At 62.1% G+C, this 56,623-nt stretch carries 50 protein-coding genes, 1 tRNA gene and 4 pseudogenes (2 of these 55 only partly in view); 28 read left to right on the forward strand and 27 right to left on the reverse strand.

The window, feature by feature from the left end; translation table 11 throughout:
* From ast to kbaZ, 9 genes and pseudogenes are all read right to left on the reverse strand, one after another.
* Nucleotides 1-421, reverse strand: the beginning of a protein-coding gene (gene ast, locus ACPDZI_RS03695; RefSeq protein ID WP_438834039.1) for a thermostable cytotonic enterotoxin Ast. It extends 1,490 nt beyond the left edge of the window; 421 of the gene's 1,911 nt are visible here — the first part of the coding sequence; it begins with the start codon at nt 419-421; the stop codon falls past the left edge of the window.
* 102 nt (nt 422-523) lie between these two features.
* Nucleotides 524-1,378 carry a tagatose bisphosphate family class II aldolase gene (locus tag ACPDZI_RS03700; protein ID WP_270828273.1) on the reverse strand — a complete coding sequence of 285 codons (855 nt, stop codon included), beginning with the start codon at nt 1,376-1,378 and terminating at the stop codon, nt 524-526.
* Nucleotides 1,369-2,569: pseudogene (nagA, locus tag ACPDZI_RS03705) on the reverse strand (N-acetylglucosamine-6-phosphate deacetylase). The gene ACPDZI_RS03700 and the pseudogene nagA overlap by 10 nt, the downstream one beginning before the upstream one ends.
* A complete protein-coding gene (gene agaF, locus ACPDZI_RS03710) occupies nt 2,570-3,004 on the reverse strand; it encodes a PTS galactosamine/N-acetylgalactosamine transporter subunit IIA (RefSeq protein WP_010635027.1) in 435 nt (144 codons plus the stop codon).
* 46 nt (nt 3,005-3,050) lie between these two features.
* Nucleotides 3,051-3,929 (reverse strand): PTS N-acetylgalactosamine transporter subunit IID, encoded by an 879-nt coding sequence (agaE, locus tag ACPDZI_RS03715; RefSeq protein ID WP_438834040.1) that lies wholly within the window; start codon nt 3,927-3,929, stop codon nt 3,051-3,053.
* Nucleotides 3,919-4,695 (reverse strand): PTS N-acetylgalactosamine transporter subunit IIC, encoded by a 777-nt coding sequence (gene agaW, locus ACPDZI_RS03720; protein WP_011704758.1) that lies wholly within the window; start codon nt 4,693-4,695, stop codon nt 3,919-3,921. Before agaW ends, agaE begins: the two co-directional genes overlap by 11 nt.
* A gap of 15 nt (nt 4,696-4,710) precedes the next feature.
* A complete protein-coding gene (gene agaV, locus ACPDZI_RS03725) occupies nt 4,711-5,184 on the reverse strand; it encodes a PTS N-acetylgalactosamine transporter subunit IIB (protein ID WP_005309404.1) in 474 nt (157 codons plus the stop codon).
* On the reverse strand, nt 5,184-6,353 hold the full coding sequence (locus ACPDZI_RS03730) for an SIS domain-containing protein (protein ID WP_438834041.1): 1,170 nt from the start codon (nt 6,351-6,353) through the stop codon (nt 5,184-5,186). Before ACPDZI_RS03730 ends, agaV begins: the two co-directional genes overlap by 1 nt.
* A 12-nt stretch (nt 6,354-6,365) precedes the next feature.
* Nucleotides 6,366-7,679 carry a tagatose-bisphosphate aldolase subunit KbaZ gene (gene kbaZ / locus ACPDZI_RS03735; RefSeq protein ID WP_438834042.1) on the reverse strand — a complete coding sequence of 438 codons (1,314 nt, stop codon included), beginning with the start codon at nt 7,677-7,679 and terminating at the stop codon, nt 6,366-6,368.
* 272 nt (nt 7,680-7,951) lie between these two features.
* Between kbaZ and ACPDZI_RS03740 the strand changes: the two genes are divergently transcribed.
* Nucleotides 7,952-8,749: a DeoR family transcriptional regulator gene (locus ACPDZI_RS03740; protein WP_005309410.1), complete on the forward strand. Its 798-nt coding sequence runs from the start codon at nt 7,952-7,954 to the stop codon at nt 8,747-8,749.
* Nucleotides 8,750-8,818: 69 nt separating this feature from the next.
* Here ACPDZI_RS03740 and ACPDZI_RS03745 read toward each other — a convergent pair whose 3' ends face one another.
* From ACPDZI_RS03745 to barA, 3 genes are all read right to left on the reverse strand, one after another.
* Complete coding sequence (locus tag ACPDZI_RS03745; RefSeq protein ID WP_438834043.1) at nt 8,819-9,739, reverse strand: N-acetylmuramoyl-L-alanine amidase; 921 nt, start codon at nt 9,737-9,739, stop codon at nt 8,819-8,821.
* Between the two features lie 3 nt (nt 9,740-9,742).
* Nucleotides 9,743-10,222 carry a DUF1456 family protein gene (locus tag ACPDZI_RS03750; protein ID WP_268014396.1) on the reverse strand — a complete coding sequence of 160 codons (480 nt, stop codon included), beginning with the start codon at nt 10,220-10,222 and terminating at the stop codon, nt 9,743-9,745.
* Nucleotides 10,223-10,294: 72 nt separating this feature from the next.
* Complete coding sequence (gene barA / locus ACPDZI_RS03755; protein WP_024946174.1) at nt 10,295-13,006, reverse strand: two-component sensor histidine kinase BarA; 2,712 nt, start codon at nt 13,004-13,006, stop codon at nt 10,295-10,297.
* Nucleotides 13,007-13,159: 153 nt separating this feature from the next.
* On the opposite strand from barA, the gene rlmD reads away from it, so the two are divergent.
* From rlmD to rpoS, 14 genes and pseudogenes are all read left to right on the forward strand, one after another.
* Nucleotides 13,160-14,482 carry a 23S rRNA (uracil(1939)-C(5))-methyltransferase RlmD gene (gene rlmD, locus ACPDZI_RS03760; RefSeq protein WP_438834044.1) on the forward strand — a complete coding sequence of 441 codons (1,323 nt, stop codon included), beginning with the start codon at nt 13,160-13,162 and terminating at the stop codon, nt 14,480-14,482.
* 266 nt (nt 14,483-14,748) lie between these two features.
* Nucleotides 14,749-16,958, forward strand: a pseudogene (gene relA, locus ACPDZI_RS03765) (GTP diphosphokinase).
* An 84-nt stretch (nt 16,959-17,042) separates the two neighbouring features.
* Nucleotides 17,043-17,840, forward strand: a complete 798-nt coding sequence (mazG, locus tag ACPDZI_RS03770) for a nucleoside triphosphate pyrophosphohydrolase (protein WP_016349533.1) — start codon at nt 17,043-17,045, stop codon at nt 17,838-17,840.
* A 141-nt stretch (nt 17,841-17,981) separates the two neighbouring features.
* Nucleotides 17,982-19,619, forward strand: coding sequence for a glutamine hydrolyzing CTP synthase (gene pyrG / locus ACPDZI_RS03775; RefSeq protein WP_438834045.1), 1,638 nt, complete (start codon nt 17,982-17,984; stop codon nt 19,617-19,619).
* A gap of 89 nt (nt 19,620-19,708) precedes the next feature.
* On the forward strand, nt 19,709-21,010 hold the full coding sequence (gene eno / locus ACPDZI_RS03780) for a phosphopyruvate hydratase (RefSeq protein WP_005335583.1): 1,302 nt from the start codon (nt 19,709-19,711) through the stop codon (nt 21,008-21,010).
* A 178-nt stretch (nt 21,011-21,188) separates the two neighbouring features.
* Nucleotides 21,189-21,506 carry a cell division protein FtsB gene (gene ftsB, locus ACPDZI_RS03785; protein ID WP_011704770.1) on the forward strand — a complete coding sequence of 106 codons (318 nt, stop codon included), beginning with the start codon at nt 21,189-21,191 and terminating at the stop codon, nt 21,504-21,506.
* Nucleotides 21,499-22,230: a 2-C-methyl-D-erythritol 4-phosphate cytidylyltransferase gene (gene ispD, locus ACPDZI_RS03790; RefSeq protein ID WP_146061336.1), complete on the forward strand. Its 732-nt coding sequence runs from the start codon at nt 21,499-21,501 to the stop codon at nt 22,228-22,230. Before ftsB ends, ispD begins: the two co-directional genes overlap by 8 nt.
* Entirely contained in the window at nt 22,227-22,703 is a 477-nt protein-coding gene (gene ispF, locus ACPDZI_RS03795) for a 2-C-methyl-D-erythritol 2,4-cyclodiphosphate synthase (protein WP_016349536.1), read from the forward strand. Before ispD ends, ispF begins: the two co-directional genes overlap by 4 nt.
* Complete coding sequence (truD, locus tag ACPDZI_RS03800; protein WP_438834046.1) at nt 22,703-23,761, forward strand: tRNA pseudouridine(13) synthase TruD; 1,059 nt, start codon at nt 22,703-22,705, stop codon at nt 23,759-23,761. The genes ispF and truD overlap by 1 nt, the downstream gene beginning before the upstream one ends.
* Nucleotides 23,742-24,488 carry a 5'/3'-nucleotidase SurE gene (surE, locus tag ACPDZI_RS03805; protein WP_029305164.1) on the forward strand — a complete coding sequence of 249 codons (747 nt, stop codon included), beginning with the start codon at nt 23,742-23,744 and terminating at the stop codon, nt 24,486-24,488. The genes truD and surE overlap by 20 nt, the downstream gene beginning before the upstream one ends.
* Before the next feature lie 4 nt (nt 24,489-24,492).
* Nucleotides 24,493-25,110: a protein-L-isoaspartate(D-aspartate) O-methyltransferase gene (locus tag ACPDZI_RS03810; protein ID WP_011704775.1), complete on the forward strand. Its 618-nt coding sequence runs from the start codon at nt 24,493-24,495 to the stop codon at nt 25,108-25,110.
* A complete protein-coding gene (locus ACPDZI_RS03815) occupies nt 25,107-25,688 on the forward strand; it encodes a YqaA family protein (RefSeq protein WP_016349540.1) in 582 nt (193 codons plus the stop codon). Before ACPDZI_RS03810 ends, ACPDZI_RS03815 begins: the two co-directional genes overlap by 4 nt.
* 10 nt (nt 25,689-25,698) lie before the next feature.
* Nucleotides 25,699-26,738: pseudogene (locus tag ACPDZI_RS03820) on the forward strand (peptidoglycan DD-metalloendopeptidase family protein).
* Nucleotides 26,739-26,785: 47 nt separating this feature from the next.
* Entirely contained in the window at nt 26,786-27,769 is a 984-nt protein-coding gene (gene rpoS, locus ACPDZI_RS03825) for an RNA polymerase sigma factor RpoS (protein ID WP_011704778.1), read from the forward strand.
* A gap of 84 nt (nt 27,770-27,853) precedes the next feature.
* On the opposite strand, the gene tsaD is transcribed toward rpoS, so the two are convergent.
* Entirely contained in the window at nt 27,854-28,867 is a 1,014-nt protein-coding gene (gene tsaD / locus ACPDZI_RS03830) for a tRNA (adenosine(37)-N6)-threonylcarbamoyltransferase complex transferase subunit TsaD (protein ID WP_024946180.1), read from the reverse strand.
* Nucleotides 28,868-29,046: 179 nt separating this feature from the next.
* Between tsaD and rpsU the strand changes: the two genes are divergently transcribed.
* From rpsU to ACPDZI_RS03855, 5 genes are all read left to right on the forward strand, one after another.
* Nucleotides 29,047-29,262, forward strand: a complete 216-nt coding sequence (rpsU, locus tag ACPDZI_RS03835) for a 30S ribosomal protein S21 (RefSeq protein ID WP_005309452.1) — start codon at nt 29,047-29,049, stop codon at nt 29,260-29,262.
* 15 nt (nt 29,263-29,277) lie between these two features.
* Nucleotides 29,278-29,721: a GatB/YqeY domain-containing protein gene (locus tag ACPDZI_RS03840; RefSeq protein ID WP_016349543.1), complete on the forward strand. Its 444-nt coding sequence runs from the start codon at nt 29,278-29,280 to the stop codon at nt 29,719-29,721.
* A gap of 88 nt (nt 29,722-29,809) precedes the next feature.
* Nucleotides 29,810-31,597, forward strand: a complete 1,788-nt coding sequence (gene dnaG / locus ACPDZI_RS03845) for a DNA primase (RefSeq protein WP_168968598.1) — start codon at nt 29,810-29,812, stop codon at nt 31,595-31,597.
* Between the two features lie 183 nt (nt 31,598-31,780).
* On the forward strand, nt 31,781-33,676 hold the full coding sequence (gene rpoD, locus ACPDZI_RS03850; RefSeq protein WP_263642045.1) for an RNA polymerase sigma factor RpoD: 1,896 nt from the start codon (nt 31,781-31,783) through the stop codon (nt 33,674-33,676).
* 195 nt (nt 33,677-33,871) lie between these two features.
* Nucleotides 33,872-33,948: transfer RNA gene (locus ACPDZI_RS03855), tRNA-Ile, on the forward strand.
* A gap of 453 nt (nt 33,949-34,401) precedes the next feature.
* Here the strand turns inward: ACPDZI_RS03855 and ACPDZI_RS03860 are convergent.
* The 7 genes from ACPDZI_RS03860 to purH all read right to left on the reverse strand — a co-directional run bounded on the left by ACPDZI_RS03860 (nt 34,402) and on the right by purH (nt 41,422).
* Nucleotides 34,402-35,247 (reverse strand): PKD domain-containing protein, encoded by an 846-nt coding sequence (locus ACPDZI_RS03860; RefSeq protein WP_438834047.1) that lies wholly within the window; start codon nt 35,245-35,247, stop codon nt 34,402-34,404.
* Entirely contained in the window at nt 35,204-36,697 is a 1,494-nt protein-coding gene (locus tag ACPDZI_RS03865) for an alpha amylase C-terminal domain-containing protein (RefSeq protein ID WP_438834048.1), read from the reverse strand. Before ACPDZI_RS03865 ends, ACPDZI_RS03860 begins: the two co-directional genes overlap by 44 nt.
* 19 nt (nt 36,698-36,716) lie before the next feature.
* Nucleotides 36,717-36,980, reverse strand: coding sequence for a hypothetical protein (locus ACPDZI_RS03870; RefSeq protein WP_438834049.1), 264 nt, complete (start codon nt 36,978-36,980; stop codon nt 36,717-36,719).
* A 275-nt stretch (nt 36,981-37,255) separates the two neighbouring features.
* On the reverse strand, nt 37,256-37,810 hold the full coding sequence (locus ACPDZI_RS03875; protein ID WP_103829262.1) for a cytochrome b/b6 domain-containing protein: 555 nt from the start codon (nt 37,808-37,810) through the stop codon (nt 37,256-37,258).
* Nucleotides 37,791-38,165 (reverse strand): cytochrome b562, encoded by a 375-nt coding sequence (locus tag ACPDZI_RS03880; protein WP_011704785.1) that lies wholly within the window; start codon nt 38,163-38,165, stop codon nt 37,791-37,793. The genes ACPDZI_RS03875 and ACPDZI_RS03880 overlap by 20 nt, the downstream gene beginning before the upstream one ends.
* A gap of 264 nt (nt 38,166-38,429) precedes the next feature.
* Nucleotides 38,430-39,719, reverse strand: coding sequence for a phosphoribosylamine--glycine ligase (gene purD, locus ACPDZI_RS03885; protein WP_438834050.1), 1,290 nt, complete (start codon nt 39,717-39,719; stop codon nt 38,430-38,432).
* 110 nt (nt 39,720-39,829) lie between these two features.
* Nucleotides 39,830-41,422 (reverse strand): bifunctional phosphoribosylaminoimidazolecarboxamide formyltransferase/IMP cyclohydrolase, encoded by a 1,593-nt coding sequence (gene purH / locus ACPDZI_RS03890; RefSeq protein WP_323934667.1) that lies wholly within the window; start codon nt 41,420-41,422, stop codon nt 39,830-39,832.
* Nucleotides 41,423-41,833: 411 nt separating this feature from the next.
* On the opposite strand from purH, the gene zntR reads away from it, so the two are divergent.
* The 3 genes from zntR (at nt 41,834) to ACPDZI_RS03905 (ending at nt 43,145) form a co-directional block, all read left to right on the forward strand.
* Entirely contained in the window at nt 41,834-42,271 is a 438-nt protein-coding gene (zntR, locus tag ACPDZI_RS03895; RefSeq protein ID WP_005309469.1) for a Zn(2+)-responsive transcriptional regulator, read from the forward strand.
* Nucleotides 42,261-42,797 (forward strand): dihydrofolate reductase family protein, encoded by a 537-nt coding sequence (locus tag ACPDZI_RS03900; RefSeq protein ID WP_438834051.1) that lies wholly within the window; start codon nt 42,261-42,263, stop codon nt 42,795-42,797. The genes zntR and ACPDZI_RS03900 overlap by 11 nt, the downstream gene beginning before the upstream one ends.
* A gap of 129 nt (nt 42,798-42,926) precedes the next feature.
* Nucleotides 42,927-43,145 carry an alternative ribosome-rescue factor A gene (locus ACPDZI_RS03905; protein WP_017410628.1) on the forward strand — a complete coding sequence of 73 codons (219 nt, stop codon included), beginning with the start codon at nt 42,927-42,929 and terminating at the stop codon, nt 43,143-43,145.
* Nucleotides 43,146-43,370: 225 nt separating this feature from the next.
* Here ACPDZI_RS03905 and hemW read toward each other — a convergent pair whose 3' ends face one another.
* The gene (gene hemW / locus ACPDZI_RS03910) at nt 43,371-44,516 is read right to left on the reverse strand and encodes a radical SAM family heme chaperone HemW (protein WP_438834052.1); all 1,146 of its coding nucleotides are present in this window, start codon (nt 44,514-44,516) and stop codon (nt 43,371-43,373) included.
* A gap of 134 nt (nt 44,517-44,650) precedes the next feature.
* The gene (gene rdgB, locus ACPDZI_RS03915) at nt 44,651-45,247 is read right to left on the reverse strand and encodes an RdgB/HAM1 family non-canonical purine NTP pyrophosphatase (protein ID WP_041217113.1); all 597 of its coding nucleotides are present in this window, start codon (nt 45,245-45,247) and stop codon (nt 44,651-44,653) included.
* Nucleotides 45,248-45,469: 222 nt separating this feature from the next.
* Here rdgB and ACPDZI_RS03920 point away from each other — a divergent pair.
* From ACPDZI_RS03920 to ACPDZI_RS03930, 3 genes and pseudogenes are all read left to right on the forward strand, one after another.
* Nucleotides 45,470-46,632 (forward strand): annotated as a pseudogene (locus ACPDZI_RS03920) (multidrug effflux MFS transporter).
* Nucleotides 46,633-46,740: 108 nt separating this feature from the next.
* The gene (locus ACPDZI_RS03925) at nt 46,741-47,790 is read left to right on the forward strand and encodes an oxidoreductase (RefSeq protein ID WP_438834053.1); all 1,050 of its coding nucleotides are present in this window, start codon (nt 46,741-46,743) and stop codon (nt 47,788-47,790) included.
* Between the two features lie 309 nt (nt 47,791-48,099).
* Nucleotides 48,100-48,345 carry a hypothetical protein gene (locus tag ACPDZI_RS03930; protein WP_005309486.1) on the forward strand — a complete coding sequence of 82 codons (246 nt, stop codon included), beginning with the start codon at nt 48,100-48,102 and terminating at the stop codon, nt 48,343-48,345.
* Between the two features lie 102 nt (nt 48,346-48,447).
* Here ACPDZI_RS03930 and rimJ read toward each other — a convergent pair whose 3' ends face one another.
* Together rimJ and ACPDZI_RS03940 are read right to left on the reverse strand one after the other, a co-directional pair.
* Nucleotides 48,448-48,999 (reverse strand): ribosomal protein S5-alanine N-acetyltransferase, encoded by a 552-nt coding sequence (gene rimJ, locus ACPDZI_RS03935; RefSeq protein WP_202012555.1) that lies wholly within the window; start codon nt 48,997-48,999, stop codon nt 48,448-48,450.
* Nucleotides 48,999-49,553 (reverse strand): GNAT family N-acetyltransferase, encoded by a 555-nt coding sequence (locus ACPDZI_RS03940; RefSeq protein ID WP_438834054.1) that lies wholly within the window; start codon nt 49,551-49,553, stop codon nt 48,999-49,001. Before ACPDZI_RS03940 ends, rimJ begins: the two co-directional genes overlap by 1 nt.
* 351 nt (nt 49,554-49,904) lie before the next feature.
* Between ACPDZI_RS03940 and ACPDZI_RS03945 the strand changes: the two genes are divergently transcribed.
* Nucleotides 49,905-51,674 carry a M4 family metallopeptidase gene (locus tag ACPDZI_RS03945; protein ID WP_438834055.1) on the forward strand — a complete coding sequence of 590 codons (1,770 nt, stop codon included), beginning with the start codon at nt 49,905-49,907 and terminating at the stop codon, nt 51,672-51,674.
* Between the two features lie 50 nt (nt 51,675-51,724).
* Here ACPDZI_RS03945 and ACPDZI_RS03950 read toward each other — a convergent pair whose 3' ends face one another.
* On the reverse strand, nt 51,725-52,624 hold the full coding sequence (locus tag ACPDZI_RS03950) for a LysR family transcriptional regulator (RefSeq protein WP_175610384.1): 900 nt from the start codon (nt 52,622-52,624) through the stop codon (nt 51,725-51,727).
* A gap of 208 nt (nt 52,625-52,832) precedes the next feature.
* On the opposite strand from ACPDZI_RS03950, the gene mdtH reads away from it, so the two are divergent.
* On the forward strand, nt 52,833-54,026 hold the full coding sequence (mdtH, locus tag ACPDZI_RS03955; RefSeq protein WP_011704798.1) for a multidrug efflux MFS transporter MdtH: 1,194 nt from the start codon (nt 52,833-52,835) through the stop codon (nt 54,024-54,026).
* 64 nt (nt 54,027-54,090) lie between these two features.
* Here mdtH and ACPDZI_RS03960 read toward each other — a convergent pair whose 3' ends face one another.
* On the reverse strand, nt 54,091-55,176 hold the full coding sequence (locus tag ACPDZI_RS03960) for a porin (protein WP_135320524.1): 1,086 nt from the start codon (nt 55,174-55,176) through the stop codon (nt 54,091-54,093).
* 200 nt (nt 55,177-55,376) lie between these two features.
* A protein-coding gene (locus ACPDZI_RS03965) for an anaerobic C4-dicarboxylate transporter (RefSeq protein ID WP_011704800.1) crosses the window boundary here: on the reverse strand, nt 55,377-56,623 show its 3' portion. The gene runs 73 nt beyond the window's last position; only the last 1,247 of its 1,320 coding nucleotides appear in the window; its start codon lies off the right edge, out of view — the gene reads right to left on this strand; its stop codon occupies nt 55,377-55,379.

The raw sequence follows: 56,623 nt of genomic DNA on the forward strand, positions 1-56,623 counted from the left end.
CAAACGGCGCCTGGGAGTGGAAGGGAAGCATGGAGAAGCCGTTGATCTTTTTGCCATTCTTGAGGGTGTCGAGGGCAAAGTCGATGCTGGCGTAGCGCTTGTCCCGGCCCAGCCGGATGGCGCTCTTGACCACGAAGTCGGCATTTTCCAACGCCATCTCGATCCGGTCGTCGCGCTTGGTGAATGCGGTGACCCTGAAATCGGCGGAGGGGGTCAGCCGATCATCCGTCCCCTTGATGTCGAACAGGTTGTCTGAGCGAATGAGATCGCCGTTGGCGGTATTGGTGAAGGTCAGCTCCCGGAACTTGCCGGCATCGGTCTCGACCTTGATACGGTACTGGTCACCTTCCAGCGACAGGGTTTCGGCCTGGGTGAAGGGGGTCAGCATGAGCAGCAGCGTCATGGCGGTACGTGCGTGCATGGTTGTCTCCATGTGTTGATTTGAGTCAGATGTGAGTCGGCAGAACCTCGCCTGTGATACCGGGATGGAGGCAGGCCCGCCGCAGCGGGCCCGCCTTTGGGATTACAGCTTGCCGTCGCTCATGCACATGCGGATCTTGGCGGCGACCACCTCCTCCATGGCGGCCATGGCGGGCACCAGATACTGGCGCGGGTCGCTGGCGTCGGGGTGGGAGGCCAGGAACGCCTTCATGGCGTCGGAGAAGGCAATTTTGAGCTCGGTGGCCACGTTGACCTTGCACACCCCGAGCTCGATGCAGCGGCGCACGTCACGGTCGGGAATGCCGGAGGCGCCGTGCAGCACCAGCGGCACCGCTACCCTGGCCCGGATGGCGGCGAGGCGCTCGAAGTCGAGGCGCGGCTCCTCCTTGTAGAGGCCGTGGGCCGTGCCGATGGCGACGGCCAGGGAGTCAATGCCGGTGCGCGCCACGAACTCGGCCGCCTTGTCCGGGTCGGTCAGATGGGCGTTGGCGGCGTCCACGATGAGGTCATCCTCCTGGCCGCCGAGCTGGCCCAGCTCGGCTTCCACGCTCGCCCCCATGCGGTGGCAGAAGGTGACGACCCGCTGCACCTTGGCGACGTTCTCCTCGAACGAGAGGTGGGAGGCGTCGATCATGGCGGAGTGGATGCCGGCCTCGACCTTGTAGTGGATATCCTGCTCGTCCTCGTGGTGGTCCAGATGCAGTACCAGCGGAATGCGGTACTGGTGGGCGGCCGAGGTGCAGATGGAGACCAGGTACTCGACCCCCGCGTGGCGGTAGGTACCCGGCGTGGCCGCCAGGATGACCGGTGAGCTCAGCTTGGCGGCGGTGCGGGCCACCACCTCGACGGTCTCCAGGTTGTGGATGTTGAAGGCGGGCACCGCATAGCCGCGGCGCTGGGCATCTTTAAGCATTTCGTGGGACGAGATCAGATACATGAGGACTCCTTGGCACCCTGGCGGGCACCAGCTTCAGGGAAAGAGAGTGGGGCAGGGGCGGGGAGGATCTCCCGGCCGGCCACCCAGATATGTTGTTGATTGAGTTCCGGGGTCAGGGCTAGCAGGTTGGCCTGCTTGCCGACGGCCAGCGAGCCGAGGCGATGTTCTATCCCCAGCATCCGGGCCGGAGCCAGCGAAGCCATGGGGATGGCCTCCTCCAGCGGTACGCCGGCCAGCTGCACCATGTTGCGCACGGCGCCGAGCAAGGTGAGCGTGCTGCCCGCCAGGCCGCCGGTGTCGGTGCGCACCACGCCGCCCTTCATCTCCACCTGGTAGTCGCCGAGCAGGTAGTGGCCGTCCGGCATGCCGGCGGCGCGCATGGCATCCGTGATGAGCAGCAGACGATCCCTGGCGCAGCAGTGACAGAGTCTGAGCACGCTCGGATGAACGTGGTGGCCGTCGGCGATGAGCTCCAGCCAGGCATCGGGATGCACCAGCCCCGCGCCGACCATGCCGGGTTCTCTGTGGTGCAGGCCGCGCATGCCGTTGAAGCAGTGCACCAGCCCGGAGGCCCCTGCCGCCAGCGCCGCCATGGTGGTGTCATGGTCGGCGGCGGAGTGACCCAGCATCACCCGGATGCCGGCCTGCCTGAGATGACGGATGGCGGCCTGCGCCCCGGTTTTCTCGGGGGCGAGGGCGACCACCTTCAGGGTGCCTCGCGCCACCTGTTGCAGCCGGTCGAGCTCCGCCAGGTCCAGCTCCCGGAACAGGGCCGGGTCATGGGCACCCTTGTTGTCCGGGGTGAAGTAGGGCCCCTCCAGATAGCTGCCGAGCAGTTGCGCGCCCGGCAGGGGACTGGCCATGGCATCGGCGATGCGACCCAGGGTGCTAAGGATGGCGGGCAGCGGGGCGGTGACTGTGGTGGCGAGGAAGGCGCCCACCCCTTCTGCCGCTTTGGCAAGGGAGAGACGGGCCAGGGCGTCGGCCGCCTCGTCCATCACGTCGACGCCGGCCCCGCCGTGGACGTGGCCATCAATGAGGGCGGGCACCAGCAGCTCGACCTCCCTCACCGGGTCGTCGGGCCGGGATGGGGTCGATGGCGGTGATGACGCCCCCTTCATGGGTCAGTACCTGATGTTCCAGCCAGCCCTGCTCGGTCAGCAGGCGGTGGGCGCGGATCCGCTCTGCCATCTAGATTCCCTCCTCGGCCAGGGTCTCGGCCCGCTCGCGCGCCAGCTCGTCCACCAGGCTGGTGAGGCCGCGATGACCGCAGCACAGCGCCTGTTCACGAAACTGGGACGGGGTCAGCTCGCCGCGCTCCATCACCATCTCCAGCAGCAGCTGCAGATTGGTGCCGGTGACCACCTCCCGCCCGGGTTGGCGCAGTGCCAGGGTGGAGGCGACCCGAAACGGGGTTCCCCCCAGCAGGTCGGTCAGAAAGACCACCCCATCCCCTCGCTCAACCTGAGTCAGGGCGGTTTCGCACTGATCCTGCAGCAGGGCCGTGGTGGAGGACTCGGGAAAGTCGATGGCGACCACCGCCTCCTGCTCGCCGAGGATCTGCAACATGGCCTGTTCCATGCCGCTGGCGAAGCCGCCGTGTCCGCAAATGATGATGCCCAACATAATCTGTTCCTTTACAGCAAAGGGCCGGCCTGGTGCCGGCACCGGATTAGAGGAAGCCTGCAAACTTGCCGACGATGCCGAGCACGACCGTGATGGCGATGAGGCGCAGCGGGCTCCAGCCGCGGCGGATCAGCCCATACATGGCCAGGGTGTAGAGCAGCGGCAGGAAGGCGGGCATCAGCTTGTCGAGCACGTCCGCCTGCAGCTTCACCACTGCATCGCCGGCGGTGATCTCCAGAGTGGTGCCGAGCCGCACATAGGTGGCGACCAGGGCGCCGATCACCGTCATGCCGACGATGGAGGCGGCATGGCCCACCTTGCGGGTGTTGGCCTTGATGAGCGGAATGGCGGCCACCCCCATGCGGTAGGCGTAGTGCGCCAGCCCGAAGCGCAGACCGAAGTGCACCAGGTTGAACAGCAGGAAGAAGACCACAGCCCCCATGATGGAACCCTGCAGGGCCAGGTCGGCGCCGATGCCGCCGCAGATGGGCAGCAGGGTGAGCCAGAACATGGCATCGCCGATCCCGCCGAGCGGGGCACCGACCGCGATCTTGGTGCTCTGGATGCTGTTGACGTTCTGCTTGGAGCGCTCCATCGCCAGCACTATCCCCATCACGAAGGTGACCAGGAAGGGGTGGGTGTTGAAGAAGCCCATGTGGCCCTTCATCGCCCGGGAGAGATCCTTGGGATTGCTGTGGATCTTTTGCAGGGCTGGCAGCAGGCCGTAGAGCCAGCCGGAGGCCTGCATCCGCTCGTAGTTGAAGGAGGCCTGCAGCAGCAGGGATCGCCAGGCGAAGCGGTTGATGTCCTGGCGAGTCAGCTCGGCCCCCAGTTGTTGATCTTCGTAGACGTCGTCGGAGACGGCGCGGGTCGGTTGCGGCTCGGCCGCCTGGGCCAGCCGGGTGGCGGTGCTGTTAGATGCCATCTTCAGTTTCCTCCTGGATGGGGCGGGCTTGTGGCGCCGGGTCCTTGCGCATGAAATCGATCAGAGCCATGGCCAGGGCGGCCGCGGCGATGGCCAGCACCGGCAGCTTGAGCCAGGCGGCGGCGACGAAACCGAGGATGAAGTAGGGGATGTAGACATTCTTCATCATGATCTTGAGCAGCACGGCGAAGCCGATGGCGGGCATGATGCCGCCGGCGACACCGAGGCCGTCAATGAGACGGGCGGGCAGCACGTCGATGGCGGTCTTGGCGTGTTCGGCCCCGAAGTAGGTGGGCAGGAAGGCACACAGGAAGTAGAAGGAGCCGAGCGCCAGCAGCGCCAGGTAGTTGACCCGCTCGATGCCGCGCACATCCCCCTGTTCCGCCATCCGGTCACAACGGGACATGACCCCCGACATCACCGAGAAGAGGAAGGTGATCCCCATCTGGACCGCCACCGCGAACGGCACCGCGACCCCGACCGCCACATCCGGCTTGACCCCGGTGGTGATGGCGAAGGTGGCGCCGACTATGGTGCCGATGATGACGTTGGGCGGCTGGGCGCCTGCCAGCGGGGCCAGCCCCATCCAGACCAGCTCCAGGGTACCGCCCACCAGAATGCCGGTGGGCAGGTCGCCGAGGATCAGGCCCACCAGCGGGCCCAGTACCACGGGCCGGTGGAAGTGGGTCAGGCCGTTGAACAGGTCAAGCCCGGCGAAGAACGCCAGCATGCCCAGCAAGAGCCCTTGCAACAAACTGATTTCCATCACAATTGTCCTTAATCAGATGAGGTTGAAAATGTCCTGTGCCGGTTCGGTCGGCACCCCCTGGACAAAGCAGGCGACGTGGGCGTCCTGCAGGGCGCGAAACGCCGCTATGTCCGACTCGTCCACCGATACCGTCTTGTGGATCTGACGCTTGCCGTCGGCGTAGTGCATGTTGCCGACGTTGATGCGGGGGATGGGCACCCCGCCCTCCACCAGGGTGCGAAAGTCCGCCGGACTCTTGCACACCAACAGGATCTTCTGGCGATCGGCGGCCTTGCCGATGTTGTCGATCACCTTCTGCAGCGGCCAGAAGCGCACTGCGATGCCCTCCGCCAGCACCATCTCCATCAGGTTCTGCTGGATGGGGTCCTCTGCGACTTCGTCATTGGCTACCAGCACCAGATTGGCGCCGGCGAAGCCGACCCATTGCACGCCGACCTGACCGTGGATCAGGCGCTCGTCGATACGGCTCAGCACTATGTTCGGCATCAGACGCCTCCTTGCTGGTTGAACGGATAGATGTTGACCCCCTGCACGACCCGGTTGACCCGCCCGCTCGGGCAGGGATTGTCCGGGGTGATGCCCAGCACCAGCGCGGTGTGGAAGGCGTAGTACTGGGCGTAGAGCAGGTAGCAGAGCGCCAGCTCGGCGTCGTCGCCGTTGAGGGGGGTGGGCAGATAGATGTGTTCGCCGGCGCTGATGAGCGGATCCGGCCGGTCGGCCAGGGCGACCACCCGGGCGGCATGGCCGTCCTGGCGCAGTTCGCCGAGCAGGTCCAGATCGTACTGGCGGGTATAGGGATCGTTGGACACCATCAGCACGATCAGGGTCTGCCGATTGATGGCCGACTTGGGCCCGTGGCGAAAGCCGGTGGGGGAGTCGTGCATGGCCATCACCTGGCCGGCGGTGAGCTCCAGCAGCTTGAGGGCCGCCTCCTGGGCCACCCCCTGCAGGCTGCCGCTGCCAAGGTAGATGACCCGCTCCGGCAGCGGTCGATCCCACTCGGGCACCTTCAGTTCGGCCTGGGGCAGAATGGCGTCCCCCAGCGCGATGAGCGGCTGGCTGGCGATCGGGTTGAACTGGCGTGGCAGGAACACCGCCAGACAGCTCAGCATCATGCTGGTCAGGCTGCTGGTCATGGCAAAGCTGCGGTCGTGGGTCTTGGGCGGCATCAGCAGCGCCAGGGAGCGAGCATCCTTCTGGCAGCGGCGATAGAGCTCCCCCTCACCGTTGCAGGTCAGCACCAGGTGGTGGCACTCGCTCAGCAGCTGGCTGGCCAGCTCCACCGCCGCCACGCTCTCCGGGCTGTTGCCGGAGCGGGCGAAGGAGATGAGCAGGGTCGGGCAGTCCTGTGCCAGGTATTCGCCCGGATCGGTGACGATGTCGGTGGTGGCGATCGCCTCGAAGCGGCCGTTGAGGCGGGCACTGAGATAGGGGGCGAGGGCGCGGCCGGCAAAGGCGGAGGTGCCGGCTCCGGTCAGGATCACCCGCAGGTTGCCCCGCGACAGCAGGGGTAGCAGGAAGCGCTCTATGGTGGCGCGGCACTCCTCCACCATGGTGAGGGTCTCCCGCCAGGTGGCGGGTTGCTGGCGAATTTCACGAGCGGTGGCCAGGCCGTTGGCCGACCGCAGCGTCTCTTCTGGATAACCAAGGATCATCTCTACAACTCCTTATACAACCGGGGTCAGCCGGGAGTGGCTGGCGGGGACGGCGCTGCAGGCCGCCGCGTATTGGCGCAGCACCTCCTGCACCTGATCGAGAATGAGGTCGTGAACCCGGGGCGACAGCGTGCCCTGGCGCACCTTGCGGTATTGCAGCGGCAGGTGCTGGCTAAGCAGCGGCAGGGGAATGGGTTCGGCGGCCAGGTTGGCCAGCAGCCGGGCGTAACAGTCGTCGACCCGGCTGTCGGGCCAGTAGTAGCGAATGCGATCGGAGTAGCTGTAGCCGCGGGCCAGCCGGCACTCGTTGGGGCTGCCCTGATAGTGGCTGCGCCAGAAGTCGGGGCGATCCAGCATGGTCTCTTCCAGCACCTGACGCAGGCCCGAGCAGGCCTTGGCCACCACCAGCTCCTCCTCGATGGCGGCGAGGGCAAACAGCGCCTCGCGCAGGGCAAAGGTGAGGGCGGGACCGACCTTGAGGATGGCGAAGTGATCGCGCACCAGCTGGCGGTAGGCGTCCGGGGTCTGGTAATCGGTGGAGTGGGCCTCGAACACCAGATGGGGATAGGCCTCGATCATCCGGCTCAAGGGGGCGGCCCGCTCGGGGCGATAGTCGATGACGTGGGTGTGGTCGAACTCCACACCGGGCTGCACCACCAGACCGATCACCCGCGGCCAGAGCTGGGCCAGTCCGGCCTGCTCGAAGGCTTGCTGGTGGGCGACCAGGGTGTGGCGCGCCGCCTCCGGCGTGGTGACCGCCAGCTCGGCCAGCTCTTCGTGGGCGCCGCCCGGTACCGGCACTTCGGTGCCAATCACATAGACCAGGTCGCTGTGGCCAAACTGCCGGGTGGCGGTCTGCTCGGCCACGTTTGCCAGCCGGGCGGCACGCTCCGCCACCAGCTCGTCGGTCAGCGGCACCGGATCCCCCTGGCAGGACATGCTGCAGTCGAGGTGGATCTTCTTGAAGCCGGCCGCGACATAGCTGGCGATGAGATCCTCGGCGTGGGCCATGGCCTGTGCGGCGGGCTCGCTCTGCCAGCGGTTGGGGCCGAGGTGATCGCCTCCCAATACCAGTCGCTGCACGGGAAAGCGGCACTCGGCGGCGAGCCGGTGCAGCAGGTCGCGAAAATCGACCGGCGTCATGCCGGTGTAGCCGCCAAATTGATCCACCTGATTGGAGGTGGCCTCGACCAGCAGCAGCTGGTCCCCTTGCGCCGCCAGTCGCAGGGCCGCCTCCAGCACCAGCGGATGGGCGGAGCAGACGGCGTAGATCCCGACCTGCTCCCCCTGCTTGTGTTGTGCGACCAGATCCAGCATTGATTTCATTTCCCTCTTCCTCTTGGCCTGAATAAGATGCTTTGCTTTCGATTTCTTTCTTTACCCTAGGCGTACGGCGTTCGAAACGAAATAAAAGCGTGTTCACATCTTGAGCAAGATCACAAAAAGAAATGAATCGAAAGTGTTGTTGCTGTTTTAGGGAGTCTGACGGCACTTTTCAATTCAATGAAAGCTTGATTTGCCATCGAGGCTGAGTGTTAATAGGGAAACGTAACGAAGTGAAAGCTCTACTTTCACCACAGGACTCCGGCAGAGAGACTATGCAAATCACCGAAAAGAGCGTGCTCGGCACCAGCGAGCGACGAGAGCGCATCATTCAGCAGCTGCGCAGCAATGGCAGCGTTCAGGTCAACGAGCTGGCCGGCCACTATCAGGTCTCCACCGTCACCATCCGCAACGATCTGGCATTTCTGGAGAAACAGGGGGTGGCGGTGCGCGCCTATGGCGGCGCCCTGTTGTGTGAATCCGGCCAGCCGGTAGCCGAACGCACCATCGCCGACAAGAGCGTGCTCAACACCCCGGTCAAACAGCGCATCGGCGCCATGGCGGCGAGCCTGGTGCAGCCGGGCTGCCGCCTCATTCTCGACTCGGGCACCACCACCCTGGAGGTGGCACGCCACCTGCGCGATCACCAGGAGATAGTGGTGATGACCAACGGCATGAACGTGGCGAACGCCCTGCTGGAGGCGGAAGGGGTGGAGCTGCTGATGACGGGGGGTCATTTGCGTCGCAAGTCACTCTCCTTCTACGGCGCCCAGGCGGATCTCTCCTTGCAGAACTATCACTTCGACCTGCTGTTTCTCGGGGTAGATGGCATCGACCTGGAGCGCGGCGTCAGCACCCATCACGAAGACGAGGCGCGCCTCAACCGCTGCATGTGCCACGTGGCCGAGCGGATCATCGTCGTGACCGACTCCAGCAAGTTTGGCCGGCTGAGCCTGCACAAGATCATCGATACCCGGCGCATTCACACCCTGATCACCGACGACGCCATTGCGGCCGAGACCCTGGCCGGTCTGCGTCAGGCCGGGATAGAGGTGCTGCTGGTGGAGGCCTGAGTCGGGACTCGACGAAGAATGCGAAAGAGGGACGCCGCGGCGTCCCTCTTTTGTGTTCGGTGACGAAACTCAGCGTTGCTCGGGAAAATAACGCTCGAGCAGGGCAGTGAGGATGGCCTGGCTCTCGGCATCCGGATCACCGCTGACCAGGGCGGGCCGAAAGTGGAGCTGGAAGGCGCGCAGGGCGGCGCGGCTCTGCTCGTCCCAGCTGCCGCTCGGGGCCACACCGTAGCCATAGCGGGCCAGTCGTTGCTGCCAGCCGAGGGCATCCCAGGCCGGTGCCGGCTGCTGGCGCAATTCGGCCAGCCGGCTTTCGTCGGGCCAGGCTCCCACCCCGTAGTGCAGGGCCAGCTCGCGCCAGGGGAAGTGGGGGCCGGGATCCTGCTTGCGCTCGGGGGCGACATCGCTGTGAGCCAGCACCTGGGTGGGGGGGATCTGGTAGCGCTCGACCAGTTCGCGGGTGAGGGCGCCGAGGGCGGCTATCTGCGCCTGGGTGTAGGGCTGCCAGCGACGCTGGTGGGCGGGCAGCAGCTCATCTTGTGGCGGGTAGCCGAGGTTGACGATCTCGATGCCGAGCGAGCTGGCGTTGAGCCCCGCATATTGATGCCAGCGACTGCGGCCGGCATGCCAGGCGCGCTGGCGGTCGGGCACCAGCTGGTAGACCGGCAGTGGCCGCTCATCGGTATCGCGCGGGATCAGGTAATGGGCGCTCACTTGATGGGCCGGCTCGGTCAGCAGGCGCAGGGAGTGGCCATCGTCTTCGTCCGTGTAGTGCAGGATCAGAAAGGCGATGCGCTCGTTCTGGCTGGCGCTCTGATAGTCGTTGTTGAGCCGATAGGGGGCGGGCTGGCAGGCGCCGAGCAGCAGGGCGAGGCAGAGCGCAAACCCGTGGCGAGGAGTGCGCGGGAGGTGAATACCCAGTTGCCATGGCCGGCGCCACCCACCTGCCGCCTGCTTGCGGGATGACGGTGAGTGCAGACGCCGGCCCATGGTTCAGCCGCGATACTTGGCGGTGAGACCGATGAGGAAGTTGCGCAGGATCTGATCCCCGCAATCCTGATAGTGCTTGTGGTCCCGTGAACGGAACAGGGCGCTCAGCTCGGACTTGGAGAGGTTGAAGTGGGCCAGCTTGAGGGTGCCCAGCATGTCCTCTTCCTTGAAGTTGAGGCCGATGCGCAGCTTGCGCAGGATCATGTTGTTGTTGATCCGGTTCGGGATCACCTGGGCCGGCGCATCTTCCCGCGCGCCGCGGCGCGCGAGGATGAAGCCGTCGAGGAACTGACTCAGGGCCGAATCCGGACAGGCGGCAAAGCCCGCTTCCTGCTCTTCCCCTTCCTCCGCCTCTTTGATCAGCCAGCTGTGCAGCTGGGCATGGGTGACGGTCAGGTTGCCCTTGGCAAACATGTCGACCATCTGGTCGTTGCTGATGCTGAGGGCGTAGCGCAGGCGGCGCAAAATATCGTTGTTGGTCATGTCGACTCCTGTGGAAACGGCGCAACTTTACCATCTGGCGGGGCCCGCGTCAGAAAAAGCGGGTTGCCCGGTTCAGGATAGATAGCGTGGCGCCTCCTGGCGTACCTGCTCCATCGCATCCTGCAGCTCCAGCAGCTCGGGCTCGAGTTCGGCCACCGGCACCCCGTCGCGCAACTGCTGTTCCAGCTGGGAGAGCAGCCGCTGCAGGCCGGGGACGCCGGAATAGGCGCAGCCGCCGTTGAGGCGATGGAGCTGGGCCAGCACCTCGCTATCCTCCACCTGGCCGGCAAGCGCCGCCTCCAGCACCGGATCCACCTCGTCGAAACTGGCCATCAGCATGGTCAGCATTTCTTTGGCGAGATCCAGCTTGCCCGCCGCCTGACGCACTGCCAGCGCCCAGTCGATCTGCTGGCTGGCGTGATTCTGGTGGCGACGATGGGCGAAGTCGGTGATGAGCTTGGCCAGCATGGCCTCGTCGATGGGCTTGGCCAGGTAGTCGTCCATGCCCTGGCGGATCAGCCGCTCCCGCTCGCCGGGAATGGCGTGGGCGGTGACCGCGACGATGGGGGTCTCGGTGTTGAGCGACTGGCTGCGAATCGCCTGGGTGGCGCTGATGCCGTCCATGATCGGCATCTGGATATCCATGAAGATGATGTCGAACGGCTGGCTCTGGGCCAGTCTGACCGCCTCTTTGCCGTTCTTGCACACCACCACCTGACTCACCATCTCCTTGAGCATGGCGGCGATGAGCTTGAGGTTGGCGGCGTTGTCGTCCACCGCCAGTACCTTGATCTCCTGCACGCTGCGCGGGGAAGGGGTCGGCAGCGGGGCGCTGCGAACCGCCTCGGGGGAGAGCAGGGCGTGCAGCAGCTTGCGGTGATTGATGGGTTTGGAGAGGCAGTGCTGGGCGCCGTGGGCCAGCATGGCCTCGTAGAGCGAGGGTTCGTGGCTGCTGAGCAGCACTATGGTGTTCTGCTGGCGATCCAGCCCGTCGAGGCGCGCCACCACCTGCTGCGGGCTGTGCTGGGTGCCGCTGCCGATGATCACCATGTCCTGGCTGCTCATTTCGGGCCAGGGGGCGTCGCTGGCGAGGGATTGCACCTCCAGCTGCCACTCCGCCAGCAGGGCGCAGAGGGCCGAGTGGCTGAAGGGATCCGGCTCCAGCAGCCAGACCCGCTTGCCCTGAATGCGATCCAGCGGCAGCTTGTCGGTCTGGGGCAGGGGAGAGACCTCCAGATCCAGGCTGAAGGAGAAGACAGAGCCTTTGCCAAGCTCGGATTCGAACCGGATCTGGCCACCCATCTGCTGTACCAGCTTCTGGGTGATGACCAGGCCAAGGCCGGTGCCGCCATAGCGGCGGGAGATGGAGGAGTCGGCCTGGTTGAAGGCCTGGAACAGCTGGCGCTGCTGCTCTTCCGAGATGCCGATGCCGGTGTCGCGGATCAGCACGTTGAGCCGCACCTTGCTGCCGCTGGCACTGCCGATCTGCTCGATGCGCACATCCACGTTGCCGTGCTCAGTGAACTTGATGGCGTTGCCGGTGAGGTTGGTCAGCACCTGCTGCAGGCGCATGGGGTCGCCGGTGAGGTAGTCCGGCACCTCGGCATCCACTTGCAGGGAGAGCTCCAGCTGCTTGTCGTGGGCGCTGGGGCCGAGCAGGTGCATGGTCTCGTTGAGGGTGTCGCGCAGGCTGAACGGGATGTGCTCCAGTTGCAACTTGCCCGCCTCCAGCTTGGAGAAGTCGAGGATGTCGTTGATGATGCCGAGCAGGTTTCGGGCCGACTTCTCGATGGTCTGCATGTAGTCGGTCTGGCTCGGGGTCAGACTGGTCTTGAGCAGCTGGCGGGTAAAGCCGATGACCCCGTTGAGCGGGGTGCGCAGCTCGTGGGACATGTTGGCCAGAAACTCGGATTTGACCCGTGCCGCCTCCTGCGCCCGCTTCTTGGCCATGTCGAGCTCGACGTTCTGGATCTCGATCTGTTCCAGCGTCTCGCGCAAGTCGGAGGTGGCCTGATCGATGTTCTGCTGCATCTCCTCGTGGTATTCCGAGAGCGCCTTGGCCATGGCGTTGATGCCGTTTTTCAGCATGTCCAGCTCGCCGGTGAGCTGACCGCTGACCCGGGTATCGAGCCGCCCCTCCCTGATCTTGTGCACCGCCTGCACCATGTCGGTGATGGGCTGGGTCACGCTCTTGACCAGCCTGAAGCCAAACAGGGTACTGAAGGCGATGCCGATGAGCACCATGATCACCGCGAAGAAGGTGTCGCGGTATTGCAGGATCATGGCCCGGTCGGTGGTCATCTGCATGGAGATGTAGCCGATCATCGGCGGCTCAACATCGCTTGGCAGCGGGAAGCCATCCATGCTGGTCTCGGCCTGGATCGGGGTGCGCAGTATGATGTCGTCGCCATAGAGGGTGACGCTGGTGAGCTCGGGGATCTGGCTGCCGTCCGGCAGCCGCAGCCGGGTGAAGTCCCTGTGATAGTTGGACGTCACGAACAGCTGGTTGTCCTGGGTGAAGACGGCGATGGACTTGATGAGCGGCGAGTTCTTGCGGTGAGTGAGGCCGATCAGCCGCTTGAGCGACTCGCGGCTGTGCTGGGTCATCCCGTATTCGCTGGCGATGGCCAGCGGCTCTATGATGTTGATGCCCTGATCGATGAGGTTGTTTTCCAGCTGCTGGTAGCGGTGGAAAGTGAAATAGCCGGCCATCAGGCCGCCGATGATCAGGGTCGGCAAGATGGTAAAGGCCAGCACACGCGCCCGAAGGCCGTATTTGGTCATGCGGATGGTCCCCCGATGAGCAGGGTTGGCAATGGCGTAAACGAGCGGGAGCGGGCCCACAGGCCGTATTTGGTCATACTATTATTCTTGTGGGACAATAGCCTGCTGCAGATTCCACAATCATGACATAGCCACCTATAGGCACCAAGTTTTATGGCCCAGTTTTTCAAGCCCCAAAAGAAATCCACCCAGCCCCAACGCATTGAATTTACGGTAGACAGCCTGGATCACCACTGCGTCGGGATCGGCCGCCACCAGGGCAAGGCGATCTTCATCGAAGGGGCGCTGCCCGGTGAGCAGGTCAAGGCCCGCATCCTCGAAGACAAGAAGCAGTATGCCCACGCCGCCCTGCAACAGGTGGTGACGCCGGCGGCCAATCGCATCGCCCCCTTCTGCAGCCACTACCGCGAGTGCGGCGGCTGCAGTGCCCAGCACCTGGCCGAAGCGGATCAGCGCGCCGCCAAGGAGGCCGGACTGGTCAGCCTGTTCGAGCGGCTCGGCAACATCCAGCCTCCGGCGCTGGAGCCCGTGCTGGGCGGAGAGTCCCGCGCCTATCGCCGGGTCTGCCGGCTGGCCATCAAGTTTGACAAGAACGGCCGCTGCACCCGGGTGGGCTTTCGTCGTCGCCAGTCGAACGATCTGGTGGAGATCGGCGGTTGCCCGGTGCTGGCCGAGCCGCTCTCCGTGCTGATCAGCCCGCTGCGTGAGTGTCTCAACCGCCTCAAGAGCCAGCGGGAGCTGGGCCATGCGGAGCTTATCCAGGCCGAGCAGGGGATCCTGATGCTGCTGCGCCATACCGGTCGGCCGACCGAGGCGGATCGGGCGCAGCTGATCGAGTTTGCCAAGACGCAGGGGATCGACCTCTATCTGCAGGCGGCCGACGAGCAGATTGAGCCGCTGCACCAGCAGTTTGCCCCCTCCTACTCGCTGGATGGCCTGTCTCTTGCATTCGCACCCGGTGACTTCATTCAGGTCAATGCGCCGGTCAACCAGCGCATGGTGGAGCAGGCGCTCTCCTGGCTGGAGGCGGGCAAGGATGACAAGGTGCTCGATCTGTTCTGTGGTATCGGCAACTTCACCCTGCCGCTGGCCCGTCAGGCCCGCGAAGTGGTAGGGGTAGAAGGAGAGCTGGCCATGGTGGCGCGCGCCGAAGAGAACGCCCGTCGCAACGGTATCAACAATGCCCGTTTCTACAAGGCGGACTTGAGCGGCGACATCGCCGGCATGTCCTGGGCACGGGAAGGCTTTGATCTGGTGCTGCTGGATCCGGCCCGCCCTGGTGCGTGCGAGGTGATGGAGCACGTCGTGAAACTTTCACCCAGACGGGTGGTCTACGTTTCCTGTAATCCGGTCACCCTGGCGCGCGACAGTCAGGTGCTGGTGAAAGGGGGCTACCGGCTGGTGCGCCTCGGCATGCTCGACATGTTCCCCCATACCGGCCATCTGGAGTCCATGGCGCTGTTCGAGCGCAAGTAACGGGCGCTGCGGGGCAGATGAAACGGTACCGCCGCAGGGGCGTCGGCTTGCCAGGTTGGGTGGCATTTGCCCGGTCCATAACGCTGTCTGGGCGGGCATGATTGGGGTAATCTAGACCCTCGTAAATCGGCAGGGGCTGGCGGAGAACTCTATTGTCTTTCTTGACAATATGCCTTGAAAAAATCTCCGCATATCCCCATTTGAGGCATTCTCATGAGGGGGAGGGGGCGACAGCCTTCGGCCCAATAATTTAAAGGATTGATACCATGGTTGCGGTTCGCGATATTCATTTGAAAGACAACTTCACCCTGGAGGAGTGGGTCAGCTCGCTCACCCTGAGTGACAGTGACAAGGATCAGCTGCGAACCGTCTACCAGTACTGTCTGACGCTCGGTGACGAAGCGCTCACCAACCGCCTGCTGGTGCGCGGGGTCGAGATGGTGGGCATCCTGCTGATGCTCAGCATGGATCTCGGCACCCTCAAGGCCGCCATCATCTACCCCTTCGTCGAAGCCGGTCTCATCAGCCAGGAGCGGATGGACGAGGACTTCGGCCCCAAGATCGCCAAGCTGGTGGAAGGGGTGCTGGAGATGGAGGCCATCCGCTCCCTGCAGACTCTGCACCGCAGTGAAACCTCGCCGGAACAGGTCGACAACGTGCGCCGCATGTTGCTCGCCATGGTCGAGGATGTGCGCGCCGTGGTGATCAAGCTGGCGGAGCGGATCGCCTGCCTGCGGGAAGCGAAGAAGGCGGATGAAGAGACCCGGGTGTTGATGGCCCAGGAGATCACCAACATCTACGCCCCGCTGGCCAACCGGCTCGGCATCGGTCAGCTCAAGTGGGAGCTCGAGGATCTCGCCTTCCGCTACCTGCACCCGGATACCTACAAGCAGATCGCCAGGCAGCTCGACGAGAAACGGCTCGATCGGGAGCGCTACATCCGTGAGTTCGTGCAGTCTTTGCGCGATGCACTGAAAGAGGCGGGGGTCGAGGCCGAGGTCTACGGCCGCCGAAACACATCTACAGCATCTGGCGCAAGATGCAGAAGAAGCACCTCGAATTCAACGAACTGTTCGACGTGCGGGCGGTGCGGGTGGTGACCAAGCGGCTGCAGGATTGCTATGCGGCGCTCGGCATCGTTCACACCCACTTCCATCACATTCCCCGCGAGTTTGACGACTACGTCGCCAACCCAAAACCCAACGGCTACCAGTCCATCCACACAGTCGTGGTGGGGCCTGAGGGCAAGACGGTGGAGATCCAGATCCGTACCGACCAGATGCACCAGGACGCCGAGCTCGGCGTGGCGGCGCACTGGCGCTACAAGGAAGGGGCGCAGGCCGGCGGCAAGGCCAACACCTTCGAAGACAAGATCGAGTGGCTGCGCAAGCTGCTCGCCTGGCAGGAAGATCTCTCCGAGAGCGGCTCCCTGCTCGAAGATCTGCGCAGTCAGGTGTTCGAGGACCGGGTTTACGTCTTCACCCCGAAAGGGGATGTCATCGACCTGCCGGCGGGCGCCACCCCGCTCGACTTTGCCTATCACGTGCACAGCATGATCGGTCACCGCTGCATCGGCGCCAAGATTGACGGCCGCATCGTGCCGTTCACCTATGCGCTGCAGACCGGCGATCAGGTGGAGGTGATCACCCAGAAGGAGCCGAACCCGAGCCGCGACTGGATGAACCCCAACTCCGGCTTCCTGCGCTCCAGCCGGGCGCGGGCCAAGGTGGCCACCTGGTTCAGAAAGCTGGATCGGGACAAGAACATCGCCGCCGGCAAGGAGTTGCTGGAGAAGGAGCTGGACAGGCACAACCTGACCCTCTCCAAGGTGGACAAGGTGGTGCTGGAGCGCTTCCATGCCGACGAGCTGGAAGATCTGCTGGCCGGCATCGGCAGTGGCGACATCCGCATCAACCAGCTGCTGAACTATCTGGACACCCGCTACAACAAGCCGACGGCGGAAGAGGAAGATCGTCGCCTGCTGGAGAAGCTGGAGCAGAAGGCCAACGTGCCGTTCCGGCCCAAGCCCAAGGATCACATAGTGGTGGAAGGGGTCGGCAACCTGATGACCCATATCGCCCGTTGCTGCCAGCCCATTCCGGGGGACGGCATCCAGGGCTTCATCACCATGGGTCGTGGCGTCTCCATCCACCGCGAGGATTGCGAGCAGCTCAAAGAGCTCTCCCGTCGCAACCCGGAGCGGCTGATCGACGCGGTATGGGGGGAGAACTACTCCGGTGGCTACGGCCTCACCATTCGCATCCTCTCCAACGACCGCTCCGGCCTGCTGCGCGACATCACCACCGTGCTGGCCAACGAGAAGATCAACGTGATGGGGGTACGTTCGCGCTCCAACGTGCGCGAGCAGACCGCCGAGATCGACATGGAGCTGGAGATTTACAACATCAACGCCTTCAACCGGGCATTGGCCAAGCTCAGTCAGCTCAACGACGTGATCAGCGCCAAGCGACTCTGATTGTCATCAGCAACCCACTCGTGACCGACCGCCAGGTCGGTCACTGTTTTCCCCCTGCGTTACGAATCAAGAAGCGAATATCCCATGTCCCAACGTTACGACCTGCCTCAACTGCTCGACATCATGGCCAGATTGCGCGACCCGAACGGGGGTTGCCCCTGGGATCTGAAGCAGAGCTTCCAGACCATAGTGCCGCACACCCTGGAGGAGGCCTACGAGGTGGCCGATGCCATCGAAACCCAGGATTGGGACGGATTAAAGGGTGAACTGGGCGATCTGCTGTTCCAGGTGGTGTTCTACGCGCAGCTCGGCAAGGAACAGGGGCTGTTCGATTTCGCCGATATCGTCGATACGGTGAGCGAGAAGCTCATTCGCCGCCATCCCCATGTTTTCTCCGATGCTGACCTTGGCGACGAACAGGCGGTCAAGGTGAACTGGGAGGCAGAAAAAGCCAGAGAGCGGGCCGCGCTCGACAAGGAGAGCGTGCTGGACGATATCCCGCTCTCGCTGCCGGCCCTGACCCGCGCCGCCAAGATCCAGAAGCGCTGCGCCACCGTTGGTTTCGATTGGAAGACCCTGGGTCCGGTAGTGGACAAGATCCACGAGGAGATCGACGAGGTGATGGAAGAGGCGCTGATGGCCGACGTGGACGAGGCGCGGGTGAGCGATGAGCTCGGCGATCTCTTGTTCGCCACCGTCAATCTGGTGCGCCATCTGGGCAAGGATCCGGAGCAGGTGCTGCGGGGCGCCAACGCCAAGTTCGAACGCCGGTTTCGTCAGGTTGAGCAGTTTATCGCCGCAGAAGGGCTGAAAGTGAGCGATTGTTCGCTGGAAAAGCTCGATGCCGCCTGGGACCGGGCCAAGGAAACCGAACAAAGTTGATTTGGCGCAAGATGGGGGCGCCAGGAGCCTGATAGATTTTTGTTCATTGTTTGGGAGAGGGGGTTTTGGTATACTGTTTCCCCGTCCTGCTTCATCCCCGAAGCACCCCTTAAAATTCCCTAAACTTCTTTCAGGTTCAGCATGACGACAAAATATATTTTTGTAACTGGTGGCGTTGTTTCATCCCTCGGCAAAGGCATTGCCGCAGCTTCTCTGGCAGCCATTCTGGAAGCCCGTGGTCTGGATGTGACCATCATGAAACTGGACCCCTATATCAACGTGGATCCGGGCACCATGAGCCCGACCCAGCACGGTGAAGTGTTCGTAACCGAGGACGGGGCCGAGACCGATCTGGACTTGGGCCACTACGAGCGTTTCATCCGCACCAAGATGACCCGCCGCAACAACTTCACCACCGGTCGCATCTATGCCGACGTGCTGCGCAAAGAGCGCCGTGGTGATTATCTGGGCGCCACCATTCAGGTGATTCCGCACATCACCAACGCCATCAAGGAGCGGGTGATTGCCGGTGCCGAAGGCCATCAGGTTGCCATCGTCGAAGTGGGCGGTACCGTAGGTGACATCGAGTCCCTGCCGTTCCTCGAAGCCATTCGTCAGCTGGCTGCCGAAGTGGGCCGCAACAATGCCATGTTCATGCACCTGACTCTGGTTCCTTACCTGGCCGCTGCCGGTGAAGTGAAGACCAAGCCGACCCAGCACTCCGTCAAAGAGCTGCTCTCCATCGGTATCCAGCCGGATGTGCTGATCTGCCGCTCCGACCGTGCCATTCCGGTCGTTGAGCGCGCCAAGATCGCCCTGTTCTGCAACGTGCCGGAGCGCGCCGTCATCTCCATGAAAGACGTCGACTCCATCTACAAGATCCCGGCACTGCTCAAGTCCCAGAATCTGGACTCCTACTTCACCGAGCGTTTCGGTCTGGAGTGTAAGGAGGCCGATCTGGCCGAGTGGGAACAGGTCATCTATGAAGAGGCCAACCCGACCGCAGAAGTGACCATTGGCATGGTCGGCAAGTACGTATCCCTGCCGGATGCCTACAAGTCCGTCAACGAGGCGCTCAAGCACGGTGGCCTCAAGACCCGTCTGTCCGTCAACATCAAGTACATCGATTCCCAGGACATCGAGACTCGTGGCGCCGAGCTGCTGGAAGGTCTGGACGCGATCCTGGTGCCGGGTGGCTTCGGTGAGCGCGGCGTGGAAGGCAAAATTCAGGCGGCCCAGTATGCTCGCGAGAACAAGATCCCCTACCTGGGTATCTGCCTCGGCATGCAGGTTGCCATGATCGAATTCGCCCGCAACGTCGCGGGCATGGAAGGGGCTCACTCCTCCGAATTCAAGAAAGATTGCGCATACCCAGTCGTTGGCCTCATCACCGAGTGGGTGGATGAAGAGGGCAATATCGAGACCCGTACCGAGAAGTCTGATCTGGGCGGTACCATGCGTCTGGGTTCCCAGCTCTGCCACCTGGTCGAAGATTCCAAGGTGCGTCAGATGTACGGCAGCCCGACCATTTACGAGCGTCACCGCCACCGTTATGAAGTCAACAACAAGCTGCTGCCGCAGATCGAGGCAGCCGGCCTGAAAGTGACCGGTCTCTCCGCCGACAAGAAGTTGGTGGAAATCATCGAGATCCCAGATCACCCCTGGTTCGTGGCCGCGCAGTTCCACCCGGAGTTCACCTCAACTCCTCGTGATGGCCACGCCCTGTTCGCCGGTTTTGTGAAGGCGGCAGGCGAGTATCAGAAGCGTAATTTGAAGTAATTGAAAATAAATGCGGTTGGGGCACTGTGCCACAGCCGCTTTTTTTGGCATATTTTTGTTGTTTTTTTACGAAACCTGAGGAAATACACATGTCCAAGATCGTTAAAGTGATCGGTCGTGAAATCATCGACTCCCGTGGTAACCCGACCGTTGAGGCCGAAGTTCACCTGGAAGGTGGTTTTGTTGGTATGGCAGCCGCTCCGTCTGGCGCGTCCACCGGTTCCCGCGAAGCGCTGGAACTGCGTGACGGCGACAAGAGCCGTTTCCTGGGTAAAGGCGTGCTGAAAGCCATCGAAGCCGTAAACGGCCCGATCGCTCAAGCTCTGCTGGGTAAAGATGCCAAGGACCAGGCCACTGTCGACCAGATCATGATCGACCTCGACGGTACCGAGAACAAATCCAAGTTCGGCGCCAACGCCATCCTGGCTGTTTCCCTGGCTAACGCCAAAGCTGCCGCTGCAGCCAAAGGCATGCCGCTGTACGCCCACATCGCCGAGCTGAACGGCACCCCGGGTGTTTACTCCATGCCGCTGCCGATGATGAACATCATCAACGGTGGTGAGCACGCCGACAACAACGTCGACATCCAGGAGTTCATGATCCAGCCGGTTGGCGCCAAGACCCTGAAAGAAGCCGTTCGCATGGGCGCAGAAGTGTTCCACAACCTGGCCAAAGTGCTGAAGTCCAAGGGCTACAACACTGCAGTTGGTGACGAAGGTGGTTTCGCTCCGAACCTGAAATCCAACGCCGAAGCGCTGGAAGTTATTGCTGAAGCCGTTGCCGCTGCCGGTTACAAACTGGGCACCGACATCACCCTGGCTATGGACTGCGCTGCTTCCGAGTTCTACGACGCAGAGAAGAAAGAGTACAACCTGAAAGGCGAAGGTCGTGTCTTCACCTCCAACGGTTTCTCCGACTTCCTGGCAGACCTGACCACCAAGTTCCCGATCGTCTCCATCGAAGATGGCTTGGACGAATCTGACTGGGAAGGTTTCGCCTACCAGACTGCTGAACTGGGCAAGAAAATCCAGATCGTTGGTGACGACCTGTTCGTAACCAACACCAAGATCCTGAAGCGCGGTATCGACAACGGCATCGCCAACTCCATCCTGATCAAGTTCAACCAGATCGGTTCCCTGACCGAAACTCTGGCTGCCATCAAGATGGCCAAAGACGCTGGCTACACTGCCGTCATCTCCCACCGCTCCGGTGAGACCGAAGACGCTACCATCGCCGACCTGGCTGTTGGTACCGCTGCTGGCCAGATCAAGACCGGTTCCATGAGCCGTTCTGACCGTGTTGCCAAGTACAACCAGCTGATCCGTATCGAAGAAGCTCTGGGTGCCAAAGCTCCTTTCCGCGGTCTGAAAGAAGTTAAGAACCAGGCTTAATTTTCGCCTGCTTCCACGCTTTGCAAAGCCCCGCCAATCGGCGGGGCTTTTTCGTTTCTGCCGCCGCTGCGGCGGGTTTCTGCATTTTTTATTCCGGCCCAACCCATCCGGGGCACAGGCTTTCTTTTGTCTTGCCTGCGAATATGGGAAACTAGGCCGCTTGAAGGAGACTCAGTGCATGCGGCTACTCACTCTTATCCTGCTTCTCCTGTTGGGGGGGCTTCAATATGACCTCTGGCTGGGGAAGAACGGCCTGTCTGACTATCATGAGCTGTCCGATGCCATCACCCGGCAGCAGCAGGACAATCTGGTACTCAAGGATCGCAACAACCTGATTTATCGCGAGATCGACGATCTGACCTCGGGCCTGGAAGCCATCGAGGAGCTGTCGCGCAACGATCTTGGCTACATCAAGCAGGGCGAGACCTTCTACCGGATCATCCCCAAGGACAAAGACAAGGGTTCCAGCTCCGGAGACGCAGCCTACGATGACTGATCTCCGCCCCGGGCTGACCGCCATCGTCCCGGCCGCGGGCATCGGCAGCCGAATGGGGGCCGAGTGCCCCAAACAGTATCTGCAGCTGGCGGGCAGGACCATTCTGGAACATACCCTGACCCGGCTGCTCTCCCACCCGGCCATCGCTCAGGTGATCGTGGCGCTGGCTCCCCATGACCGCTGGTTCGACACTCTGGCCGTGGCAGCCGATCCGAGGATCCTGCGAGTGAAAGGGGGCGCCGAGCGGGCCTTTTCCGTGCTCAATGCGTTGCATGTGGCCGCAGGGGAGTGGGTACTGGTGCACGACGCCGCCCGTCCCTGTCTGACCCACGGCGATCTCGATGCCCTGATTGCCACCGCCATGGCCTGTGATGGTGCCATCCTCGGCAGCCGGGTGCGCGACACCATGAAGCGCTCCGACGGAGCGGGCAACATCCTCGCCACCGTCGATCGCGAGCAGCTCTGGCATGCCCTGACCCCCCAGATGTTTCCCACCCGTCCTCTGCTGCGGGCACTGGAAGAGGGGCTGGCGCTGGGGGCCACCATCACCGACGAGGCCTCCGCCATGGAGCGTGCCGGTTTCACTGTGAGGATGGTGGAAGGACGAGCCGACAATATCAAGGTGACCCGGCCGGAGGATCTCTCTCTGGCGGGGCTCTATTTGCAGCAACAGAACGCGCGCCAGCCGGCGCAACCCGATTCACCCACAGAGGAGCTGGCATGATCCGGATTGGACATGGTTTTGATGTACACAAGTTTGGTGGGGTTGGCCCCTGCATGCTGGGCGGGGTGGCGGTGCCGTATGAGCAGGGCCTGCTGGCTCACTCCGATGGTGACGTGGTGCTGCACGCGGTGAGCGATGCGCTGCTCGGCGCCATCGGGGCCGGCGATATCGGCCGTCACTTTCCCGATACTGCGGCCGAGTTCAAGGGGATCGACAGCCGCATCCTGCTGCGAGACGTGTTTGCCCGGGTGCAGCAGTCGGGCTATGCCATCGGCAACCTGGATGTGACCATCATTGCCCAGGCACCCAAGATGGCGCCGCATATCGAAGCCATGTGCGCCGTGCTGGCCGCCGATCTGCAATGTGATTTGAACCGGGTGAACGTCAAGGCGACCACCACCGAACAGCTGGGATTCACGGGGCGCAAGGAAGGGATCGCCACCGAAGCCGTCGTCTTACTGGTGAAACAATAATGCTGGAACAACTTGCCTATCTGCACGGGGCGCCCACCGCCCGTGGCATTCTCAAGGCGCAAGCCGCCGATTTCGTGGTCAATGAAGATCTCGGGTTTGAACCCTGCGGCGAGGGGGAGCACATCTTCGTCCGGGTACGTAAAACCGGGGAAAATACCGCCTGGGTGGCTGGCCTGCTGGCCGATGCAGCCGGGGTCAACCGCAATGCGGTGACCTGGGCCGGGCTGAAAGACCGCCACGCGGTGACCGAACAGTGGTTCGGCATTCATCTGCCGGGCAAGGCGGAACCTGATCTCTCCGTCATCGAGAGCGACAGCATCCAGATCTTGCAGGTGAAGCGCCACAACAAGAAGCTGCGGGTCGGCTATCTCAAGGGCAACCACTTCATCCTGCGCCTCACTGGGCTGGAGCAGGCCGATGGTCTGGAATCCCGCCTGCAGGCCATCGCTGAGCAGGGGGTGCCCAACTATTACGGCGAGCAGCGTTTCGGCCGGGGCGGCAACAATCTGGAGGCAGCCAAGGCGATGTTCGCCGGCAAGCGGATCAAGGATCGCAACAAGCGCTCCCTCTATCTCTCCGCTGCCCGCAGCATGTTGTTCAATGCCATCGTCTGTGCCCGCATCGAGCAGGGACTGGCCCATCAGCTGCTGGCCGGCGACTGTGTGATGCTCAAGGGCAGCCACTCCATCTTCAGCGAAGAGGGCGTGACCCCTGAGCTGGCGGCGCGTCTGGCCTCCGGCGACGTGCAACTCACCGCGCCCCAGTGGGGCCGTGGCCGGTTGGCCAGCCAGGGTGCCGCCGCCGAGTTCGAACAGAGCGTGCTGGCCCCCTATCACGATTGGTGTGATGGCCTGGAAAAAGCCGGGCTGGACCAGGACCGCCGCCCGCTGCTGCTCAAGCCGCAAGCCATGAGCTGGCAGCTGGAGGGGGCCGTGCTCACCCTGTCGTTCTTCCTGCCGGCCGGGGCGTTTGCCACCAGCGTGGTGCGCGAGTTAATGCAGGCCGAAGAGGCCGATCATGGTTTCAGGAATCAGTCCGATGAGAATTCTGGTCAGTAATGATGACGGTGTGCATGCCGAGGGCATAAGAGCCCTCAGCGAGGCGCTGGCTGCCTGTGGCGAGGTCATTGTGGTGGCACCGGATCGCAATCGCAGCGGGGCGAGTCATTCCCTGACGCTGGAAGTGCCGCTGCGGGTCACCCGCATCGCCGAAACCGGATATCATGCGGTGAAGGGAACGCCGACCGACTGCGTGCACCTGGCGGTCAACGAGCTGGTACGCCCGGAGCCTGACATGGTGGTAGCCGGCATCAACCACGGCGCCAATCTGGGGGATGACGTCATCTACTCGGGCACGGTGGCGGCGGCAACCGAGGGACGCCACCTCGGCTTCCCCTCGCTGGCCATCTCGCTGGTAGGCAAGACCCATTTCGCCACGGCGGCCCACTACGCCGCCCAGCTGGTGAGGGGCATGATGGTGCACCCGCTGCCCGCCGATCAGATCCTCAACGTCAATGTGCCGGACCTGCCCCTCGACCAGATCAAGGGGATCAGGGTGACACGCCTTGGCAACCGCCACCGGGCGGAGTCGGTCATATGCAGCGAGGATCCCCGTGGCCAGCCCATCTACTGGATTGGCCCGCCCGGCAGCCAGCAAGATGCGGGCGAAGGTACGGATTTCGCCGCCATCGAGCAGGGCTACGTCTCGATCACCCCCCTGACCATCGATATGACTGCCTACAGCAGTCTGGCGGGGCTGGGGGCTTGGTTGGACCTGCAGGGATGAAGGTGTGATAGTACAGCGCCTGTTAAACCAGCTGATCGCGCAGGACATTCGCGATTTCCGCGTACTCGCGGCGATTGCCAAGGTGCCGCGTCAGCTGTTCGTGGATGAAGCCATGGCCCACAAGGCCTGGGACAATACGGCGTTGCCCATCGGCCACGGTCAGACCATCTCGCAACCCTACATGGTGGCGCGGATGACCGAACTGCTGATCCAGAACGATCCGGCCCATGTGCTGGAGATCGGCACTGGTTCGGGTTACCAGACAGCGGTGCTGGCTCATCTGGTGGAGCACGTCTACACGGTGGAGCGGATCAAGTCGCTGCAGTTCCAGGCCCGGCGCCGGCTGCGTCAGCTCGATCTGCACAATGTCTCCGCCAAGCACGGCAATGGCTGGTTGGGTTGGCCCAACAAGGGACCGTTCGATGCCATTCTGGTGACGGCTGCCGCCAGCGAGGTGCCGACGGCCCTCACCGATCAGCTGGCCGACGGTGGCCGGCTGGTGTTGCCGGTGGGGGATAGCCAGCAGACCCTGCAGTTGATCGAGCGATCGGGCTCCCAGCTGACCAGCAGGATCCTGGAGCCGGTCCGTTTTGTCCCCCTGATTGACGGAGATGTCGAGTGAAGTTGTTTTCCCGCCTCTATGTACTGGTGATGCAGTGGGCACGCCACAAGTATGCCCCCTGGTATCTGGCGATCACCGCCTTCATCGAGTCGGTGTTCTGGCCCATTCCGGTGGACGTGATGCTGGCCCCCATGGCGCTGGCCAGACCGCACAAGGCCTGGCACTACGCCGCACTGGCGACCCTGTTCTCCGTGCTGGGCGCGCTGTTCGGCTATCTGCTCGGTTATGCCCTATGGGAGCCGGTGGTCCAGCCGCTGGTGGTCTCGGTGGGTTATGAAGACAAGATTGCTCTGGCCCGGCAATGGTTCGAGCAGTGGGGCATCTGGGTGATTTTTATTGCCAGTTTCACGCCGATCCCCTACAAGGTGTTTACCGTGACGGCCGGCCTGTTGCAAATGGCACTGCTGCCCTTCATCGTGACCTCGCTGATCGGGCGTGGCATGCGCTTTTTCCTGGTGGCAGGCCTGATGCGCTGGGGTGGCGAGAAGATGGAGCGCAAGCTGATGCACTATGTGGATGTGCTGGGTTGGCTCTGTATTGGTTTGGCCGTTGTGGCCTATTTCTGGTTTAGTCGTTAAAGGATCCACTATGCGTTCGCGTGTTTGGCAAGGAAGCAGTGTCGTCGTGTTGTCATGGCTGCTGCTCGCTTGCTCTTCCAGTAAGACTGCTGCTCCGGTACAAGGATTGGGCAATGATGGTCTCGTCTCTACCATTCCGGCTCGCCAGATGGCGGCCCAGCCCGCCATTCAGGGCAACAGCTACACGGTGAAAAAAGGGGACACCCTCTACTCCATCGCCTTCAATTCGGGCAATGACGTGCCCTCGCTGGCCAGTCTCAACGGCATCAGCCCCCCTACAACATCTATCCGGGCCAGCAGATCAGGCTTGATGCCTCCGGCAGCACCATGGCCGTTGCGCGCAGTGCAGGCACCTACCAGGTCCGTCCAGGGGATACGCTGAGCAGCATTGGCCGCCAGTTTGGCATGTCGAATCAGACACTGGCACAAAGCAACAATCTGCAGGCGCCCTTTGCCCTGCAGGTCGGGCAGGTGCTGAATGTGCAGTCCACCAGCAGCGGCAGTGGCCAGATGGTGGCGGCGACACGCCCGGTGGTGACCCAGAGCTCCGGCCCCAAACCCCTGGCGCCGGCGACCTCAGGTACGACCACTCCATTTATCAAACAGAAAACGATTGCTCAGCCATCTTCAAAAGAATACGCTCAGGTAAAAGAACAAAAATCAGACAATTCCTACAGCAAGCTATCTTGGCACTGGCCTACCAAGGGCCGGATCGTCGAAGGTTTCTCTGTTGCAGAACAGGGTAACAAGGGCATAGACATCGCCGGTCAGAAGGGGCAACCCATCTACGCGGCGAGCGGCGGCAAGGTCGTCTATGCCGGTAGCGCACTGAGGGGTTATGGCAAGCTGATCATTCTCAAGCATGATGATGACTACCTCTCTGCTTATGCTCACAACGATGAGTTGCGAGTGAAGGAAGGGGACAGCGTCAAAGGCGGAGCAGTCATTGCCAACATGGGTAGCACGGACGCGCCGGATGTGCGATTGCACTTTGAAATCCGGTACAGAGGCAAGTCGATTAACCCGATGAGCCATTTGCCAAAGCGTTAGACCCAGAGAGTTAAGTCTTACTCTGGTGCCGGTCAGGGAGACACGCCATGAGCCAAGAACAACTGGTTATGCAGGATGCAGAGTTAGAGTTCGACGAAGAGCTGGAGACCCACGAAGAGGAAGAGGTTCAGGAAGTTGCGGCCGAGGCCGAAGAGACGATTTCCGATGAACTGATGGCACCTGAACTGAACAAGGTGATGGACGCCACCCAGCTCTATCTCGGGGAGATTGGTTTCTCCCCGCTGCTCACCGCCGAAGAAGAAGTCTATTACGCCCGTCGTGCCTTGCGAGGTGACAAAGCTGCCCGCAAGCGCATGATCGAGTCCAATTTGCGACTGGTGGTCAAGATCGCCCGTCGCTACAACAATCGCGGCCTGGTGCTCCTCGATCTCATCGAAGAGGGCAACCTCGGCCTCATCCGCGCAGTCGAGAAATTCGATCCCGAGCGCGGCTTCCGTTTCTCTACCTATGCGACCTGGTGGATCCGTCAGACCATAGAGCGGGCCATCATGAATCAGACCCGTACCATTCGTCTGCCCATTCATGTGGTCAAGGAGCTGAACGTCTATCTGCGTACCGCCCGCGAACTCTCTCATCGGCTCGATCACGAACCGACGGCGGAAGACATTGCCTTTGCGCTGGATCGCTCGGTAGACGATGTGAATCGCATGCTCAAGCTCAACGAGAAGATCACCTCGGTCGATACCCCCATCGGTGGCGATCGCGACAAGGCGCTGCTGGATGTGCTCTCCGACGAGCGCGGCATGGGCCCTGAGCTGGAGTCCCAGGATGACGACATGCGCGCCAGCATAGTGCACTGGCTGGAGGAGCTGAACCCCAAGCAGCGCGAGGTGCTGGCCCGTCGCTTTGGTCTGCTCGGCTATGAGCCGGCGACTCTGGAAGACGTGGGCGCCGAGATTGGTCTGACCCGCGAGCGGGTTCGCCAGATCCAGGTAGAAGGGCTGCGCCGCTTGCGGGAGATCCTGCTGGGGCAGGGGCTCTCCATCGAGGCGCTGTTCCGTACCAACTAAGGGTTGCTAGTGAGAGAGGATGCTTACCAAGCAAAACAAAAAGGGGCCAGAGGCCCCTTTTTCATGTCTGCAGGATCCGCTGGATCAAACCGGATCCAGGGTGTCCAGCGGCCAGCGTGGCACGGCCTTGACCGCCAGTGGCTCGAATACCCCGGCTTTCAGGCGCTGCATGCCGGCATAGGCGATCATGGCGCCATTGTCGGTACAATATTCGGTGCGCGGGTAGAACACTTCCCCCTTGAGGCTCTCCATCAACTCGGCCAGCTGGGCGCGCAGGTGACGGTTGGCGCTGACACCGCCGGCCACCACCAGGCGATTGAGGCCGGTCTCCTTCAAGGCACGGCGACACTTGATGGCCAGGGTGTCGACTACCGCGTCTTCAAACGCTCGGGCGATATCGGCACGGGTCTGTTCATCATCACCGTTGGCGGCGATGGTGTTGGCGGCGAAGGTCTTGAGGCCGGAGAAGCTCATGTCGAGCCCGGGGCGGTCGGTCATGGGGCGCGGAAAGGTGAAGCGCCCGGTGGTGCCCTTCTCCGCCAGCCGGGAGAGTAGAGGGCCGCCTGGGTAATCCAATCCCATCAGCTTGGCCGTCTTGTCGAAGGCCTCGCCAGCAGCATCATCGATCGACTCGCCCAGCAGCTGATAGCTGCCGATGCCATCGACCCGTACCAGCATGGAGTGGCCGCCGGAGACCAGCAGCGCCACGAAGGGAAACTCGGGGGCTCGCTCTTCCAGCATGGGGGCCAGCAGGTGGCCTTCCATGTGGTGCACGGCAATGGCCGGTTTGTTCCAGGCCATCGCCAGCGAGCGGCCTATGGTGGCTCCCACCAGTATGGCGCCAACCAGGCCCGGACCTGCGGTGTAGGCGATGCCGTCGATGTCGTCCTTGCCCAGTCCCGCCTCTCGCAACGCGGCCTGGATCAAGGGGATCGTCTTGCGGACGTGATCCCGGCTGGCCAGCTCGGGAACGACGCCGCCGTAGTCCGCATGCAGCTTGACTTGGCTATACAACTGGTGGGAAAGGATCCCTTTTTGATCGTCGAAGATCGCGATCCCGGTTTCGTCACAGGATGTCTCTATGCCCAATACACGCATTGCTAAAAAATTTCACTGCTAAAATGAGACGGCTATGGTAACCTTCGCGGGTTTTTTAAACCAGAGCGATCTCTGCGGGTTTACTTTCATTCCCTGTCCAGAGTATAATTTCGCACCATTTTAAGACATGCTGATCGATTGAAGGTCAGCTAACAATTTATCACTGAGGTGAAAGGCACATGCCAGTAATCAAAGTCCGTGAAAATGAGCCGTTTGACGTTGCTCTGCGTCGCTTCAAGCGTTCTTGCGAAAAAGCCGGTATCCTGTCCGAAGTTCGTAGCCGTGAGTTCTACGAGAAGCCGACTACCATTCGCAAGCGTGCCAAAGCGTCTGCCGTTAAGCGTCATGCCAAGAAGCTGTCCCGCGAAAACGCACGTCGTATCCGCCTGTACTAATCAAGGGTTCATGCCGTGTCGCTGAAGGATCAACTCAAGGATCAACAAAAACTCGCCATGCTTGCCAAAGACAAGGCTCGCTTGGGAGCGATCCGTTTGTTGATGGCTGAAATCAAGCAACGTGAAGTTGATACCCGTGTCGAGCTCAATGATCAGGATATCCTCGCTGTGGTGACCAAAATGGTCAAACAGCGTCGTGATTCCATCAGTCAATTCGAAGCTGCCGGTCGCCAGGATCTTGCCGACAAAGAGTCCGCAGAGATCGTTGTGTTGCAGGAGTTCCTGCCGCAACAGCTGACCGCAGCCGAAATTGCCGCACTGATTGAGCAAGCCATCGCTGAAAGTGGTGCTGCCGTCATGGCTGACATGGGCAAAGTCATGGCTGTCTTGAAGCCAAAAATTCAGGGGCGTGCCGATGTCGGCGCCGTCAGTGCTCAGGTGAAAACCCGTTTGGCGTAACAGGCAACTCTCTTGTTTGGTCAAAGAAGCCGTGCTTCCCTGGGAATGCGCGGCTTTTTTATTTTCTATGCAATGAAACAGGACGGTTATGGCAGGCAGGATCCCACAATCCTTTATCGATGATCTGCTCGTACGCACCGATATCGTCGAGTTGATCGACTCGCGGGTGCGGCTGAAGAAAGCCGGTAAGAACTACCAGGCTTGCTGCCCTTTTCATAACGAAAAAAGCCCCTCTTTTACTGTCAGTCAGGAGAAGCAGTTCTATCACTGCTTCGGTTGTGGTGCTCACGGCAATGCTATCGGCTTTGTCATGGAGTATGACGGGCTTGAATTTCCCGATGCCATTGAGGAGCTTGCCAGCCTGCATGGTATGCAGGTTCCCCGTGAGCAGACCGCAGGTGGGGCGAGCAGCAGCCAACCAGCGGTCAGCAAGGATCTGTTCGAGCTGATGAACCAGATTGCCCGCTTCTACGAGAGCAATCTCAAGAACGCGCCGCAGGCGGTGGAATACCTGAAGGGACGCGGTCTGACTGGTGAAGTGGTCAAGCGCTTCAATATTGGTTATGCCCCTGCCGATTGGGATCAGGTGCGTCGGCGCTTTGGCGCCAGCCGGGAGCACGAGCAGTTGCTCATCTCTGGCGGCATGCTGATCACTCGTGACAGTGGCCCCGGCAGCTATGATCGCTTTCGCGATCGCATCATGTTCCCGATCCGTGACAAGCGTGGCCGGGTCATCGGTTTCGGTGGCCGGGTGCTGGGGGAGGGGACGCCCAAATATCTGAACTCGCCGGAAACACCCATCTTCCACAAGGGACGGGAGTTGTTCGGCCTTTACGAGGTCAAGCGGGCACACAAGGATCCGCGCCGGATCCTGGTGGTAGAAGGCTATATGGATGTGGTGGCGCTCGGCCAGTACGAGATCGATTATGCGGTGGCGGCGCTGGGCACCGCGACCACCAGCGACCATATCCACACCCTGTTTCGCACTACGGCCGAGGTCGTCTGTTGCTACGACGGCGACAACGCCGGTCGGGAAGCGGCCTGGCGGGCGCTGGACAACGCGCTCTCCCACCTGCAGGACGGTCGTGAACTCAAGTTCGTCTTTTTGCCGGATGGTGAGGATCCCGACTCGCTGGTGCGCCAGATCGGCAAGGAGGGATTCGAATCTCTGCTAGACCAGGCCCAGCCCTTCGCCGACTTCATGTTTGAGCGCCTCGGGCGCGATGCGGCTCTTTCCGGTGAAGCGGGCAAGTTCGAAGTGGCCAACAAGGCCGCCGAGCTGATCCGGCGAGTCCCGGAAGGTTTCACGCGTGAGGGGTTGATCACCCGCCTTTCCAGCATGATGCGTTGGGGGGAGAACAAGCAGCGGATCGCCGAACTGTTTGCCCGCAATAGTCAGCCAAAGGCCGAGGTCAACAAGCCCAAGGCGGCCAAGCTGACGCCGCTGCGCCGGGCATTGGCACTGATGGTGCAGTATCCGGCGATCACGGCCGAATTGCCGGCCATGCCTGAACTGGCCGGACTGCGCCTGCAGGGCATCAGATTCCTGCTGCAGCTGCATCAACAGATCCTGACTCAGCCCGGGGTCACGACGGGCATTCTGCTGGAACACTGGCGTGGCACCAAAGAGGGAGAGATCCTGGCGCAACTGGCGATGCACGATCTGTTTGAAGAGGTAAAGCTCGACCAGGAGCCGGATATTCTGGGAGAATTGCAGGATACTTTCGTCGGTTTCATCAACTTGTTCCTGAAGCAGCGCATCGAGGAATTGCAGGCCAAGGTGGCGCAGGAAGGGCTAAGCTCTGAGGAAACTCAGGAGCTGATGATGCTGATCAGAGAGGTGCAAATTGAGAAAAGAAATGAGAGTGGGGCTTGATATTTGAGTGATTAACCCCAATATGAATACCGTTGCCCGAATAGACGGGATTAAAAGCAAACATTTTATAACCGCCTGGCCCCGACAATACTGCGGGCAGGGGTTTCTCATGACCGACGCCGCAACCAGACATAGCATGTCTGGCGGTTTTCTATTAGAATTGGCTATTTGCGCAGCAGCGCACTGTACGCGCAACCTAGCAACACCAACCGGATGAGTTCTATGGAGCAAACCCCGCAGTCTCAGCTTAAACTCCTCGTTGCCAAAGGTAAAGAACAGGGCTACCTGACCTATGCCGAGGTGAACGATCACCTCCCGCAAGACATTGTCGACTCTGACCAGATCGAAGACATCATCCAGATGATCAACGACATGGGCATTCAAGTGGTGGAAAACGCCCCGGATGCCGATGACCTTATCATGGCTGAAGGTGGTACCGCCGATGAGGACGCTGCCGAAGCAGCGGCCCAGGCACTGGCATCTGTTGAATCCGAGATTGGTCGTACGACCGATCCCGTCCGCATGTACATGCGGGAAATGGGTACCGTCGAACTGTTGACTCGCGAAGGCGAAATCGACATCGCCAAGCGCATCGAAGACGGTATCAACCAGGTACAAAGCTCCGTCGCCGAGTACCCGGAAGCGATTACCTATCTGCTTGAGCAGTACGACAAATACGAAGCGGAACAGCTGCGTCTGTCCGATATCATTTCCGGCTTCATCGATCCCAACGAGACCGATGACGTCGCCCCGACTGCCACTCACATCGGCTCCGAGCTCAGCGAAGAAGATCTGGCTGACGAAGACGAAGACGAAGATGAAGACGAAGACGGTGATGGCGATGATTCCGACGATGATGGCGACGGTGGCCCGGATCCGGAAGTCGCTCGCGAGAAGTTCGGTGATCTGCGCGCCCAGTACGAAGTAACTCGTCTCTCCATTCAGCAGAATGGTCGTGCGCACGAAGATACTCAGGCTGCGATTGCCCAGCTGGCCGATGTATTCCGTCAATTCCGCCTGATGCCCAAGCAGTTCGATCGCCTGGTCAACAACATGCGCGAGATGATGGAGCGGGTCCGCGTGCAGGAACGCATCATCATGAAACTCTGCGTTGAGCAGGCCAAGATGCCGAAGAAGACCTTCGTTGCGGCCTTCACCAACAACGAGTGCGAAACTGCCTGGTTCGAATACCAGAAGCAGGCCGGCAAGGCCTGGTCACCGCGTCTGGTCGAGATGGACGAAGATGTGCTGCGCGCCATCGGCAAGCTGCAGCAGATCGAGGAAGAGACCGGTCTGTCCATTGCCCAGATCAAGGACATCAACCGTCGCATGAGCATCGGTGAGGCCAAGGCCCGCCGTGCCAAGAAAGAGATGGTCGAGGCCAACCTGCGTCTGGTTATCTCCATCGCGAAGAAGTACACCAACCGCGGTCTGCAGTTCCTGGATCTGATCCAGGAAGGCAACATCGGTCTGATGAAGGCGGTAGACAAGTTTGAATACCGTCGTGGCTACAAGTTCTCGACCTATGCGACCTGGTGGATCCGTCAGGCCATTACCCGCTCCATCGCGGATCAGGCCCGTACCATCCGTATCCCGGTACACATGATCGAGACCATCAACAAGCTCAACCGTATCTCCCGTCAGATGCTGCAGGAGATGGGTCGCGAACCGAACCCGGAAGAGCTGGCCATGCGCATGGGCATGCCGGAAGACAAGATCCGCAAGGTACTGAAAATCGCCAAAGAGCCCATCTCCATGGAGACGCCGATCGGTGATGATGAAGATTCCCACTTGGGCGACTTCATCGAAGATACCACCCTGGCCCTGCCGGCCGATGCGGCCACCAGCGAGAGCCTGCGCAACGCCACCCGCGAAGTGCTGGCCGGTCTGACCGCCCGTGAGGCCAAGGTACTGCGCATGCGTTTCGGTATCGACATGAACACTGACCACACCCTCGAGGAAGTGGGCAAGCAGTTCGACGTTACCCGTGAGCGTATTCGTCAGATCGAAGCCAAGGCGCTGCGCAAGCTGCGCCACCCGAGCCGCTCCGAAGTACTGCGCAGCTTCCTGGACGAGTAATCCCGGACGGGGCCAACCCGTAACCGCTGTCAAAAAGCCCCGCCATGCGGGGCTTTGTTTTATCCGTCGTGATGGGGGTATGAAGATGAGCCACGGAACCGCTTGAATATGGATGAAATCTCGCCAAGTGGTTGATATGCCTATGGACGGGGTATCCGCCATCCCCTATAATCCACGCCGCAAACCAGTATCAATGGCCCCTTAGCTCAGTTGGTCAGAGCAGTCGACTCATAATCGATTGGTCGTGGGTTCAAGTCCCCCAGGGGCCACCATTTTCAGACAAAGCCGCTCTCAAGAGCGGCTTTGTCGTTTCTGCCGTTCACCGGCGCCGACCTCTAGGCATGCGCTCCATAGTGCAACCTAGAGTGCGGCGTATAGTGCAATACAAACAGCCAGAACTGGGCAAGGTTTCGCACCGTGAGGCATCGCAGAGCCTAGCTGTGGCGGTTTTCTGCAAAAGTAAGGGATTGCCTGATCCTTCCGCCCAAGTCTGCCAGGCAGGCTTGTCATATGATCATGCTGTTCGGCTTGTGTGCGGTGGGCTGCTCGCTCCTTTTCTTGGCGTTGAGGGGTGGCATGGTTTGAGATGAGCCAGGACATGGCGCCAGAGCATCAGCCTACCGAAAGGCTGGAAGCTGTGGCATGACGCCATAAAAAAGGCCTCCAGCCGATGGTGGGAGGCCTGGGTAAATGCTTCAGGGTCTGGTGACCGATCGTATTAAGCCTTACTGGGCGTTCAGACTATAGGCCAGCGTCTGGTCGTTGAAACGCACCACATAGACACCGACCAGAGCTGTGGCGATGTCGGCTCCGGCCTGCTCGGCGACACCGTCCTTGTTGGTGTCGCCGTAGTTCTGGGTCCAGTCGCCCTTGACGTCGAACTTGAAGCGCTGAGCGCCGTTGCCATCGCCGCTACCGGTGAAGGTGACACTGGCCTGCCAGAGGTGATCGCCTACCAGCGACATGGGGGTGGACCCCCAGTTGTTGGTGGTGCCGCGAATGTTGAGGCTGGCGAAGTTCTTCGCGTAGCCGACGCTGACCGGGGTCAGGCTGTATTGCAGGGTCTGATCGTTGAAGCGTACCCGATACTGGCCGCTGACCGGGGTCAGTATGTCGGCGCCCCCCTGTTCGGCCACTCCATCCTTGTTGGTGTCACCATAGTTCTTGCTCCAGTCCCCCTTGACGTCGAACTTGAAGCGCTGGTTTGCCTGACCATCGAAGGTGACGAGAGCCTCCCATTGATTGTCGGCGACCAGCGTCATGGCAAGGGAGCCCCAGGCATTGGGAGTGCCACGGAAATTCAGGGTAGGCAGCACGCTGGCGTAGGTGCCGTTGTCGTCGGTGACGGTCACGGTAGCGCTGGCACTGGCGGTCAACCCTTCTGCATCGGTCACGGTGACCGTCACGGTATGGGTGCCCGGGGTATCGAACCGGACCGTCTCGGTGGCGGCGGTGCCACCGCTGGACCAGCTGTAGCTCACTACACCCCCGTCGTCGCGGGAGGCGGAGGCATCGAACACCACGCTCTCACCCGCCTTGACGCTGAGGGTCTTGGGAGAGAGGGCGGCCACCGGCGCCTGGCTGCTGGTGAGGGGGGGTGACTGTGTAACGCAGATCGCTTTCGTTCAGGGTGATGCGGTAGGTGCCCGCCCCGCTGACCAAAATGTCCTTGCTGCTGCCCTTGTCGGCGATGCCATCCCCTTCGTTGTCGCCGTAGTTTTCTGCCCAGTTGCCGAAGACGTCGAACTTGAAGCGCTGGGCGCCGGTGGCGTCACCGTTGCCGGTCAGGGTGAGGGTGGCTGACCAGACACGGTTGGCATCGACGGTCATGGGGGTATTGCCCCAGGCGTTGTGGGTACCGCGCAGGTTCATGCTGCTGAACTTGGTGCCCGGCAGGGCGGAACCACCGCAGGGGCTGGCCTTGGTGCAACCGGCGATGATGGCAGCCGCCTTCATGCCGGGCACATTCAGGCTGGCCTTGCCACTGCCGTCGACGGTGACATAGCCGCCGCTGCAGTAGTCATTGCCGCCCAAGAGGTTGCAGTACTCACCGGCCGGCAGCGCGGTCTGCAGCGAGGCCACCAGGCTACTGCTCTCGTTGTTGATGGCGATGAAGCCCTTGTCACCGCGGGCGAAGGCGATCTGGTTGTTGCCGTTGTCCCACCAGTTGCTGACCGGCTGGCCTTCGGTCCGGTTATGGAACAGGGCCATGTTCATGATGGTCGGCCGGCGCTGTTCGCAGTTCCACTGGCTGTCCGTGCAAGGTGTGCTGCCCGGCGCTCCCTTGTCGGTTTCATAGGTGCTCATGTTTTCGAAGCGATAGCCCGACATCACCTGCTTCCAGCCATAGGGCCAGGCCAGCATGAAGGTGTTGGCCAGATCGTAGCGAGCACCGCTCATGAAGGTGAGCATGCCGCCCCCGCCGTGGCCGCGTTCGCGGTCGTGGTTGACCACGAAGACGAAGGCCTTAGCGGAGGGGAGCAGACCCCAGCTCTCGCCCAGCGTCTTGAGGTTCTTGATCTGGCCGTTGAAGTTGGCGGCGAGATCGGTGCCGTATTTGAAGTCGGTGACGGTGTCGATATAGGTGTAGCGGCCCGGTTGGATGTCGGCGGACTCCCCGCCTGCGCCGATCACCTCCAGGTAGGCCTTGGGGCTGCCCGCCTTGTCGAGGATGGCCTTCACGTCGGTCGGGGCCATATGCTTGGCCGCATCGATGCGAAAGCCGGCTACGCCCCAGCCGAGCAGGGTCTTCATGTAGGTGGCGATCTGATCCTGCACGTAGGGAGAGCCGGTATTGAGGTCCGGCATGCCGTAGAGGGCGCCGTTCCAGACGTTGTTGCTGTCGCCGTAGTTGGTGATGTCGCCGCTGTGGTGGAAGTCGTTGTAGCCGAACTGGGGATACTGGTACTGCCCCGCGTTGTAGCTGCCGCCACCGGTGTCGGTGCCTGAGCCCGATGCCAGCTGGTTGAAGACGGCGTCGGCATAGACCTTGACCCCGGCTGCATTGCAGCGGGCGATCATGCTTCTGAGTTCCGCCTCGCTACCACCGAAGCTGTTGAAATTCTTGAAGCTGACGGGTTGATAGACGGTCCACCAGACCTGGCTGCCCTGCTTGTGCTCGGCCCGGCGGGGTGATCTGGACGCCCCCGAACCCCTTGGGCCCGAGCACGGTTTCGCACTCGTTGGCGATGTCGTTGAACTTCCATTGGAACAGGTGAACGATGACCCCTTCGGCGGTGGCAGTGTGGCTGAAAGAGCCGAGTGCCGCCGTCAGCAGGGCGGTTCGAAGCAGTGTGCTGTGCATGACGATTTTCCCTTCGATCTTGTTATGGACATATCACTGTCGTGTAGTCGAACGGACAACGAACAACCTCATTCAGCTCAGTAGCATTCATGAAATCGCAGTGGTTGAAAATCGAACAGCCTGAATTAATTAAGAAATGTGAATGAAAATGCTTTCATGGCCCCTAGCGATGCAAGTAGCGAAAGAGAGGGCAAGAGCCGGGGACCCGGCGGGTAGTGTGGGATCAGGGGAGTGGCAGAGCAATGAACAGGGGCCCAGCAGGGCCCCATGAGTATTCAGGCGTCGGATTCCTGCGGCAAGGCTCGGGCCTTGCCGCGGCGCCTTGGCAACATGCGCTTCACCAGATTGCTGCGCTGGCGCCAGGAGGTGAACAGGATGGCCAGCAGGTGCAGCGCTATCATGCCCTGCAGGGCCCAGGTACACCAGACGTGCCAGTCGTCCGCCCCCAGTTCGAACCCCATCTCGGTATTCTGGAACCAGCCGGTGCCGGCGGTGGCCAGGATCAGCAGCCAGAGTGTCCAGACCGCCAGCTTGCCGCTGCCGTGGTGACCGGGAGCCGGTGGCGTGCGCTCGCGCAGCTCCACCGCTTGCTGGCGAAAATCTTCCCGGCTTGGGATGAGGGCTCGCAACCGGGCATGGCCCTTGGCAAACGAGAGCCCCCACGCCAGGCGCAGGCTGATCAGGGCGATGGCCAGGTAACCCAGCCGTTCATGCCACTCCTCGCCCGCCTCGTTGAGCCAGAGGTTGCCGATACAGATGGCCGCCACACCCCAGTGGGTGAGGCGGACCAGACTATCCCAGTGGAAGGGATCAGCCTTTTTGCTTGGCATATTTGTGGTACTCCTTCTTCAGGTCGTTGACCTTGGCCAGGTGCTCGCGCGCCTTGGCTTCGTCACCCGCCTTGAGGGCTGCCAGGCTGGCATCCAGCTCGGTCTGCACTTCGTTCATGCCTTCCAGGAACTTCTCTTTCTTGGCGGCCGGCATGTTCTTCTGCTTGGCGATGTCGAACTGCGCCTTCATCTCGTTGATGTATTTTTCCATGGTGGCGGCATCGTCGGCCTTGACCGCCTGCTTGTAGTTGAAGCCGATCTTCTTCATCGGCTGTTCCAGCTCACCGGCCATGGCGGGCAGGGTCATCAGGCCAAACATCAGGGGCAGCAACAGGGGGCGAACAGTTTTCAACATGGGATTTCCTTATTTAAACGACATGCTTATCGATTCTATGTGGCTTCTTATGAACCCTTATTCGGATTCATCACAGGCATGATGCCATGACAGTGCGTGAACTGTTTGTGAATATTGCTGTTTTTTGTCACAAAGGGTAACAGGGAAGGGGGAGATGTAAGGGAGTTGCTGAGCCAAGCGAACCAGGCCATTCGAGCCATCTGCCGGGCTGCGCGACCGCGAGATAACACCAGATGAAGAGAGGGCCCTTGCGGGCCCTGTTGATTACCGCTGCTGTTCACGCTCGATGGCGCGCCAGCCGATGTCATGGCGGTAGAAGACGCCGTCCCACTTGATGCGACCCGCCAGCTGATAGGCCCGCTTTTGCGCCTCGGCCACGCTGTGACCGAGGGCAGTGGCGCACAGCACACGGCCACCGGCGGTCACCACGGTATCGCCTTCCAGCTGCGAGCCGGCGTGGAATACCTTCTCGCCGCTTGCCTCTTCCACCGGCAGGCCGCTGATGGGCTTACCCTGCTGGTAGTCGCCGGGGTAGCCGCCGGCCGCCAGCACCACGCCGATGGCGACGCGGGGGTCATAGATGGCTTCGACCTGATCCAGCTTGCCGGCACAGGCCGCCAGGCAGAGCTCCACCAGATCGGAGCGCATGCGCAGCATGATGGGCTGGGTCTCGGGATCGCCGAAGCGGCAGTTGAACTCGATCACCTTGGGGTTGCCCTGGCCGTCGATCATTAGGCCAGCGTAGAGGAAACCGGTGTAGACGTTGCCCTCGGCCGCCATGCCACGCACGGTCGGCATGATCACCTGCTCCATCACCTTGCGGTGCACGTCGGCAGTGACCACGGGGGCGGGGGAGTAGGCTCCCATGCCGCCGGTGTTGAGGCCGGTATCGCCATCACCGACTCGTTTGTGATCCTGGCTGGTGGCCATCGGCAGCACATGCTCGCCGTCCACCATGACGATGAAGCTCGCCTCTTCCCCGTCCAGAAACTCCTCGATCACTACCCGGGCCCCGGCGTCGCCAAAGGCATTGCCGGAGAGCATGTCGCGGACCGCCTCTTCCGCTTCGCTCAGGGTCATGGCAACGATGACCCCCTTGCCGGCGGCCAGGCCGTCAGCCTTGATGACGATGGGGGCGCCCTTCTCGCGCAGGTAGGCCAGTGCCGGCTCCACCTCGGTGAAGTTCTGGTACTCGGCGGTCGGGATGGCGTGGCGGGCCAGAAAATCCTTGGCAAACGCCTTGGAGCCTTCCAGCTGGGCGGCGGCGGCGGTCGGGCCGAAGATGGCCAGCCCCTCGGCGCGGAACGCATCGACCACCCCTTTCACCAGCGGTGCTTCCGGCCCGACGATGGTCAGACCGATGCGCTGCTCCTTGGCAAACGCCAGCAGGGCCGGTATGTCGGTGGCCGAGATGGCCACGTTCTCGATGCTCCCTTCATGGGCGGTGCCGGCATTGCCGGGGGCGACGAAGACCCGGGTCACCAGAGGGGATTGCTTGGCCTTCCAGGCCAGGGCGTGTTCACGGCCGCCGTTGCCAATGATCAGTACTTTCATCGTATCGCTCGCTTCTATTCGGGGTCACTGGCGGGCCTGGGGCCTGCGCCGGTGAAAATAGCCAGGTGAAAAGAGACAACAAAAGGGCCGCCGGTGGCGGCCCTGATCCATCAGTGACGGAAGTGGCGCATGTTGGTGAACAGCATGCACATGCCGTGTTCGTCGGCAGCGTCGATCACCTCCTGATCGCGCATCGAGCCACCGGGCTGGATGACGCAGGAGATGCCGGCTGCCGCTGCGGCGTCGATGCCGTCGCGGAACGGGAAGAAGGCGTCGGAAGCCATGACGGAGCCCGCCACGGTCAGCCCTTCATCCTCGGCCTTGATGCCGGCGATCTTGGCAGAGTAGACGCGGCTCATCTGGCCGGCGCCGACGCCGATGGTCTGGCCGTCTTTGGCATAGACGATGGCGTTGGATTTGACGAACTTGGCCACCTTCCAGCAGAACAGCAGATCGTTCAGCTCAGCCTCGGTGGGTTGACGCTTGCTGACCACGGTCAGATCCCCCAGGGTCACCATGCCAAGGTCACGCTCCTGCACCAGCAGGCCGCCGTTGACACGTTTGAAGTCAAAGCCTTGCGCCGGCGCGGTCCACTGACCGCACTCGAGCAGTCGCACGTTCTGCTTGGCGGCGACCGCGTCGCGGGCAGCCTGGCTGACGGTGGGGGCGATGATCACCTCGACGAACTGGCGCTCGACGATGGCCTTGGCTGTGGCGCCATCCAGTTCACGGTTGAAGGCGATGATGCCGCCAAACGCGGAGGTGGGGTCGGTCTGCCAGGCGCGCTCGTAGGCGCTAAGCAGGTCGCTGCCGATGGCCACGCCGCACGGATTGGCGTGCTTGACGATGACGCAGGCCGGCTGGTCGAACTCTTTGACGCACTCCAGCGCCGCGTCGGTGTCGGCGATGTTGTTGTAGGAGAGGGCCTTGCCCTGCAGCTGGATGGCGCTCGCCACCGAACCCGGTGCGGCCTGCTCCTCGGCATAGAAGGCGGCGGCCTGGTGGCTGTTCTCGCCGTAGCGCATGTCCTGCTTCTTGATGAACTGGCTGTTGAAGGTGCGCGGGAAGCGGGACTCCTCGTCACCCTCCTTGTTGTCACCGTAAGAGGGAACCATGGTGCCGAAGTAGTTGGCGATCATGCCGTCGTAGGCGGCGGTGTGCTCGAAGGCGGCAATGGCCAGATCGAAACGGGTCGCCAGTTTCAGGCTGTTGCCGTTGCCATCCATCTCGCAGATGACGCGGTCATAGTCGGCAGCCTTGACTACGATGGCCACATCTTTGTGGTTCTTGGCGGCGGAGCGAACCATGGTCGGGCCGCCGATATCGATGTTCTCGACCGCATCGGCCAGGGTGCAGCCGGGCTTGGCGACGGTAGCGGCGAAGGGATAGAGGTTGACCACGACCATGTCGATGGGGGAGATAGCGTGCTGGGCCATGATGGCGTCGTCTTGCTCGCGCCGGCCGAGAATGCCGCCGTGGACCTTGGGATGCAGGGTCTTGACCCGGCCATCCATCATTTCAGGGAATCCCGTGTAATCGGAAACCTCGGTCACCGGCAGACCGGCGTCGGCCAGCAGCTTGGCGGTACCGCCGGTGGAGAGCAGGGCCACGCCACGTTCGTTGAGTGCCTTGGCAAATTCCAGGATGCCAGTCTTGTCAGACACACTCAGCAGTGCACGGCGAATGGGTCGAGCTTGTTCCATCACACTATCGTCCTCAGCATAACGGGGACCGTTCCATGGGAGGCGAGGCTCAACACAGAGAGTCCCCAAATAAATGGAAGTGGGGGATTTCGCAAACCGCTCTCGCCTGAAAAACCTGCCGACAGGCAAAAGCGTTTTAGGAAATGCCCGCTTGACGCGACGCTCTCTTGTGGGCGCGTATTCTACACAAAAAATGTGACCCGTGGTGGATTTTTTAAAGTGACAAAGCCTTGTCTGGTGCGGTGTTAAACGTTTTCTGGTTGGTTTTTGTGAAACGTTTGTCTTTTCAGTCTCTTGATGGCAAAAGGGTGGCCGCGTCCTCTTTCCTGCTGCCGGCTGGCAATCGCCGGGCAAAGGGGCGATAGTGGGGGCCGGTTGTGGCTGTGTGGCAAATTCAACGGGAGAAAAGGCATGTATCGGATCGGGGAGCTGGCCAAGGCGTGCGGGGTGAAGGCGGATACCCTGCGTTTTTACGAGAAGAATGGTCTCATCTCGCCAGGCATTCGCAACGAGTCCGGCTATCGCCTCTATGGTGAGCAGGACAAGCGGCGGCTGGAGTTCATCATCCGCGCCAAGTCGGTGGGGTTCTCGCTGGCCGACATCGGCGAGCTGCTGGATCTCGATACCAACAAGGCCAAGGTCACCTGTCAGGAGGTGAAGGCGGTGGCCGACACCAAGCTCGAACAGGTGGAGCAGAAGATCGTTGAGCTGACCCGTTTTCGCGACAACCTGCGCGAGCTCTCCAACATCTGCTGCGGCGGCCCGCGCTCGGCGGAGCACTGCGCCATCCTGGAGACGCTGGAGTCCGGCGCCCCCTCCCGTCATGAGCACCACGACCATGAGCACTGAGCTGCACCGGCCCCGGGTATCCGCCTTTCTTGCCCTCTCCCTCGATGGCTTCATTGCCGGGGAGGGGGGCGATCTGGCCTGGCTTGAACCCTACAACGGCGACTCCCAGGAAGAGACCGGCTACAGCGCGCTGATGGCGAGCGTTGATACCCTGCTGATGGGGCGCAACAGCTACAACACTGTGCTCGGCTTTCCCGAGTGGTTTTATGGCGACAAGCCGGTGGTGGTATTGACCCACAGACCCGCCGCTCCCCGTGAGCATGTCTCCTTCCGGCAGGGGGCGCTGGCGCAAGTGCTGGACGAGCTGTGGCAGGCGGGCAGCCGCCATCTTTATCTGGATGGCGGCGAGGTGGTCAGGCAGGGACTGCAGGCCGCACTGGTGGACGAGCTGATCCTGTTCTGGGTGCCGGTCACCCTGGGAGGCGGGGTACCGCTCTTTGCAGGAACGCTGCCCGGCGCGCTGGTGCCGGTGTCGAGCACTGTGCTGCCAAGCGGGCTGGTGCGGGTCGTCTATCAACCGGCCTGAGGAGCTTACCAGCCCCCTTGCAGGCGGGCCGGGAGAGGTGCACAATCGGCACGTTTTTTCGCCGCCTGCCCCGGATCTGTGGTGGCAGGGGCGATGGGCAAACACGACCAACCGTATCAAGGAGCCGACATGGCCAAGAAGAAGGTGACCCGGGTCACCACCGAACCTGCCTGCGAACATCAGCGCGGCATCATTCAGGACAACCACCTCAAGGCACTGGTGACCTCTCCCCTGTTCCAGGCCCGGGTCGAACCGAGCAAGAAAGGCAAGGGCAGCTATCAGCGCAAGGCCAAGCACGGCAAGCGGTGGGAGCCCGGTCAACAGCAGATGGTACGCGTCTGCTGCTGAGCGGGTTCCTGCTTTGGAACCAGTCCACGATCTTGCTGCGAGGCCGTGATCAAGGCTCATGTGCTGCTCGCAATCCTCATGTGTACTTACACACTCCGGTTCCTGCGCTGCTCTTCACCTTGCTGACAGCCTCTCGCGACAGACCGTGAACAGGTTCTTGGAACCAAAACAAGCGGGGCGCTCATGGCGCCCCGCTTGTCTTCCATCTGGTTAAAGGCGGTTACCTCATTCGTCCATAAAGAGTTCGAGCAGCACGTTGAGATAGCGATGGCCGAGGGAGGTGAGCTGCCAGCTGTCGCCGAGATCTTCGATCAGCTCCTTGCTCTGGGCGATGGTCAGCATGGTTTCTACCCGTTCCAGCTGCAGGCCGGTGTAGGCCTCGAACTCCGCCTTGGGGGCCGGTTCAAACAATCTGAACCGGTTCATGAAGTATTCGAGCGGCAGATCGTCCGCACTCACCTGCCACTGCTCGTCCAGATAGGGGCGGATCGGGTCCAGATAGCCTTTCGGATGCTTCACCTTGGCGGTGCGCAGGATCTGCTGGTTGGCGAGATCCGTCACCTTGCCGTGGGCGCCGCAGCCGATCCCCAGATAGTCGCCGAAGCGCCAGTAGTTGAGGTTGTGGCGGCACTGGTAGCCCGCCTTGGCATAGGCCGAGATCTCGTACTGCTGATAGCCGTGGGCGGTGAGCATGGCGTGACCCTGCTCGTAGATGTCCCACAGGGTGTCATCCTCCGGCAGGGTGGGCGGCTTGGAGGCAAACGCCGTGTTCGGCTCTATGGTGAGCTGGTACCAGGAGAGGTGCGGCGGCGCACAGGCGATGGCCTGCTGCAGATCCGAGAGCGCGTCTGCCAGGCTCTGATCCGGCAGGCCGTGCATCAGATCCAGGTTGAAGGTGGGAAGCTTGATGGCGTGAGCCAGTTCGGCGGCCTTGCGCGCCTCTTCCGGGCCGTGAATGCGGCCGAGCCGGGTCAGCTTCTCCTGCTGGAAGCTCTGCACCCCGATGGAAATACGGTTGATGCCGGCCCGCTGGAAGCCGGCGAACTTGTCCGCCTCCACCGTGCCCGGGTTGGCCTCCATGGTGATCTCGCAGTCCGCGGTGAGTTCGATGCGCGCACGCACCCCGTCCAGCAGCGTCTGCATGGCCTCCACGGAGAGCAGGCTTGGCGTGCCGCCACCGATAAAGATGGAGGAGAGGGTGCGCCCCTGGGCCCAGTGCAGGTCTTGCTCCAGATCCTCCAGCAGGGCGGCAACGTACTCGAGGTGGGGCAGCTCTCCCTTCTGGGCATGGGAGTTGAAGTCGCAGTAGGGGCACTTCTGGACACACCAGGGCACGTGGATATAGAGGGAGAGGGGCGGCAGTTGCAGCATGGGGTTTCCAGTATTCAAAAAATCATCAGGGGTCGGGTTGCCCTTGTCGTCGATGACAACGGGCCGGGGCGCCGCGAACGAAACGGGGGCCGACGGCCCCCATTGTAGATGACAACGCGGCGGGAGACAGCGCTTTAGTTGACCGCCGCCAGGGCCGCCTTCAGCTTGGCCAGCGCCTGGCCGCGATGGCTGAGCTGGTTCTTGAGCTCGGCCGGCATCTGGGCCGAGGTGCAGTCGTGATCGGGTACGAAGAACACAGGGTCATAGCCGAAGCCGTGCTGGCCGCGCGGCTCGTCGATGATCATCCCTTCCCAGCTGGCCTGGCAGATGATGGGGGTGGGATCGTCGGCGTGGCGCATGTAGACCAGCACGCACCAGAAACGGGCGCTCTTGAGATACTCAGGGGCCCCTTTCAGCTCGCCCAGCAGCTTGTCGATGTTGTCCTTGTCGCTGGCACCTTCACCGGCAAAGCGGGCGGAGTAGACGCCGGGACGGCCGTGCAGCAGATCCACTTCCAGGCCGGAGTCGTCGGCAACCGCCGGCAGGCCGGTGATGCGGGCGGCGTGGCGGGCCTTGATGATGGCATTCTCGACGAAGGTGGTGCCGGTCTCGTCGGCATCGGAGACTGCAAACTCGCTCTGCGGGATCACCTGGATCTTCATATCGGCCAGCATGGCGGCCAATTCCTTCACCTTTTTCTGGTTCCCTGTTGCCAGGACAAGCTTGTTCATCGAGCACCTCCGCAAAAATAATCTGCGCATTCTATGCGGGGCTGGCGCCCAGGAAAAGCGCCAATTGCCCTGGATCGCCTTCACCGGGGTCATGGCAAGATGTGGATAAAATGAATGTTTCCTGAATGGAATAACAGAAGTGATTAAATACCATTTCAATTCATTACTGTGAGCCAGTAGACTCGCGCCCCAATCTATTTTCCCCATGCCACGAGGTGACTGATGCCATTGATTCTTTTGCTTGTCCTACTGGTGCTGTTCAGTCCGCTGGCCATCGACATATACCTGCCCGCCATCCCGCAGATGGCCGAGCAGCTGGGGGCCGAGGTGACTCTGATGCAGGGCACCATCACCTGGTTCCTGTTCAGCATGGGACTGGGGCAACTGCTGGTGGGGCCGCTGGCCGATCGCTACGGCCGCAAGCCCATCGCCCTTGGCGGCGTGCTGCTCTACGGTCTGAGCGCCCTGGGGGCTGGCTTTGCCGCCAGCCTGGGCGAGCTGATGCTGGCGCGGGTGCTGCAGGGTTTTGGCGCCTGTGCCACCTCGGTCGCCGCCTTCTCGGTGGTGCGTGACAGCTACGGCCCCAAGAAGAGCGGTCAGATGATCTCCTACCTGAACGGTGCCATCTGCTTTATTCCGGCCCTGGCCCCCTTGCTCGGTGGCTGGCTCACCGCCAAGGCGGGCTGGTCGGCCAACTTCTGGTTCATGGCCGGTTATGCGGTCATCGTCGGTAGCTGGCTGCTGTGGCGGATGCCGGAGACCCGCCCGGAAGAGACCAGCAGCAGCGGCCCGCTCATCAGCTGGTCGCGCTACAGCCCGGTGCTGCGCTCCCCGAGCTTCCTGTTCAACGCGACGCTGTGCATGCTGGCGATGGCGGTGATCCTGGCCTATGTCACCGCGGCGCCGGTGCAATTGATGGTGAAGCTGGGGCTGGACATGAGCGGCTTCAGCTACTGGTTCACCGCCAACGCGGCACTCAACATCCTGGCCTGCTTCCTGGCACCCCGTTTCATCGCCAGAGTGGGGCCAAGACGCACCCTGCGCATCGGCCTGCTGGTGCTGCTGCTCTCCGCCATCGCCTTGACCCTGGCCATGCACATCGAGCATCCGCTGGCCATGATGGGCCCGGTGTTCCTCTCCAGTATCGGCTTTGCCATGATCCTGGGCGCGGCCGCCGGCATGGCGCTGGCACCGTTCGGCCACTGCGCCGGCACCGCCGCCGCCCTGCTCGGTCTGTTCCAGATGAGCGGCTCAGGTGCGCTGGTGGGCTTCATCGGTGTACTGATGCATGATCCGCTCAGCCAGCTGGCGCTGCACATGTGGCTGCTGCTGCCCCCCTGTTGATGCTGATGACCCGCCAGGGCCGGCGCTTGTGTTTGCAATAAATCCTGTGCTCTGATGGGCACACTCAGGGGGCCTTGGGCCCCCTTCATTATTTGGCAGGCAAGGGTTTGCCTGCGCCCCGTGACACAGCTACCCGTGGAGAAAACCGGATGAGCCACACAATCAATGCCGCCCTGGTGGGCTACGGCTTTGCAGGCCAAACCTTTCACGCCCCGTTTCTGACCAGCACGCCCGGGCTCTCCCTCGGCTGGGTGGTGAGCCGCGATGCCGCCAAGGTGCAGAGCGATCTGCCCGGTTGCCGGGTCGGTTCGCTGGCCGAGGTGCTGGCGGACCCGTCGGTCGACCTGGTGGTGATCGCCACCCCCAACGACACTCATGCCCCCATCGCCCGTGAGGCCCTGCTGGCCGGCAAGCACGTGGTGATCGACAAGCCGTTCGCCCTGGATTTGGCCGAGGCGAAGGCGCTGGTCGAGCTGGCGGAGAAGCAGCAGCGGCTGCTCAGCATCTTCCACAACCGACGCTGGGACGGTGACTTTCTCACCGTACGCCGCCTGCTGGCGGAAGGAGCGCTCGGTCAGGTTGCCCAGTTCGAATCCCACTTCGATCGCTATCGTCCCGAGGTGCGCCAGCGCTGGCGCGAGGCGGGCGGTCCGGGTTCCGGCCTCTGGTTCGATCTCGGCCCCCACATCCTCGATCAGTCGCTCCAGCTGTTCGGTCAGCCGGACTGGCTGCAGGCGGATCTGGCTCAGCAGCGCCCCGCTGCCCTGGCGGATGACTACTTCCACGTGGTGCTCGGCTATGGCGAGATGCGGGTCGTGTTGCACGGCAGCTGCCTGGTGTCGGCCACCATGCCGCGGTTCGTCATCCACGGTAGCGAGGGCTCCTTCATCAAGTTCGGCATGGATGTGCAGGAGGATCAGCTCAAGCTCGGCAAGCGGCCGCCGGCGGCAGACTGGGGAGTGGACAACGAACCCGGCCAGCTCAGCCGGATCCGCGATGGTCAGCTGCAGCAGCAGAGCGTGGCTGGCGAGGCGGGGGACTACGGCGCCTACTATCGCGGCGTCTGCGCCGCCATCCGTGGGGAGGGGGCGAACCCGGTGCCGGCCGGCGAGGCACTGGCGGTGATGGCGCTGCTGGACCTGGCCCGCGATAGCGCCCGCGAGGGGAAACGACTGGCTTGTCAGATCCTGTCTGACTGAGGCGCTGTCCGCACGCGGTTGTCGGCACAAGGCAATAGCCGTTTATTGCCAGCAACCACGGGGCCTGTGGCGTTTTATTGTACGAAACTGCGCCGTTTACAGTGTTTTGTATTAATATTTGTCGTTGTAGTAGTTCTTTTCATCCAGCCAACGAGAAAATATCATTGTGATACTCGTTTTCATTGGGCGCGTATGGGGATATATTTCGCGCGCCTCTTGGCTCCCGGCATATGGGTTTTTCACCGGGTGAAAGGACGCACTGTGATGGTTGTACCAACCATCTCTCCATATTTTTCTGAGGGTATGCACATGAACAAAGTACTGGTAGCCGGTATCCTGGGTCTGATGTTGACCGCTTGTGGTCAGAAAGAAGAAGCCGCCGCTCCGGCTGCTACTCCGGCCGCCGACGTTGCTGCAACTGTTGAGAAAGCCGCTAGCGAAGCCACCTCTACCGTAGAGAAGGCCGCTTCCGAAGCGACTGCAACCGTTGAGAAGGCTGCCGCTGACGTAGCCACCAAGGCAGAAGCCGCAGTGAGCGATGCCAAGGCCAACTAAGCCTGCACCTCATCTGAAGAACGGGCCCGAAGGCAACTTCGGGCCCGTTTTTTTATGCCCGTTCCTCGGCCTTGACGGGATTCTTGCCGGCTCGGAAACCGGTTAGAGCGCGGGGTTGAGGCGCGCGGTGAGGATATGATCCTCCCAGCGGCCGTTGATCATCAGGTAGTCTTTGGCGTACCCCTCCCGCTCGAAGCCGAGCCGCTCGAGCAGGGCGCCGCTGCGCTGATTCGACGGCATGTAGCCGGCCATGATGCGGTGCAGGCCGTGTTCCCGGAACAGGTAGTCGATGCCGGCCTCGACGATTTCCTGCATCAGCCCCTGTCCCTGGTGGGCCTGGTCGATGGCGTAACCCAGATGGCATGCCTTGAAGGCGCCCATCAGGATGTTGGTGAAGTTGCAGGTGGCGATCACCTGCTCACCATGGGGATCGAGCGCCACCAGATGCACCCCGCTGCCATTGAAAAACTGGCCATAGCTGTCGCGCAGCCGGCCGTGCCAGTGGCTCAGGGTGTAGAAACTCTCGTCCCGGCTGGGCTCCCAGGGGGCGAGGTGGGCGCGGTTGCGCAGATAGAAATCCAGCATCAGGTCGGCCCGCTCGGGGGGCAGTATGGTGAGCTGGCTGCGGGCCGTGCACAGGTGTGGCAGTGCCATCAGTGATCCCTCTGCCTGAGCCACTCATCGCGCAGCAGGCTGTAGTGAACGTGATCCACGATGCGGTCGGCCAGCCGCTCGGCACGGCGGGTGATGCCCTCCTGCTGCATGCCGAGGCGCTCGCAGACGGCCCGGCTGGGCTCGTTGTCGGTGGCGGCGCTGATCTCCACCTTCTCCATCCCCATCTCCTCGAAGGCGTGATGGATCAGGGACTGGCAGGCGCGGGTGATGATGCCGTTGCCCTGCCAGCGCTCGGCCAGCCAGTAGCCGATGCTGACCTTGGCCAGCGCCCGGTCGATCTGGTTGTAACCGATGACGCCGACCACTTCCCCCTGATACTCGATGGCGGTGGTCAGCCCCTCGCCGCGGGCAAACTTCTCGATGGCGTGGCGGATGAAGGTGGCGCTGTCGGCGGGCTGCTGAATGTAGGGCGGCCAGGGCAGCCACTGGGTCAGGTAGTCGCGGTTCTCCCGACACAGGGCAAAGAGTTCGCTGGCCATGTCGGGCTGCAGGAACAGCAGCGCCAGCTCGTCGTCCAGTTGCCATGAAAACATCCGCACCTCCCCTCCAGTCAGGGCCCGAAGCGGGCCGCCAAACCGCCAATGTAGCCAATCAACCCCTTGTACGCCAAGGGTTTTCCATCTGTTCTTGCGCCCCGCCATCCCCATATGGAGGGGCGATTGGCGGCGGCCAGAAAGCGCCTGGCCATTGTTCGGCTTTTTTTGGTGTTATTCGCCATTTTGAACTCTTCCCACGCTACCAAACAGGGGCAACAGCAGATCCTGCTATGGGTTTGTGCTGCTCTGTCACATATGACAGGCAGCAATCTTGAACGTGCCAACTAGTGTAGGAGCGCCGGGCAACGGACCCGACGTGTAATCTTCATCGACTTAAGGAAAAGACGGATGAACAAAGTCTATTTGGCCGTGGTATTGGTCTGCTGGGGAAGCGCAGCGCTGGCTGCAGAACAGGTGGATGTGCATCAGGTAGCGGGCATTCAAGGGGCGCCGAGCGGCGCTGCCGGGGTGAGCGCGCTGGCAGGGGATGGCGAGTTTCGTCAGGTGCGGGCGGTCAAGCTGCCCAACGGTCAGCAGCGGGTACGCTATGAGCAGACCTGGCACGGGATCCCGGTCTGGGGCCAGGTGCTGGTGGCCGAGCAGTCCCTCGGCGGGCAGATAAGCCAGGTCTCCGGCCAGATCCTGCGCCAGATCGATGCCGACGTGGCCAGCCCGACCGCCGCCCTGTCGCCGGCCGATGCCGCCAGCAAGGCACGAGCCGGGGCCAAGGGCAGCAACGAGCGGGTCAAGCTGTTCGTGATGCAGGATGAGGCCGGTCAGGCCCGCCTGGTCTATCTGGTCTCCTGGCTGGCGGCGAGCGATGAGCCGAGCCGCCCCTTCGTGGTGATCGATGCCCAGAACGGCAGCGAGCTCAAGCGCTGGGAAGGGATCAACCACAAGGACGCCACCGGCCCGGGTGGCAACGTCAAGACCGGCAAGTATTTCTACGGCGCCGACTTCGGCCCGCTGCTGGTGGATGACAACTGCCGGATGAGCAGCCCGAACGTGGACACCCTCAACATGAATCACGCCACCACGGGCGGCGCCATTCATCAGTTCACCTGCCCGGAGAACACGGTCAAGGAGATCAACGGCGCCTACTCGCCGCTCAACGACGCCCACTACTTCGGCAACGTGGTGTTCGACATGTACCGCAACTGGTACAACACGGCGCCGCTGACCTTCAAGCTTAAGATGCGGGTGCACTACAGCCGCAACTACGAGAATGCCTTCTGGGACGGCAGCCAGATGACCTTCGGTGACGGCGCCACCACCTTCTACCCGTTGGTGAGCCTGGACGTGGCGGCCCACGAGGTGAGCCACGGCTTTACCGAACAGAACTCCGGGCTGGTCTACTCCGGTCAGTCAGGCGGCATCAACGAGGCCTTTTCCGACATGGCGGGGGAAGCGGCCGAGAACTACATGAAGGGCAGCAACGACTGGCTGGTGGGCGCCCAGATCTTCAAGGGCAACGGCTCGCTGCGCTACTTCGAGGATCCGACCCGGGACGGCAGCTCCATCGGCCATGCCAGCGACTACTACGATGGCATCGACGTGCACCACAGCTCCGGTGTCTACAACCGCGCCTTCTACCTGCTGGCCAACACCAGCGGCTGGAACACCCGCAAGGCCTTTGAAGTGTTCGTGCTGGCCAACCGTCTCTACTGGGGCGCCAACACCACCTTCGATCAGGGCGCCTGCGGCGTGACCAAGGCGGCTACCGATCTGGGCTACAGCGTGACCGACGTGACGGCGGCCTTTACCACGGTCGGGGTCAATGCCACCTGTGGCGGCACCACGCCACAGCCGGGCAGCGTGCTGCAAAACGGGGTGCCGGTGACCGGTCTCTCCGCCGCCAAGGGTGGCAAGCTGAATTTCACCATCGACGTGCCGGCCGGCAAGAGCCAGCTGGTGATCGCCAGCAGCGGCGGTACCGGCGATGCGGATCTCTATGTGAAGTTCGGCAGCGTGCCGACCAGCAGCAGCTATGACTGCCGCCCCTACAAGAGCGGCAACGCCGAGACCTGTACCCTGAACTCGCCCAAGGCGGGGACCTGGAACGTGCAGCTGAGCGCCTACAGCGCCTTCTCGGGGGTGACCCTCAAGGCCAGCTACTGAGCCTGAGTCACCGTAACAGAGATAGAGCGCCGGACTTGTCCGGCGCTTTTTTATGGGGATTTGCCCGCCCAGCGCCGAGCCAGGGTACGGGCGGCCTCCAGCACCCGCTCCTTGGCGGGATTGGGCCGTTTGCCGCTGCGCCAGGCCATCATGACATCCCAGTGATCCGGCGGCAGATCCACCACGTCCAGTTGCACCAGCCGGCCGAACTCCAGATCCCGGGCGATGGCGAGCGCCGGCATCAGGGTGATGAAGCCGTGTTCCAGCGCCAGCTCCCGCGCCGCGCTGGCAGGCTGGATGGCGTGCAGCGGGCTCGCCACCTGGCGCAGCAGGCGCAACTGCAGGATCAGCTCGTCGCAGCCGGTGCCCCACTGCTGGGGGGCCAGCCGCTCGTTGGCGATGTCCTGCAGGGTCAGGCCCTGCCGCCCGGCCAGCGGATGGGTGGCACAGGCCACGGCTATGATGGGGGAGCGATAGAGCAACTCGAGCTGGATGCCGGCGATGGCCGGGCACTTGAGGATGAAGCCGACGTCGGTCTCGCCGGTCAGCAGCTCCTGCATGATGATGCCGGAGTGATCCGTGTTGCAGCGGATCTCGAAGGTTTCATCGACCAGTGCCAGCAGCAGGGGGCCGAACACCACGGTCGTCAGGGAGGGCAGGCAGGCGAGCCGGATGCGCGGCAGCGCCGGCGCTCCCTGCATTGCCAGGCGACCCCCTTCCAGCGCACTCAATGCCGCACTCGCGGCTGGCAGGAACTGCTCGCAGGCCGGGGTGGGGGTGGCGCCGCGCCGGTGGCGGCGAAACAGGGGCTGGCCCAGATCCTGTTCCAGCACGGCGATCCGCTGGCTCACCATGGGTTGTGACCAGCCGCGCACGGCGGCCGCCTTGCTGAAGCTGCCGCGATTGACCACATCCAGCAGCAATTGCAGATCGTCGAGGGTCATAGCCATAACATAATCCAATATAAAATATAGCCAGTTGTCGGCTACCACTATATCTGGCGTCCTTCCAGAATAGCAGTATCAATCGTTGTGCTTTGGCATATTGCCATATTGGTTCAGGGGCTTGTTGCACCTTGAGCCCGTTTGGTGACGGCGTCATTCGGGCGATGAGACGAATTAATCGGCATGTCATCAGAAAAACAGGGGACGGGTAGTCATGGTGGAGCGGGCGAGGCGGCTGGGGCGGTGGTTTTTGGCGTTGGATTCCCTGTTGGTGATCCTGGGGTTCTTCGTGGTGATGCCCATGATCAGCCTGCGCTTCGTGGATCAACTCGGCTGGGCGGCCGGGGTGGTCGGGCTGGCGCTGGGATTGCGCCAGCTGACCCAGCAGGGGCTGGGCATTTTGGGTGGCTCGCTGGCGGACAAGTTCGGCGCGCGGCCGCTCATCGTGGGCGGCATGCTGCTGCGGGCGGCGGGATTTGCCAGCCTGGCCTATGCCCAGAGCGGGCTGGAGCTGATCCTCTCCTGCGTCATCTCGGGGCTGGGAGGCTGTCTGTTCGATCCGCCCCGCGCCGCGCTGGTGATCAAATTCACCCGGCCCCGTCAGCGTGGGCGTTACATCTCGTTGCTGATGATGCTGGAGAGCGCCGGTGCCGTGGTGGGGGCCCTGCTCGGCAGCTGGCTGCTCAACTTCGATTTCGAGTATGTCTGCCTGCTGGGGGCCGGCCTGTTTGTCTGCGCCGCGCTGTGCAACCTGCTGATCCTGCCCGCCTACAAACTCTCGGTGAGGCCAACCCCAATCCGCGCCGGCCTCGGCCAGGTGCTGGCGGACAAGGCGTTCTGCCGGCTGGTGCTGATCCTGAGCGGCTACTACGCACTCTGGGTCCAGGTGATGCTGATCTTCCCCATCCTGGTCAAGCAGATGGCGGGCACCACCACGGCGGTGGGCTGGATGTATACCCTGGAAACCGCCATCTCGCTGGCGCTGCTCTATCCGCTGGCGCGCTATGGCGAGCGCCACTTCAAACTGGAGAGCCGCTTGATGGCCGGGGTGCTGCTGATGACCACCGGCATCGGGCTGGTGGCCTTTGCCAACACCCTGCCTGCGGTATTCATGCTGCTGGCCTGCTTCTATCTGGGAATCGTCATCGCGGAACCGGCGCGGGAGACGCTGATGACCAAACTGGCGCAGCCGGGGGCGCGCGGCAGCTACATGGGTTTCAGCCGGCTGGGGCTGGCGTTGGGGGGCATGACGGGTTACGTGGGGGGCGGCGCGCTGCATGACTACGCCATGCTGCAGGGTCAGCCCTGGTTACCCTGGCTGGTACTGGGAACGGTGGGGGTGACGACCTTGTTGCTGCTGGTGAACTGTTTTCACCGCGAGCCGAGTCTGGCGCGGGTCAACATCTGACGGGCAATAAAAAACCGGCCGCTGGGCGGCCGGTAAAAAATACAGTAGGCAATTCAGGGAAGACTTAGAAGTTGTACTGCAGGGCTACGGCGACCACGTCGTCGGTGTTCTTGCCCAGCGAGTTGGTGTGGGTACCGTTGGCGTTGTCCAGCAGGTTGATCTTGTAATCAACGTAGGCGTTGAAGTTGTCGGTGAAGTTGTACCAGGCACCGATGGAGACGTACTCGGTGGCGGTGTCATCGATGCCGCGAGCGTTGTCCTTCACATCAGTACGCAGGTAGGCCAGGGACGGCTTGAACTTGCCGAAGGCGTACTGGGCGACGGCTTCGTAGCCATCCATCTTCTCGGCGTAGCCGTTGTTGACGAACAGGTGGTCTTCACCGTGGGAGTAGGTGGCTGCCAGGTAGAGGTCGCCGACGGCGTACTTGGCACCGACACCGTACAGCTTGGCGTCGCGGTCACCGCCGAAGGCGGCGTTGGCGGCCTGCTCGTCGGTCTTGCCAGCCTGGTTGTATGCGGTACCTAGGCTCAGGCCCATGTCGAAGTCATAGTTGGCAGACACGGCGAAGCCTTCGGCGGAGCCCTTCGGATTCCAGGTACCGTTGGTGGCAGTCAGGTTGGAGCGATCTGCGTTCTGCGGATCGTTGTTGCCGGTGAACTGGGCACCCAGGGTCAGGCCCTGATAGGTGTAGATGTACTGGGCCAGGCCGTTGGTACGACCGGTACCGAACACTTCGGTGTCCTTGCCCAGACCGTCACCACCCCACTCTGGCAGCACGTCGGTGTAGTTGTTCACTGCTTTGGTGAACAGACCATCCTGGCGACCATAGCTGAAGGCACCGAAACGATCGTGTTTGATGCCGGCGTAGGCATAGCGCAGTTCGTCATTGTCGGAGCCGGAGACCGGCAGGTTGTATTCAGCGAAGCCGAACGCGGTCAGCTCGTTGTCGATCTTGGTTTCACCGGCAACGTGCAGACGCAGGTAGCTCTGGTCACCTTCAGAACCGTTGTTATCAGTGCCGTAGTACATGCCTTGAGCGCGACCACCGATGTCGAGTTTGGTGTCGTTCTGGTTGTAGACGGTAGCGGCTTGCGCACCACCGGCCAGCAGCACGCTGGAGATGGCCATGGTCAATGCTGTCTTTTTCATTGTTCGTTCCTCTGGTGTAAACACTGTCGGACCTGTGCTCGGCCCTGTTGATCGGTTTCTGTTCCGATGCCCCAGAGTAGATCTGCGAACCTTGATAGAAACTGAAGCGTACAAGGATTAATTAATGGTTTGACCTGAAAAGAAGGCATAAAAAACGGCCCGAACAGGGCCGTTTGCGTGTTTGTGGAATTAAATGCTGGTTAGAGCATCATGCCACCGAAGAAGAAGCCCAGCGCCACGGCGATGGCGATGGTGGCGACACCCGGGACGAAGAAGGGGTGATTGAATACCGCCTTGCCGATACGGGTGGAGCCGGTGTCATCCATTTCGACCGCGGCCAGCAGGGTCGGGTAGGTCGGTAGCACGAACAGGGCGCTCACGGCGGCGAAGGAGGCGATGGCGGTCAGTGGGCTGACACCCAGTGCCAGGGCGGCCGGCATCAGGGCCTTGGTGGTGGCGCCTTGTGAGTAGAGCAGCATGGCGGCGAAGAACAGCACCACGGCCAGCAGCCAGGAGTACTGGTTGAGCAGGTCGCCGGCGATCAGCTGGATGGTGTCCATGTTGCCTTTCACGAAGACGTTGCCCAGCCAGGCCACGCCCAGTACGCAGATACAGGCGGACATGCCGGACTTGAAGGTCGGCATGTTGGTGACCTGGGTGGCGTCCAGTTTGCAGACCAGGGTCATGATGGTGGCCGCGGCCAGCATGATGCCCATGATGGCGCCATCACGGGGGATCGGCGGGTTGGCGATCAGGCCCACTTTACCGGAGATGGCGGTGGCGTAGGCCATCACGGCCACGATGGCAGCGATGAAGATCCAGACCGACACCTTGGCGTAAGGCTTGAGCTCCAGCTTGGTGGTGCCGCGCAGCTTGATCAGCCCCTTGGCCTTGCGCTCCAGGTAGACTTCATCCTGGTCGAGCGGCTTGCCCAGCATGTTGGCGACGAAGGCGCCGAGGATGCAGGCGATGAAGGTGGAGGGGATGCAGATGGCTAGCAGAGTCAGGTAATCCACGCCAAACGGCTCAAGCATGCCGGAGAAGGCAACCACGGCCGCAGAGATGGGCGAGGCGGTGATGGCGATCTGGGAGGCGATGACGGCGATGGAGAGCGGACGGGATGGGCGAATGCCCTGTTCCTTGGCCACTTCGGCGATCACCGGCAGGGTGGAGAACGCAGTGTGACCGGTACCGGCCAGCATGGTCATCAGATAGGTGACGACCGGGGCGGCGAAGGTGATGTATTTGGGGTTCTTGCGCAGGGCTTTCTCGGCCAGGGAGACCAGATAGTCCATGCCACCGGCCAGTTGCATACAGGCAATGGCACAGATGACGGACGCGATGATCATGATCACGTCCCAGGGGATGTAGGTGACCAGCTGGTCGCTGGGAATTGGCATCCCCAGACCCCAGGTCAGTACCAGTACCCCCAAACCACCGGCAAAGC

Origin of the sequence: Aeromonas oralensis (assembly GCF_049665575.1) — a bacterium.
In the GTDB taxonomy this organism is placed as follows: domain Bacteria; phylum Pseudomonadota; class Gammaproteobacteria; order Enterobacterales; family Aeromonadaceae; genus Aeromonas; species Aeromonas hydrophila.

Coding starts and splice junctions, on each gene's coding strand:
- ACPDZI_RS03700 (WP_270828273.1), bottom strand. CDS start 1,378: ATGTATCTGATCTCGTCCCACGAAATGCTTAAAGATGCCCAGCGCCGC.
- agaF (WP_010635027.1), bottom strand. CDS start 3,004: ATGTTGGGCATCATCATTTGCGGACACGGCGGCTTCGCCAGCGGCATG.
- agaE (WP_438834040.1), bottom strand. CDS start 3,929: ATGGCATCTAACAGCACCGCCACCCGGCTGGCCCAGGCGGCCGAGCCG.
- agaW (WP_011704758.1), bottom strand. CDS start 4,695: ATGGAAATCAGTTTGTTGCAAGGGCTCTTGCTGGGCATGCTGGCGTTC.
- agaV (WP_005309404.1), bottom strand. CDS start 5,184: ATGCCGAACATAGTGCTGAGCCGTATCGACGAGCGCCTGATCCACGGT.
- ACPDZI_RS03730 (WP_438834041.1), bottom strand. CDS start 6,353: ATGATCCTTGGTTATCCAGAAGAGACGCTGCGGTCGGCCAACGGCCTG.
- kbaZ (WP_438834042.1), bottom strand. CDS start 7,679: ATGAAATCAATGCTGGATCTGGTCGCACAACACAAGCAGGGGGAGCAG.
- ACPDZI_RS03740 (WP_005309410.1), top strand. CDS start 7,952: ATGCAAATCACCGAAAAGAGCGTGCTCGGCACCAGCGAGCGACGAGAG.
- ACPDZI_RS03745 (WP_438834043.1), bottom strand. CDS start 9,739: ATGGGCCGGCGTCTGCACTCACCGTCATCCCGCAAGCAGGCGGCAGGT.
- ACPDZI_RS03750 (WP_268014396.1), bottom strand. CDS start 10,222: ATGACCAACAACGATATTTTGCGCCGCCTGCGCTACGCCCTCAGCATC.
- barA (WP_024946174.1), bottom strand. CDS start 13,006: ATGACCAAATACGGCCTTCGGGCGCGTGTGCTGGCCTTTACCATCTTG.
- rlmD (WP_438834044.1), top strand. CDS start 13,160: ATGGCCCAGTTTTTCAAGCCCCAAAAGAAATCCACCCAGCCCCAACGC.
- mazG (WP_016349533.1), top strand. CDS start 17,043: ATGTCCCAACGTTACGACCTGCCTCAACTGCTCGACATCATGGCCAGA.
- pyrG (WP_438834045.1), top strand. CDS start 17,982: ATGACGACAAAATATATTTTTGTAACTGGTGGCGTTGTTTCATCCCTC.
- eno (WP_005335583.1), top strand. CDS start 19,709: ATGTCCAAGATCGTTAAAGTGATCGGTCGTGAAATCATCGACTCCCGT.
- ftsB (WP_011704770.1), top strand. CDS start 21,189: ATGCGGCTACTCACTCTTATCCTGCTTCTCCTGTTGGGGGGGCTTCAA.
- ispD (WP_146061336.1), top strand. CDS start 21,499: ATGACTGATCTCCGCCCCGGGCTGACCGCCATCGTCCCGGCCGCGGGC.
- ispF (WP_016349536.1), top strand. CDS start 22,227: ATGATCCGGATTGGACATGGTTTTGATGTACACAAGTTTGGTGGGGTT.
- truD (WP_438834046.1), top strand. CDS start 22,703: ATGCTGGAACAACTTGCCTATCTGCACGGGGCGCCCACCGCCCGTGGC.
- surE (WP_029305164.1), top strand. CDS start 23,742: ATGAGAATTCTGGTCAGTAATGATGACGGTGTGCATGCCGAGGGCATA.
- rpoS (WP_011704778.1), top strand. CDS start 26,786: ATGAGCCAAGAACAACTGGTTATGCAGGATGCAGAGTTAGAGTTCGAC.
- tsaD (WP_024946180.1), bottom strand. CDS start 28,867: ATGCGTGTATTGGGCATAGAGACATCCTGTGACGAAACCGGGATCGCG.
- rpsU (WP_005309452.1), top strand. CDS start 29,047: ATGCCAGTAATCAAAGTCCGTGAAAATGAGCCGTTTGACGTTGCTCTG.
- dnaG (WP_168968598.1), top strand. CDS start 29,810: ATGGCAGGCAGGATCCCACAATCCTTTATCGATGATCTGCTCGTACGC.
- ACPDZI_RS03865 (WP_438834048.1), bottom strand. CDS start 36,697: ATGATCGCCCGCTGCAATGCAGCCGGGGTCAAGGTCTATGCCGACGCC.
- ACPDZI_RS03870 (WP_438834049.1), bottom strand. CDS start 36,980: ATGCACAGCACACTGCTTCGAACCGCCCTGCTGACGGCGGCACTCGGC.
- ACPDZI_RS03875 (WP_103829262.1), bottom strand. CDS start 37,810: ATGCCAAGCAAAAAGGCTGATCCCTTCCACTGGGATAGTCTGGTCCGC.
- ACPDZI_RS03880 (WP_011704785.1), bottom strand. CDS start 38,165: ATGTTGAAAACTGTTCGCCCCCTGTTGCTGCCCCTGATGTTTGGCCTG.
- purD (WP_438834050.1), bottom strand. CDS start 39,719: ATGAAAGTACTGATCATTGGCAACGGCGGCCGTGAACACGCCCTGGCC.
- purH (WP_323934667.1), bottom strand. CDS start 41,422: ATGGAACAAGCTCGACCCATTCGCCGTGCACTGCTGAGTGTGTCTGAC.
- zntR (WP_005309469.1), top strand. CDS start 41,834: ATGTATCGGATCGGGGAGCTGGCCAAGGCGTGCGGGGTGAAGGCGGAT.
- ACPDZI_RS03900 (WP_438834051.1), top strand. CDS start 42,261: ATGAGCACTGAGCTGCACCGGCCCCGGGTATCCGCCTTTCTTGCCCTC.
- ACPDZI_RS03905 (WP_017410628.1), top strand. CDS start 42,927: ATGGCCAAGAAGAAGGTGACCCGGGTCACCACCGAACCTGCCTGCGAA.
- hemW (WP_438834052.1), bottom strand. CDS start 44,516: ATGCTGCAACTGCCGCCCCTCTCCCTCTATATCCACGTGCCCTGGTGT.
- rdgB (WP_041217113.1), bottom strand. CDS start 45,247: ATGAACAAGCTTGTCCTGGCAACAGGGAACCAGAAAAAGGTGAAGGAA.
- ACPDZI_RS03925 (WP_438834053.1), top strand. CDS start 46,741: ATGAGCCACACAATCAATGCCGCCCTGGTGGGCTACGGCTTTGCAGGC.
- ACPDZI_RS03930 (WP_005309486.1), top strand. CDS start 48,100: ATGAACAAAGTACTGGTAGCCGGTATCCTGGGTCTGATGTTGACCGCT.
- rimJ (WP_202012555.1), bottom strand. CDS start 48,999: ATGGCACTGCCACACCTGTGCACGGCCCGCAGCCAGCTCACCATACTG.
- ACPDZI_RS03940 (WP_438834054.1), bottom strand. CDS start 49,553: ATGTTTTCATGGCAACTGGACGACGAGCTGGCGCTGCTGTTCCTGCAG.
- ACPDZI_RS03945 (WP_438834055.1), top strand. CDS start 49,905: ATGAACAAAGTCTATTTGGCCGTGGTATTGGTCTGCTGGGGAAGCGCA.
- ACPDZI_RS03950 (WP_175610384.1), bottom strand. CDS start 52,624: ATGGCTATGACCCTCGACGATCTGCAATTGCTGCTGGATGTGGTCAAT.
- mdtH (WP_011704798.1), top strand. CDS start 52,833: ATGGTGGAGCGGGCGAGGCGGCTGGGGCGGTGGTTTTTGGCGTTGGAT.
- ACPDZI_RS03960 (WP_135320524.1), bottom strand. CDS start 55,176: ATGAAAAAGACAGCATTGACCATGGCCATCTCCAGCGTGCTGCTGGCC.